This window comes from Martinezella miluonensis (assembly GCF_900094545.1).
Lineage (GTDB): Bacteria > Pseudomonadota > Alphaproteobacteria > Rhizobiales > Rhizobiaceae > Rhizobium > Rhizobium miluonense.
Genome location: NZ_FMAH01000022.1, coordinates 1 through 57671, shown reverse-complemented (window position 1 = coordinate 57671; position 57671 = coordinate 1). Strand labels below are relative to the sequence as shown.

Genomic DNA, 57671 nt, shown 5'->3' with positions numbered 1-57671 from the left:
TCGGTCACCGCGGCGGTCGATCAGCTTGTTGCTGCCATGCAACGCACCTAGGCTTTGCGGAGAGCGTGACAACCGGTCCGCCATGATGCCTGGTTCCAGCGCGAGGTTCCATGATTGTTCGTTCAGACGGGAAAGCGCTCTATCTGGCTCACGATAGATTCGCTCAAGCAGCGAACGCAGGATCGCTTCTCGTTCCTTCCATTGAGGAGATGCGAGTTGGGCGAGACGCGCATCTTCCGCAATCGATGGGGAAATGAATTTCACTGCGGGCAGTAGATCGGAAGCATCCGCGACCGGAGCGAGCAACGCGCCTTTATCCTGGGTTGCGTTGATGGCGGTGTTTCGACCCGAAGTTTCGATCGTGGTGCCGAAGGCGACGTTCGCCCGCTGCCAGAGCCGCGCTAGATGATCGCGTTGTTCGGCAAGCCAATTGGATAGACGCCCAGCCTGTGCTTCGACGGCGTGACTATAATCCGCGATAGTGTCGATGCCGCGCAGCCGTGCGAAGTCGAAAGCCACGGATCGATAAGACGCCTCATTTTCGAAATCGAGCGTCGTCGTCTTTTCGCCGGAGCGCGACAGCCGTTCGACTAATTGCGCGAAGAGCGCTGGTCCGTGATGTTTGGCGGCAACCTGCTCCATCCGATCCTCGGCGTTTTGAATTGAATCCGCTGTCCAGATATTGCGTTCGACAACACGATCCTCAAAGCGCTTCGCGCCCGTTTCCTCATCAATGACAGGCACTTTGACGGTAACTTTTTCAGTTCCATCCTTGCGCAGGGTCGCGGTATCGCCGACCCCCACGCCGGCATCCTCAAGCGCCTTGGGCAGATTGACGCCCCAAAGTCGATGCGTGGTTCCATCGTCCGTTTTGACGTCAACATAAGGAGAAGGACCCACGTCGTCCTGCTTGCGAAACTTCGCGAGACCGGTTTCAACAAGCTCGCCGGTGATACCGGCGGCATGTTCGACGCGTGCCGTCTTGCCCCATTCCAGCTTTGGCTGAAAATCTTCCAGTGCCGCATAAAGATCGACACGCTCGCGATGACGCGTCATGGCAACATAGGTCAGGTGTCGGTCCATCGTCCCGGTTGCCAGCACAAAAGCGCGGTCGAAGGTCGATCCTTGGGTCTTGTGAATCGTTGCGGCGTAGCCATGGTCAACATTGCGATAAGTATCTTCCGCGAACATGACATCCCGACCATTATCCAACCGAACGAAAAGGAATGGTTCCCCACCTCGATCCGTTGTCGATATCACCGTTCCAAACATGCCGTTCTTGACATGCTGAACGGTTAGATGAGGGGCCCTCGGTTCGACGAAGCGCGCATTTTCCAGAAAGATGATCCGGTCGCCCACGGAGAACTCACGTCTGCCGCGCTCGGTGCGAAACGACCTACCCTCCCCAAGCGCATCCTGGTGCAACATAACCGCACGGATTGCGTCGTTGAGGCGCATCACATCGCTATTGGTGTGGGCGAGAACCATCAACTCGTCGCCACGCAGCTTACGACCCTCAACCTCCGCCTTGGCTATGGCATCAATGCGAGCGTTGGCCCAATCGGAGACGATCCGTTGAACCGCATCGCTCCGCGTGTCACTTTCGAGGAGATGGCCGTGGGCGCTGTAGACACTCAAGGCTTCCTCAACCTTTCCGCGGGCGAACAGACGAGATGCATCTCGCGCCCATCCGTGTCTCTGGCGGCGAACGCCAACCAATTCAGCAAAGCCGATGCGCTCGACGATGGCACGGAAGGAAGCTCCCGCCTGGATCGGCTGAAGTTGCATCGCATCGCCCACAAGAACCACTTTCGCGCCGGCATCCTCGATGCGTTTGAGAAGAAGCATCATCTGTTCCGACGATACCATACCAGCTTCGTCTAGAACCAACACGTCTCCCTTCTGCAACGGGTCATATCCGTGCTTCCAGGCAAGCTCCCAAGCGGCAATCGTTCGTGAGCGGATCCCCGAGCTACCATGCAATGCCTCCGCCGCCTTGCCGGCTAATGCTGCTCCGAGGACGCGTCTGCCTTCTCCTTCCCAAGCGATGCGGGCCACACTCAGCAATGTCGATTTGCCGGTGCCGGCAGGGCCAACGACCGCAGTGATAGCATCATCGGCAGTGATATGCCGAACCGCGTCGACCTGCTCAGCGTCGAGGCGAATGGCCTTGTCTTGCGTTGCCTCAATCTCAACTATCGCAGCATCAACTTGGGATGACGATACCGCGAAGCCACCGATATTCGAGAGGTTGAATGCCGACCGCGCCATATGGAATTCGGTCTTGATCATCGCGCGCGTAGTGAAGATCGCCGGCAGCTCGACCCCACCGGTTTCCGCACTCATCTGCTGTGGCCGCAGTATCACCAAATCATCCGACGCCATCAGCTTCGCGCGGATATTGGCAAAAACGATTGGATCATCAACATGGCGATGCAGGGCGCGGGCGATCTCGGTTTCATCGAAAGTCGAGCGCTCGTTGCTGAGTTGCCTAAGCAGTAGGCCGGGGTCGGCGGCGAGACGATCCGCCCTCTCGTAACGCTGCGCCAATGCTGCCGGGGCGAAATAAACATCGGCTCCTCTGCGTAGACGCGCGGTACGGGCTGGACCGAGATGGCGCTGCCCCATTCCCCGCAACCCCTGCTCCTCGTAGGAGCGGCCGTCTATACGGATATCGTGACCGGCAAGTGCCAGATGGTGCGTTACCGTTTCAGCCCAGGCAAGTTTCCACTCCTCCATCGTCGCCTTGTTGCCCGCCCACCGACGGTAAATGATTCTTCCTTTCGGCTTGTCGGGGGTTTTGAGGCGCAACGGTTCACCACTGTTGTCAATGACAGCGACGTGCTTCAGGCCGAATCCTTCCGCCGTCAGTGGACGCAGCGTGGTCATGACGTGGACGTGCGGATTACCCTTCTTGTCGTGATAAACCCAGTCGGCCACCATCCCGCGCGACACCAGGTTCTCGCGAACGAAGTCGCGCACCAGTGCGACATTATCCTTCCTGCTGAGCTCGTTTGGAAGCGCAAGGATGATCTCGCGGGCCAATTGTGCATCACGCCGAGTCTCAAAACAATCGACGGCATTCCAAAGCGCTTCGCTGGCGCCGGCAACCGATCGTCCGTCGATCACAATTCGCAACCATGCCGGTGTATCGTCAGGCAGAGCGAGTTCCTCATGAATGAGTTCGTCCGCCCCTGCGGAGTAGTGGAACTTAGTACCCACCTGCTCGTCCATCATCTTGGTGCGATGACGATATGCAGCGGCTGAGACGATGCTCTGTCCCGCTCCGCGGCTGATCAATTTCGCTCTCAAAAACATAATAGCCAAATTTGACTCCCTTCTATCGGGCTCGCCGGCACTGCAGCAAATATCGAGGTATTTGGCGAAAAGACCTCGGACGAGGCCAATTTTCATGCGTGCATTCCATTTTTCTACATTACTCGACCCAGTTTGACTACCGTATTTAAATCAGTATAAAAGATGCAATCGAAGTCGACCCTGATGGAAGAAAGGACAGACATGCGTGCAAGAACCACGGTCTCCGAGATCGACACACAGATCGAGCTGCTCAGGGAGAAACGCAAAAACGTAGTCGCCAAGGCCAATGAACGTTTCGCTAGCGCGGCACTGAGGGCCGGTCTCGCCGAGCTGGACATTTCCGACGACGAGCTCGACGACGTCCTCGCCCAGATCACGGCGCGATTTCGCGATGGCGAAAAAAGGGCGACCGGCGAATCCACTTAAGAGGCTGGATCAGCGGATTATGCTTCTCGAACGAAGGCAGCAACGCGACATGACGAACTATCGCAAGCGCGAAACACGTGACAAGATCATCTTCGGCGGATTGATCATCAAGGCTGGCTTAAGAAAAGCCGATCGCGCATTCCTACTCGGCGCCCTGATCGAGGCAAGCCGGATTCCGTCAGATACGGCGCAATATCACCACCTACGTGAGATTGGAATGGAAGCATTCCGGACCGACGCACGCATGACCAATTCAGAAAGCAAAGATCTAACATGACGGTGTCGAGTTTGGCGAGATCTTGACCCCTGATTACAATTTTGCTCTAACCCTTCTGGACGGATCTAATTCCTTGAAAAGATCGATGGTTCGAAGACGGGGTTGGGTCATGACGAAACGCAAAACCGGGTTGAACCTTCACGCAACTCAACATCCAGATATCGTAGAAGTCCTTCATCCGACTGTTTGCACGCCCCAGCATGACCATCGCCTGGAACTTCTCGGCGATGACCGTTTCTCGCGCATAGGCTCGGAGTCGGGGCATCGGAAAACCAAGCATGGAAGGATAATCTAGCATCTCCGCACCAGGCTCGAGCGCATCGCCAAATCCGATGTCGATCGTCAGGGTAATCCGGGCGCCGCTGATAGAAGCGACCACCCGTAACCTGAGCCCACCATATTCCAGTCCCTCGCGAATGCGATCCACGCGGAGGGTTTCTGCGTCGAACGTGACGGCATCGTCAGCCTCTTGCGCCAAAATCTCCCGAAAGGTCTCGAGCATCGGTTCTGGTTCAGGATTGCCAAACCCCAAAAGGTCAAGGTCGCGCGTGCCGCGGTGCAGATCGTCAAACCAACTCATCATCAGCATCGCGCCCTTCAGCACGAAACGGCCCGCATGGGGTGACTGGCTGAGCCGGAACAGCAACCGTTCAAGGGCGAAGCGCGTCAGGATCAGATCAAAACTCTGCCCGTTTGCCTTGGCGAGTTGCAAAAGGCGAGCGCGCACCGAGGCTCCAAGATTTCTGATTTCCTTAGCCATTGGCGGTCAGTGCCTCGAGATACGGACGGATTACGGTGCCAACACCACCGCGCTCGGCTTGGTCAGCGATTTCGCCAGGAGTAGCCCTTCGTTGCCGCAGCGTCTCCTGCAGCCCCTCTATCGCCACGGATAGGCCAATCTTGTTGCGATAGCGAAAGCAATCGGCAATCGTCTTGGCGATTCCAAAAACCTTCACCGGAACGCCTTCAACGACATGGGTCTCGACGCTTTCGTTGAGAAAGCAGTCTGTGAAACGCACGATGCGCATAGTAGCAGGGCCTTCCGGTTGCGGAGCCCAGTCTTTGCGGCCTATGGCAAGCCAGATTTGTCTCGGAAGTTGATCCGTCAAGCCGTGGAAAGCGAGGGCCGAAACAAGGCAGATAATGGCTTTCGGGGCGCGTTTGGCAATCTCCGCCAGGCTATGGTTGGCATCGAGTTCTGCATCGGGAAGTTGATAAAGACCGCGGGCAAGCCGCACGACCTCACCATTCCGTTCCATTCGGCTCATGGTCGCCGCCGTCACGCCTGCATTCCGCAGTTCCGCGAGACGTGCTATCCCGCGTTCAGCGAGCACGGTTCGGGCGATTTGGCGTTGCGTGACGGAAGCCGGCATTGATACGAAAACTCGGAGCATAGAATCTATTATCCGAGGATTTGTATCACAATCCTTGGACCCAAGAAAGCCGCCGATTGGCGAAGTCGTCAGCCGATAATAAACACTTGCTCTTGAAGAGATATGAACTCGTGATCCTTCAAGCGAACTAATCTAATGAAAACAATCGCTTAGGCTACATAAGGCGGGTAATCAATCTTATGGAACTATGTTGCGGTTTTGCGCATGTTCATTTGTATCCGAAAATTGAAAGAATTGCGCTTGGATATCGAAGCAGTGACTGCCCCAGTGATGTTGTCATTGCCGACCACTATCGACAGGTTTGCTTACAATTCGAGATCATGTAGGCGCCATCGGCAAATCAGAAACTCGATTCCGTTATTTGGGGCTGGATCAATGGAATGTCAGGTCCAACTCAGCAATATACTCCACTGATTGTTGTGCAGATCAAATGCTGTTTCGATACGGCCCCACGGAAAAATGTAGGCCATCATCCCATGGGGGTACCTTTCCTGCGGATTGCCAAACTCAGCCATCAAGATCTCGTCATAGTGCCGTTGCACTTGATCGGGTTCAGCTCCGTCTCGATCGAGCAGTATGAAGGAAAATTTTTTTAATTCTTCTCTGAAAAAGCTTAACCTTGCCGCAGCCGGCCTTCCCAGCATGCAAACATCCTTAATCGAAATATGTCGCCAGCCGGTATCGACCACCAAATCATTCCATACCGTAAGTCCCATCCCGAGAACCTGAGAAAGCCGTTCGTTTCGAGCGAGCACTCGACCCTCTACCAAGAGAATTGAACCGTTACTCCTGTCAATGTTGCAAACCATTATCTAATCCTTGAATGGAATGGAAAACAGCGGCACCAGCGAATCCTTGTAGCTTGGTATAAAGAATTGTGGGGCTCCGCCGTTGCCCCAATCGGGGTTCGCCGTAGTCCGTCCCGAGATCACTTGTCCGCACTGTGGAGCGGTCGATCGCATGCATTATCGCGGTTTTGATGCCGACACAGGCGAGCGCAGGTGCCGGTGCCACGCCTGTGGATATCACTGCCGTCTGTCCGACCTGCTCCACGAGCAGGGACCTGATTTCATGCTCGAGCACCGTGTCGCGGTACGTCCGTCATCATCGCGCCGGAAGAGCTAAATCTTCTGACCCCAGATGCGAAGATTTAATTTGAACATAGTTTCCTTATTCGTTCTGCGAGTTGGGCTAAATCCCAGCTTCGAGCCGACGGGGTCAGATTCGCACCTATGATGCTACAAGCACTCCATTTTCCCCTATCCAAATAATTCCTGGGATGCTGTAGAAGTAGGTCAGCAAATCCAAATCGCTTTCATCGGACGCACTCTGCGGCCATTGGGCGCGCAGGTATGCAACAATTGACTCTGGCGCCTCGTGCCACTGTGCTTCTTCGTCTTGAATCGTAAGCCTTGGATACGGATTCTGGGGCGACGCATAGCAATCAGCTCCCGGGGCTATGAATTTGATCTTTCCTGCTCGCAGTAGATGTTCGATCAACCAGAAGAAGGCCTCCCTATGCTCATCAAATGATAAGTTGGGATTCCACGAATTGATCGCACTAAACAAGCCCGTGATCCAAAGCCCGAATGCATCCCTCACGATTTCATCAATATGTTCGATTGGTTCCACCGCCATCCTCACTTGATAAACTTGATCTCCGGATTGTAAGTAGTACCTACAGCTCCCTTTGGTATATCAATAGTCCACGCTGGCCCGGTTTGTCCCGAAGAAGAAGAAAAGTCTCGCAGGGTGAAATTGCCATTGGGTGTGTTCACCACGTATAGGGTTCCTTTACCGGGGATTACCCTCGCGGCAGGGAGTTGCGTTGCGCCGGCGAGCTCCATGAAATATTGCTGAACTTGAGCATCCGTCGCGCCGGAGAATATTGCCGCATTCCCTGCGTTGGGTGCCTCGGTAAATGTTGCACCACCGATGTTCAGCGTACCGGTCGCGTTCGACGAGAAGAGGTTGGTCGCCTGTTGTATTGCAGAAGGTGCGTTTGTAGCACCGCTTTGAGAGGAATTATTGCCGGTGCCAGGTGGTACGATTACAACTTGCGGCCCGCCGCCATCACCACCGTTGGGCTGATCGCCGTTCACACCTGCATCGTCAAGCGCAGGTCCGCCATTGTGGCCCATGCCAGGGCTCTTCTGATTATATACGACGTCCATCTTGCCGTCGTGAGACAACTGGTCGGCAACGGTCGAGAGCAGGCCAGGCAGCATGGCTGTGCCGTTATAGATGCCGGAAACAAGATCGCAGCTCGTCGAATAGCAGTTAAGGACGACCGACATCGTCGCATTGTCGGGTGTCGTGATCGTCGCAACACGTCGGACCTCGGATGCCTGGCCCGTAATTTGGACGACGGTTCCGTCATCGAGCGTCCTGGAGGTGTTGATCGCCTGCCCTGCCGTTCCTGGTGTCAAAAGCACCATGATCGAAGCCAGTGCCGCCGTGGCCGCGGCAGTGTCTCCGAGAACAGCGCCGGTAGAATTCCGGAATAGCGTATAGCAGTTCCATGCACCGTCCGGGGTAATCCAATAGGTTCCGGAAGCCGTAGTGATCGAGCAGGAAACTGCATCGGCGTAAGCCGGTGTAATCAGCCAATCGAAGAAGTGATATTCGTTTTCGCTGTGATTTGCTCCGCAGCTGGCGAGCTGCGCCAGCACCTTAGGGTCATTGGCATAGGCGGCGAGCGCGACGGCAGCTTTTGAATCCTGAGGTGTCAACACACCAGCTGCCGTCATTCTGGTGATCGCATTGCCGATTGCTTGAACAACCGTCTGCCCGGCGATCACCGCCGCCTGAAGGCTTTGGACGGAGACATAAGGCTCGAGATCGATATGCTTGTCCTTGGTGATGACATTCTGCTGGGCTGGATCTGTATTGATAGCATCCACCGGCCGGGTCGCGCCGCTTTGCTCGAGCGAGGCCTGCTGTTCGGGATTGCGGACAGTGATGTTGCCAGCACCCCCGCCACCGCTCGAGATCGTCGCCTTGACCGACTGCTCGACATCGTCGAGCTGGTATTTGCCGCTGGCGCTCGAATTGTTCTTGATCTTTCCGTTGGCATCCTTGCCGGAATAAAGGTCGATATCGGCATTGACCTCAAAGCCTTGGTATTTCTGCGTGCCGACAAAGTCGGACCAGGTGAGCGTGCCGGTATCGAGATTGACCTGGCCGTCAGTCGAGATCAGCCCGGATGCGGCAAGATTGGTATTGCCGCCAACAGTGATGGTTTGGGCACCCTGCGAATAGAGGCCTGCCGGTGTGTCGATCCAGTTTGTCGAGCCTTTGCCCGAGCCGAAGCCCGGCTGTACGCCGCCTAGCGTGAGGCCGGAAAGCGCAGAGCTGGCGTTGGCTGTGGTCAGTAGCGGCGAGCCGTCGTCGCTCCTGCCGATCGTCGGACCGGTAAAGGAGAAGCCGAGCGAAGCTGAGCTGTTCGACTGGCTGCCGGTGTTCGGCGTCGAGACGATATTGAGATTGCCGCCGACCTTGCCGTCGATCGTATCGGCAGAGAAGACGGTGTTGTTGAGCGTCGTGTCGCCCTTCGAGACGAAGGTGATGTTGTTCGTGGCGCTGACGGTGGAGATCACCTGCGTCGTCGACGAGCTCGACGACTTCGATTGACCAGCCGAGACGCTCGCTGTCGGCGTGATGCCAGTCGCCCCGCCCATGCCGACGCCGACCGACACGCCGATGCTGGCGCCTGCCGACTGACTGCTCGACGAGGCATTGGATGTCGCCTGCGCGCCGGCCATGTCGATATTGTTCGCGGAGATCAGCACGCTGCCATTCAATGGGTCGGCAGCATGATCCGGATTGGCGATCGCCGAGATCTGCAAGCCTCGGCTGGTGAAGTCTCCATTTGTCGAGATATCGACCGATCTGCCTGAGATCGTCGGCAGCACTGGTGTCGAGGTCGAAACCGAGGTCTCGTTCTTCGAGTAGGTAAAGCCGGCCGTCAGTGAGACGGAGGCGAGGTTACCCGCATTGATGCCATCCTTGAGGCTGGAGAGCGCATCGTAGGCCTGCATGCCGGCAAAGGCGACATTGGCCGCCGAATAGCCGTCCGTGACTTTGCCGAGCTTGGAGGCGAGGTTCTCGATGCTCTGGCCAGCGCCGACGAAGCTTGAGGAAACCCCGACACTGACGCCGGCAAAGAAGCTGGTGGCCACCTCATCGAAGTTGGTAATGTCATTGCCAGAGAGAATGTTGATGCCGTTCTCGCCCCGGATGGTGACGCCACCGCCGGCGGCGATCTGACCTGCTTGATCGTTGAACGTATCGCCTGCCTTAAGCGTGATATCTCCGCCAGCCTTGATAGTGGATACCGCATTCGTCTCGGCACTCTGGTTAACTTGATCGGTAAAGCGCCCGACGCCGATGCCGATCGAGGCACCGCCACCATTGGTCGAGACCTGGATGCCGAAGCCGGAGCGCTTGTCGCTCTTCGAGGATTGGTCGCTCTCATGGCCGGGGAGGATGTTGATGTCGCCAGCCGCTGTTCCGTTCACGTCGCCATTGGTAGCGGCGATCGACGAGCCGATGATGTTGAGATCACCCTTGGTCGCGTTGAGCGTGACGTTGCCATTGGCGGCGGAAAGCGTCGAGCCGACATTATCGGTCGAGCTTTCGCTGATCGTCTTGCTGTGGCTGCCATAGATCGAGATAAAGCCACCGCCGGACCCAACGCCGATGCCGGACTTCTTGGTCTGCTTGTCGCTCTCATGCTCTTCCTCGGCACCCATGACCGTGACGGTCGAGCCGGACAAGGAGAGATTGTTGCCGGCGGCAATGCTGGAACCGGAGACGACGGTCTCATTGCCGGCGGCGACGTTGACGTTGCCAGATGCCGAGATCGAGGAGCCGACCGTGTCCTCGTCGTAGGTATGCGTATGGGTCTTCGAGGAAGACAGGAAACCGCTCTTCTTGCTGTCGGAGGTGGTTTCGTCGGTGTCCTTGCCAGAGGCGATGACGATGTTGCCGGCAGCGCTGATATTGGCATTAGCCGAGTGGGTCGCATCACCGGCGGTGACATCAGAGGCAGAGATCGTGACGTTACCGCCTGTCGACGCGATATTGACGCCCGTCTGGCCCGAAATCGACGACCCTTCTGCCGTGGTCGTCGCCTCGCTGTGCTTCGTCTTGCCGCTGCTGCCGGACGACGATGCGCTGTCAGTCGCTTCGCCGATGGTGACATCGCGCTTGGCGACGAGATTGGCCGCGCCACCCTCGGCGGCAATATCGGAACCGATGACACTGATATTTCCAGAATCCGCCTGAACCGTCACACCACCGTTTTGCGAGGTAATGGAGGACGCGTTATTGGTAACGGCGGTCGAGGACGACTGGCCGCCTTTGTAGCCATTGGCGGCACCGGCAATCGTCTTCGATTGGCTCGTGGTCTGGTCCTGCGAGGCCGTGATCGCGATATTGCCATTCGTCGAGACGATGCCGAGATTGCCGCCAGCCGCAAGCGACGAGCCACCGATCAGCACACCCTGATTGCCCGATATCAGCATGGCGCCGCCGGCGATGAGCGACGAGCCCTGCTGGATCTGGCTGGTCGTGGTCGTGACCGTGCCGCCCAGGGAAAGGTTCAGCCGGTCCTTGCTGAGAACGGTATTGTCGACGCCGGCGGAGATGATGTTGACCGAGCCGTTCGCGGTGAGAACGGACAGGTCGCCACCGACCTTGGCGGAGCTGGCGATGATGTTGACGCCGTTGGTGCCGGCGATGCTGAGATTGCCGCCCGTGGTTACGGTGGTGCCGGAAAGCGTCTGGACACCGCCATTCTCCTGCTTGACGGCGCCGAGCGTTATGGTCTGGCCGGAGAGCTGCGCGCTGCCGCCGGCGGCGACCTTGGTGCCGCTCAGCGTCAGGCTGCCGGCGCCGGCATCCATCTTCAGATTGCCGCCGGCCGTGACGCCGCCATTGGCGGCAACGACGGTTTGCCCGCCGATGTTCATGGTCTGGGCGGCAAGCGTGATGCCGTTCTCGGCATTGAGATTCATGTTGCCGCCGGCAAGGAAAGCGCCGCCATTGGCCTTGATGCTGCCCGCGTTGATGGTCATGCCGTCGGCGGCGGCAATCGCGCCGGAATTGTCGACACTCCCGGCATCGATGCTGACGGTGTTGCCGGCGATGGTGGCCGCGGACGTGGTTTTGGCGCGATCGGCCGCCGAGAGATAGACGACCGGCACCAGCACCGGCGCGCCGTCGACGATCTCGGTCTGGTAGATGACCATCGACTGCGTCAGCGACGCGGCCTGCTCGGGCGTCAGCGGCTGTCCGAGACCAAGGCCATGCGCCTCGGCGTAAGCGACGCCATTGTCGAGCAACGTCTTCATCTGGTCGGTGGCGTTATCACCGGGAACGAAGGAACCGGCTCCAAGGCCGTTGCCAACCAGTTGCCGCATCTGCTCGTCGATGAGCTGGTTGTCGAAATAGGCGTCGCCGAGGAAGGGAACCTTGGTCTCAGGCGTGTAGCCAACCCGGTCTATAAAATAAGCCGAACCATAGAACTTCGACACGTCGAGGAAGGCAGCCCGTGTTTCGAACAGGAAGACCTGCCCTGGGACCGTGCCGCCGACGCCGCCCGATTGCGGCTTGGCAAGCGAGGCGAGCTGAGCACCGTTCGTCTGCAGGATCTGAGTGAGATTGCCGCTATTGCCGATCGCAGCGGTGAGCTTGCCTATCAGGCTATTCGGATTAACCGACGTGGTGCCCGTCGTCAGTGCATTCGCACCGATCGAAGGACCGGTGGCAGCTGTTAAACCGTTGCTGGTGACCGAAGCACCGACCGCCCTCAGATTGTTGCCGCCGATTGTTGGACCTGAACCGAGCGTCGAACCGTTTCCGGTAAGCGACGGGCCGCTATTCGCGTTGGCGCCACCATTGGCTGCTACGCTTGAAAGCACCGCACTGACATTGAACAAAGCACCGCCAGCCGTCATGCTGTTGAGGGCGCCAAGTGGATTGTTTGCCGTCGCCGGCGCGTCAATCACAACGCCACCGTTGATCGAACCGTTGGACGCGACATTGTTGATCGCACCGCCGCCATTGATGGTCTGGCTTCCGTGCGCCTGAATAACGCCCGAGATGGCGCCGACCACCTGCACGCCGACCGTGGAGCCGGGGTTCAGATCCCGCGAGGGATCGCGTGTGCCATTAGGATTCGGCGCATAGGTGAGCGCCGGGTCATTGCTACCGATGCAGGGGCGATTGGGGCCGCTGCAATCCAGCCCGCCTTGAGTCGGGTCGGAGGAGACGACGTCTGGGTAGTATTGGCATGGAGTACTGCTGTCGCAGATCGTCTGGGTGACGCGGTTCAGCGTTGCGCCGTCATTGGTGAGCGTGCCTGCGACGGTGAGCAACATGTTGCCGTCGGACTTGATCGAGCTGTAGGAATTCCACAGGTTGGTCGCATTGATGGTCAGGTCTCCGCCCGCACGGATCTGCGCGGAAGCGCCAGCCCCACTGATCAACTGATCCTGCGAAACGATCTGGCTGACCAGATGATCGACGGCTTGTATCCAGGTATATGTCGGGGGATCATGATCCCCCGAGCCGTTGCAGCGGGTCTCGCAGCGGTAAGTCCTGGTGATCACGTCGTAGGCGCTGAGGATGGCGTTGGAGATCTGCACATTGCGCTGGATTGCCGGAGCCGAGGTCGTGACGTTGCTCAGGCCATTGGTCAGGATCGACAAACTGCCGCCCGACTGAATGAGACCGGCGGAATTGACGACGGCACCGTTTCTCTGACCGCCGCCCGGCCCGGCGATGGTAAGGCCATTGCCGGATAGGATAGCGCCCTGATCGTTGGTGAGCGTGCCGCCGACGAAGAGGTTGGCGTTATTGCCGGCAAAGACGAGGCCGGACGGGCTGTTGTAGAAATCGCCTGCGATGTTGAGGGCAAGGTTGTTGCCGGCCGCCAGCTGCCCGATATTGCCGAGCGACGGCAGGTTCAGCGTCAGGTCGTGCGCCGCAAGCAGCGCGGTGGCAGCCGTCGTGGTAAGACCTGCCGCGGATATGCTGATATCGCCGGAGCCGCCGGCATTGGTAACAGTGCTGACCTGCGCGTTCGAAAGATCGGCGTTGCCCGACAGATTGAGGGTCAGGCCACCGAAGACAAGATTGCTGCCCGCAAGATTGGCGGAGGCGGCGTTGACGATCAGCGTGCCACCGCCGGCCATCCGGCTGCCTCTGCTGCCGGACAGATCGAGTGCACCGGTGTTGAGCGTCAGATTGCCGCCGACGCGGGTGGTGCTGGTATAGGCAATGGCGCCTGGGCTGGTCAGCGCGGCATTGCCCAGGCTTTGCAGGCTGTTATAGCTGATATTCTGCGTCGCCGTGGCGGCAAGATTGCCGCCCGAAAGCAATGCGTTGGCGCTGAGGCTGCCGTTGGAGGCGGCAAGTGTCATTGCGCCGGCGCGCCGCAGCATCAGGCTGCCATTGGATGACGCATTGGTGGCGGCAAAGTCGACGCCGGAGACCAGCGTGTCGATGGTGATCGAGCGGGCGTTGAGGTTGACGTTGCCAGTGCCGAGCGATTGGCCGCTGAGCGTGATCGCGTTACCGGCGCCAATGGTCAGGTCGCCATGGGCGACGGCATTGGCGCTGACATTGTTCGCCGCGTTGGCCGTGATGGTCCCAGCAGCAAGCAGGCTGTTAAAAGAGATGTCACCTGCAGTGGCTGTGAGCGTCAGGTCGCCAGCCTGGCCTAGAATGACGTTACCGGCGCCCGATTGGTCCATCGCCGAAAAATCGACACCGGCGGCGATGACGTTACCGCTGACGGCAGATCCGATGAGTGAGACATTGCTGGCACCAAGGAGCTGGCCATTGATCTTGACTGTGCCGGGACTGGTGGACGAACCGATTGCGACCGCACCGTGGCCCGTGATGTTGCCGCCGGTAAACGCGCTCGCCGCCACATTGAGGCCGCCGGCGACAATCAACGTGCTGGCCGACGCACTTCCGGCGTTGATGGTCAGGTCGCCGCTTGATCCGAGAGCGATGGCGCCGTTGGCCGATTGCGCGGTGGCGGCGAAGTCGACGCCGGTAACGGCTTGACCCAGTTGGACAGTCGAACCGGAGAGCAGGACGTCGCCGGCACCGAGAAGCTGACCCGACACATTGACGCTGTTGCTGCCGGCAAGGGTGATGTCGCCATGCCCGGTCACGGCGTTGGCTGTGATCGCAGCGCCACTGGCGTCGATATTGCCGGCCGACAGCATGGTCCGCGTGGCTATGCCGGCAGACGCGGTCAGATTTATATCGCCGGCGCGATTGCCTGCAATCGTCGCGGCAGTTCCGAGCACAATACCGCCGCCCGCGGCATTGGTGGCCGCGAAATCGATGCCGGAGATCAGCGTCGGCGCGTTGATGTGACCGCCGCTAACCGTGAGATTGCCAGCGGCAATGATCTGGTTGCTGACATCGACATTGCCGACAATGCCTGCATTGCCATGAGCGGTGATGCTGTCGGCAATGAGATCAGCCGCATTCGCCGTGATGTCCCCGGCGGACAGGATCGTTCCAGCCGTGATATTGCCGGAAGCCGTCAGATTCATGGCTCCCGACGAAGCCAGCACGATATTGCCGCCAGCCGCATTGGTGGCAGCAAAGTCGACGCCGGTGATCAGCGTCGGCGCGCTGATGCTGCCGCCACTAATCGTGAGGTCACCGGCGGCAAGAATCTGGTTGCTGACATCGACGTTACCGACAACACCGACTTTGCCGTGGCTGGTGATGCTGCTTGCCTGCAGATTGGCGGCATTCGCCGTGAAATCGCTGGCCGACAGGAGCGTGCCGGCTGTGGCGTTGCCAGCAACGGTAAGGTTCATGGCGCCCGACGGGCCGAGGACGATGTTGCCGCCGCTCGCATTGGTCGCCGCGAAATCGACACCGGAGATCAGGAGACCGGCGTTGAGGCTGGCGCCGTCGATGTTGAGATCACTGGCCGATAACACTTGGCCGCTCACATTCACGCGGCCGCTTGCGGCCGTACCGCTGGCCTTCAGATCGGTCTTGCCATGGCTGGTAATGTTGCTTGCCGTTAGATCCATCGCCTGTGCGGCAAGCCCACCCGCCGACAATAGCGTGCCAACAGTGAGATTACCGGTCGAGGTTAGCGAGATATCGCCGCTCGACGTCTGGACGATATTGCCGTTGGCGGCAGCGGTTCCAGCGAAGTCGACACCGGAGACGATTGCCCCGGCTGCTATGCTCGGGCCTGAAACGCTGATATTTCTACCGCCAAGGACTTGGCCATTGACGGTTGTCGCACCGGCGAGCGCGATATCCCTGTGGCCGGTGACGGTATCGGCGGTCACGGTAGCGGCATTGACGTTGATGCCGCCAGCGGCCTGAAGCGTCGATGCGGAGAGCCCACCACTGAGCTGGGTCGTCAAATCCCCAGCGCGATTGCCTGCAATCGTCGCGGTCTGGCCGAGAACGATATTGCCGCCGGCCGCATTGGTGGCAGCAAAGTCGATGCCGGCGACAATCGTTTGGGCCGACAGGCTCTGACCAGTGATCGACACGTTGCCGGCGCCGAGGATCTGACCGGTGACCGTAGTCGCGCCATTAAGCGTCACATCGCCGTGCGCTGTGACGGCATCCGCGTTCACGGCCGCGCCGCTGGTCGAAAGCGCGCCAGCCGACAGCAACGTACCAGTGTCGATATTGCCGGCGGAGGCCAGCGTCAGATCGCCGCTGCTGGCGAGTACGATATTGCCGTTGGCAGCGGCGGTTCTGGCGAAATCCACGCCGGAAACGATCGCGCCAGCCTTGATGTCGGAGCCCGAGATGGCAACATTGCCGCCGCCAAGCACCTGGTTGCGGACAGTCACGCCTCCGACTGCGGCTCCGGAAAGCGTGATATCCTTGTGACCAGTGATGGCGTCGGCGGTAATGGTCGCACCGCCGGCGTTGACGGCGCCGGCAGCCTGCATCGTCGAGGCCGCAACGCCACCACCAACCGATACTTTCAGATCACCCGCGTGGCCAAGCACGATGTTGCCACCCGCCGCATTGGTGGCATCGAAATCGATGCCGGCGACAAGGGTTTGCGCCTTCAGGCTCTGGCCGGTGATGGATATGTTACCAGATGCGAGGATCTGATCCGTGACGCTAATCGCGCCACCAAGCGTCATGTCGCCATGAGCGGTCATCGCATTGGAGGTTACCGTCGTGCCATTTGCTGAAAGTGCCCCGGCCGACAGCAACGTACCGACGTCAATGGATCCCGTCGACGCAAGCGTCAGGTCACCGCTTGTCGCCTGGATGATGTTTCCGTTGGCAGCAGCGGTCCTGGCGAAATCGACGCCGGAAACGATCGTGCCGGCTTTGATGCCTGGCCCGGAGATGCCGATAGCGCCGCCGCCCAGAATTTGACCGCTGACCGTGGTGGCACCGGAAAGAGTAATACCCTTGTGGCCCGTGACCGAACCTGCGGCGACGGACATACCGCTGACATCGATGACACCTGCCGCCTGCATGGTTGGCGCCGCCACGGCGCCATTGACCGACACGGTCAGGTCGCCAGATTGGCCAAGGGCGATATTGCCCCCTGCCCTATTGGTTGCATCGAAGTCAATGCCAGCAACGACCGTCTGGGCTGACAAGCTCTGGCCGGTAATCGAGACGTTGCCAGACCCGAGGATCTGTTCCGTGACGCTGATCGCGCCCCCGAGCGTCATGTCGCCATGGGCGGCCATGCTGTCCGCAGTGACAGCGACGCCGGCAGAGCTGAGATTGCCGGCAGACAGCAGCGTAGCGGCATTGATGTTGCCGGACGAAGTAAGGTTCAAATCGCCACTGCCAGCCAACACGATGCTGCCATTGGCGGCAGCAGTCCTGGCGAAGTCGACACCGGAGACGAGGGTCCCTGCCTTAATGCTCGAACCGGAAAGAGAGACGTCACCGCCTCCCAGTCCCTGGCTGGTAACAACCACGCCATCGACCACGCCGGAAAGAGTGATATTCTTGTGGCCGGTGATCGTGTCGGCAGTGACGGCCCGGCCGGTGGCATTGATCGTACCAGCTGCAAACACGGTCCCAGCCTGGATGGCGCCAGCGCTGTCGTCGATGGTCAAATCGCCGCCACTCGCCAGCACGATATTGCCGCCGGCCGCGTTGGTCGCAGCGAAGTCGACGCCGGAGGCAAGAAGACCGGCGCTGACGCCATTGGCGTTGCCGTTGATGGTGATATTGCCAGCGCTGAGCAATTGGTTTGCGACATTGACGCCGCCGGTGATACCGACGGCACCATGGCTCGTGATGTTATTTGCCTGCAACAGGGTGGCCTGAGCAGTCAGGTCGCCTGCCGACAGCAACTTATCGACAACGATATTGCCCGCCGTGGCGGTCAAACCGAGCGTGCCTGACGAACCGAGGACAATACCGCCGCCGTTGGCAGCGGTGGCCGCAAAGTCGACGCCAGCGGCAATGGCGCCGGCCTGAAGGGTAGAACCCGAGATCAGGACGTTGGTCGCAGCCAGAACCTGGCCGCTGACGTTAACACCACCGCCTGCCGTATTGACCGTAAGCGCTCCATGGGCGGTAATGCCGCTCGCATTGAGCGACGCTGCGGTCACCGCCAGATCACCGGCCGACTGGATGCTGCCAGCGCTCATGCTACCGCTGGAGCTGGCACTGAAGGAGCCGGCCGACAGCAGGTCACCCGTCGTGATATTGCCGCCAGTGGCGGTCAAGCCGAGGCTGCCCGCCGAACCAAGCACGACATTGCCGTTTGGATCGGCGCTAGTTGCGGCGATATTGATGCCGGAGATGACCTTGCCGGCTGAGATCGACCGGCCGGTGGCATTGACGTTGCCCTGCCCCTGCACATTGCCGGCAACGGCAATATCGAGAGCGGCGTTCAAGGCGATATTCTGGCTGCCCTGCAGCGAGGCGGCCGAGATCGAGCCGGAGGTCGCTGTCAGACTGAGGTCACCGATGCTATTGGCAGCACCGGCAATCGCGATATCGCCAGAGGTGGCGACAAGCGTTGCCGCACCATTGCCAGCCGTCACGCTTCCGACAGCAATCCCGCCGTCGGAGCTCATCTGTACGGTCGTACCGCTGTTGACATCGCCCGACACGCTCAAGAGACCAGCGCCGCTCGCCAGAACAATGTCGCTAAGGGCTGCGACCGTCTGCAGGGTGACGCCCTGGTCAGCTCGGACAGCGAGTTTCTGTTGCGAGGTGACCTTGGCTGCCGTGACCTTCTGTTTCGAGGTGATGGTGGCGCCATCCCGCCCAGAAGCATTGCCGATCGAGATCTTGCCATCTGATGATAGCGACAACTCACCGGCATTGGCGGCCATATCGCCGCTCATTTTAACGCCGGCGCCCTTTTCCGTGACGACCACCTTGATGCGATCGGCCTGCATGGCGCCCAGCGCGGTGCCATCGATCGCATATTCCGGCGTGCCTGACGTTGCCGTCAGCGCCGTCGAGTCGCCCGTGGCATAATCATATTTGCTGGCGCCGCCCGTCAGTCGCACGGTCTTGCCATAGATCGGCGCATTGACATGGATGTTGCGGGCAACGACGTCGAACAGATCGACCGTGCCGGGGGCAGCCGCAAAGTTCCCCCCTGCCCCTTCGAAGGTAACGTCGCCACCATTGACGGTGAAGCCGGTCAGGCTACCGTCGGCGCCGATGTTGGGAACACCGGTGGTCAACGTAGCATGCGGCGTGTTGATAAAGCCGCAGCCGTTGCATGTCAGTCCATTAGGGTTCGCTACTATAACATCAGCTCTGCCACCAAACACTTCGGTGGGACCATTCAGCGCCGAACGGTTGCCGCTGGTCACCTCATTCAAAATCACCGAAGCCGGGTTCGAGGCATTGAGGTTCGGATTGCCGGGTGTCACCCCGCCGAGGTTCGAGGTACCTTGATTGCCCTTGAAGTTGTTGAGGATCAGACCCTGGGTGCCGACGTTGAAGTCGTTGTATTTATTATATGACAGGCCAGCGCCGTTCGGAGTGACGATATCCACGAGCGGAACACCGTTCGGCGCAGCGCCGACAGTTGGCTGATTGGCGGCGGGTGCCGTCGTGCTTGCCGAGACCGACTGAGCATTGGCGATCGCCGGCTGCAGAAATAGAAGCGTGCTGAGGGTAACGGCTAGCGACTGGCGTCCGAGGCGCACGAGCCCATGAATGGCGTTGCCAGAATCCTGCCTTGGATATTTGCCCATGTTACGCTCTCGCCCTTTTGAGGCCGGGCTACGTCCGCGGATCCCGCAGGAACATCTAGCCTACTTCTCGCCTCGTCCAGGCCGCGTCATGCGGCACATATTGATGATTTTTCTTGATGGACTTGGTGGCAGACGTCAATTCACTACACGGATATGGAGAGCAAACTTTGGATAGTTCGCGCAAATTTGGTAAAGCGTGTGTGAATTTTACACCAATGACTATAGGTAAAGTGGGATAGAACACGCATCACGGATAGTTTCCGGATGCCTTGTCGCAGATGCCTCAGGCCTTGCGGCGCGAGGAAGGCGGACGTACCACGACGCGATGTTCGAGCACGAAACCGGGTTCTTGGTCGCGCAGCACGCCGGACAGACGACAGAAATGCCCGCAGGCATCGCAACGGCACTGGCGGTCACCGGTGTCCGCAGCAAAGCCGCGATAATGCATGCGATCCGGGACTCCGCAATGCGGGCAGGCAATATCGGGCCGGATCTCCATGCCGAGCCTAACCCTTGATTCCCACTGGCCCGCCGGATCGAGCTCGAGGATCCATTGCCGCGTGCGCTTGATCCAGCGGGTAACTGTCGCCGGCTTGACGCCAAGGATGGCGGCCGCCTCGGTGACAGGCCGTTGCTGCGATAACAGCCGGATGAATTGCTCCAGGTTCTGGAATTTCAAGTTCGATATAGGCGTACCGGTCGTGCGCCGGAAATGTACGTCGCAGGAAACACAGCGAAACACCGGCAAGACTGGCTTTGGATGCGCCGCACGCATGGCAAGCACCGTCTCGCCGCCTTGGCAATGTGGGCAGCGTGGCGGCGCTTCGGACGATGAGAACAAGTCGTCGAACTGGCCTTGCAGCCAGCCACTGAAGGCCTTGTCTTCCGTATCGGGAATTGGCCGATAGTGCCCCATCCGCGGCATCATCGGGTCAAAAGTGCGTTTCGGGGGTGCGGCTATCGTCATCGTCTCCGATACTATCGATCGGTCATGATGGCGTCCACGCCGGCCGGGAGGATATCCTCAAGCTCACGGCCGGCGACGAAGCCGGCGAAACCTGCGGTCTCAATCAAATTGTTCACCGTGACCGATCTGTTCGCGAACGGCGTCGACAATTGGCAGCATTATCGGCTCCGGCGGCGACAGGTTTGTCTTTAGAATCAGTCACTTGATCTAAAGTGTACTTGAAACCGCCGGACTTCGTCCGCCAAATATCGAGATTCATTCAATAATTTCAGTAGCTTACCGTTTGTGGACGGGCATTAGCTAGGAGGATGAAGGTCGCCCCTTTTGCGATAACGGCAGCCAAAAGTGTACGCGGAACACCAGAAGTAAGCAACGACGGGAGGTGAGCAGTCACCTCCCGTCGTTGCTATTTTAGTAATAATTTCATCGTGCAAAGCACGATTTTCTGGGTTGAAATTTAGAAATTCACCTTCCAGCCAGAGCGAAGCCATACGCGCGGATCGCCGCCTTCAGTCGAGGCATTGACCATCAGCGAGGCAGTACCGCTACTGACGGCAAATTCGGCGCCGAGACCACCACGGACCCACCATTGCTTGAGATCCTGACCCGGCAGATCGACAGATGACAGGCCGATAATTTCCGCGCTTGCGTCAGACGACCGGTTCTCAAAGCGGTGGGCCACTTCCGTACGTGCCAGAAGGTTGACGTTTTCAGTGAGCGGGTGAACATAGTCGGCACCCAGGCGCGCGATCGTCGAATGGTCGTTCATTTCGTCATAAGCAACAGGGAAAGAACCTCCATTTTCGGTATAGGCATCGACCTTGCTGTTCGCGCGGGACAGAGCGATATAGGGGGTGATTGCGGTGTCAGCGATGGTGGCTGCGTTCAGCCAGTCGAGACGAAGCTTGCCGCCCCAGGTCTGCGTGTCGGTGTTGCCGTCGGAAAAGTCCGTTGACGAACCATTGAGATAACCGCGGTGGATATCGATTTTACCCAAAGCGTAGTAACCACCGAGTGTCACATAGAAATTGCCACCAACATTTGCGGTCACTTCCGGGGAAATATAGAAGCCCTTGAAATTGAAATCGCCGCCGCTAACGAGATCTTGCTTGGTGTATGTGCCGCCGATTGCAAGACGTCCGGTGACACCATCGGCAATACCGTAGCCGAGACCGAATTCACCAAGCGCGAAACCGCCATCGGCAGCTTTGCTCTTGTCATATCCAGAGTCGACTGTACCCCAAGCGGAGCGCTGGCCCGCGTTGAGAAGGTTGCGCATTGGACTGCCTTCGGCACCGAACATCGCCGTGTTCGCGTAGCTTAGCTGCGTGTTGCTGGGCGTAATAGCTGCGCTTTGAACGGTCGGAACGAACTGCTCGGCAACGATGATACCCGTGCCAGTAGAGCCCGCGCCAGTAGAACCTGTCCCAGTAGAGCCCGTGCCAGTAGAGCCTGTCCCAGTAGAACCCGTCCCCGTCGAGCCTGTCCCAGTAGAACCCGCCCCCGTCGAGCCTGCCCCAGTAGAGCCAGTCTCAGCAGGTCTGACACGGGCATAATAAAACTTACCATCATATGTGGTGCCGGCAACGACACTGCCATCACTGGAAACGGCCACGGCAGTCTGAGTAACATCCGACGCCAGCGTGACGCCATTGCTTCTCAACCAATCGTCGACGGTGATCGTATTGGTGGCTGCCGTCCAGCGGAATCCATGAAATTTTTCAGGGTTGTCGTTGCCAATGTTTGCAGTGCTGGCTTGCCCAACGATAACATTGCCATCGGCACTGACAGCATACGCACGATTATAGCGCCCGCCAAGCGTTCCCAGTTGCTCCATAGAGCCCCTAACACCGTCATCGCCAACATGCCAGCGATAGGCCCGCTCGTAATTTCCACCGCTGGTGGGATACACTGAAACGGTACCCACGATTGTACTGCCATCGCGGCTCAGCGCACCAAAATTGGTGTTTTTGCTATCATGCTGACCTCCAATATCGAGGGTGCCGATATCGACCATGTTGCCCGCCTGCGTCCAGCGAAAAACTCTGGACGTTTCTTCTTGACTGGAAGAAGAGTTGCCCGCCACGACGCTGCCATTTTTACTTACAGCAACCGCCTGAGAAGAATCGTCACCGTCGAGTACTCCCAAGTCCGTCATCTGGCCATTAACCTGCCAGCGGAATGCGTGCACCTCGTCGGGGTTTAGGGATGACTGCCCGACTACCGTGGTTCCATCACCGCTGATGGCCAGCCCAAGCGATTGGATTCCACCTAACGTGCCAATATCCAAAAGACGATTTGTGGACGTGGACCAGTAAAATGCGTGCGCGGCACCGTTACCCGTCAAATATGAAAGGCCCGTCACCGCACTTCCATCATCGCTGACACCAATGGCTACCGCATAGGTTCCACCAAGCGTTCCCAGATCCTCCATACCTGAAGCCGTTATGCGGGCCGCATGTGTCACTTCGGTAGACGAAGACATTGTGGAACCGACGTACACGGATCCGTCATAATTGATCGCGCGCGCTTGAACATCTTGTGTCGCAACAAGAGCGGAACCCTCGGAATCCCGCCAGATGTAAGGCACCCATCTTCTAGCACTAAGATCGTAGTTATTGACCACCAGTGAGGAGCCGTCACCGCTTAGGCCGCCAATGTAATTACGATTCGTATTCGGCGGCGTGAATATATCGAATGTGACGCCTGAATTGCTCTGCCCCACAGATACGGGTTCGGCGGGACCCGCGAATGTGGGAGATGCGAGAGCCAGCACGAGAAAAGACGTCGTATTGAACAGCATCTTCATATGCTGTGCGTTGCCGGAACGGTGTGTGTCTAACGTCTTGTTCATGCTGCCTATGCCCCTATCGCCACGCCTGGTCTCATTTTGAAACGGCGCGGATATTGAAATCTGGCGAATGGGTAGCAGCGGGCTTATTTGTCGAACATGCCTGAGCGTCCGCATTAATCGTCTGGACGTCCAGAAAGCGGTTTGTTACTGTAGTTTTAGAGTATAACTGACTAATGTGACTTTTATGTCATATTTTATATTTCTGAAGTAGGCATCAAACAATACACTTTGCTTGCCTTGGCATGGCCATTTCACTTGGTTAAGAAATGACGTCTTTCGTTTTCGACAGTTTGGATTTGCATCAAGATCAGAGTTTCGATGCTTATAGAGCGCTTTACACTGGCGGGTCGGATGTGGAAACTAACGGGACCGATTTTTACGCCCACATCGTGGCAAAGCGTCTCGGTAAACTTGTCATGTTCGATCGCCACCTAAACGGGGTTACTCACGAGCGATCCTTGCGCCGTGCCGGTGCTGACGGTTTTGAGCATTTCGTCTTGCAGCTCAATCTTTCAGGGCAGCTTCTGGTGGAGACGCCAAGCCATAGAACTTCGGTTCGTGCCGGTGAAATCATTCTTTTCGACATGACCAAGCCTCAACGTACGACGCTGGTCGACTGTCATTATCTGACATTTTCCTTAGCGCCCGACATGCTGGCGACCGTCGAGAACAATGTTGACGGCCTGCACGGCTCCATTCTTGACGGGCAGAAATCCTCTATCCTCGCAGATATGATGGCTTCGCTGATGCGCCGAAATCTTCTGAACGAGCCGACAGTCGCCAGACGTGTTACACAGATGTTCCGCCAGGCGTTGGCGCTTGCGCTGGATCCGGACGAACAATCCCGTCCCCGCGATGCCAACGAAGCCATGGAGCGCGTCAAGCTGCTGGTGAATGCCCACCTTGCCGAACGTGAACTTTCACCCGAATGGATCGCCAAAAAAGCCAACCTTTCGCGCACCCGCCTTTATGAACTGTTCAAGCCCGCAGGCGGGATCTCACGATATGTACAGAAGACCAGAGCAAAGAAGTTGCGCCAGCTGCTCGCAATGCCGGAAATGGTACGTTTCAGCGTCAGCACACTCTGTCATCAGGTCGGTTTTGCAAACGAGAGCCACGCGATCCGAACGTTTTCCGAATTTTTTGCCATGTCCCCCGGGCAATATCGACGTCAACTCGATGGTGGCAATTCGAACAACGATACCGCATCCTCTTCGGATTTCGACGGCTGGATCAGGGCATTGAATGCCTCTTAACGGAAAGGCATGAGGAGCTGTCGGGCAGCGAATGCCACATGCGCAGGGCTATGATCTTTCAACCTCGCGGCTCATTCGTGCCTTTCGGGGCTTTATAGACAGTTCATAGATTGCATAAGCGCTCACGAGCCCGTGGACTGCCATCATATAATAGAAAAACGAGGCCTGCCCTTCGCTTTGCATGATGGCTGAGACCATCAGCGGCCCTAGCGCGCCTCCAATGGATATGAAGAACAGCAGTGTCGACGCAAGCATGACATAGTCACCCTTTTCGGCACGATCATTGCCATGAGAGGCGCACAGTGCATACAAGGGAAAGCTGAATGCGCCGAACATTACAGCTCCAGCGATAATAAGAGCTTGGCCCACATCGGCGAAAGCCGCGAGGAACACTTCCGTCGCAATAGCACCGATCATCGTCAAAAGAATGACTGTGACGCGGTTCGAGCGATCCGAAAACAGGCCGAGTGGATATTGCAATATCAATCCGCCTAAAATGCCTGCGCTCATAAAATTAGCGATCTCGGCTGGCGTCAGCCCGATTGCATGCGCATACACCGGCCCCATCGAACGAAATGTTGTGACGGTAAGGCCAACAGCAATTGCCCCTAGCACCGCAATGGGACTGATATGCCATGCACGCACGAAATTGACCCTCAACTCCATTGAGCTCGCCTGACCGGAGGTTTTTATCAACGAGATCGGGACCAGCGACATAAAGATGGCACCCGATATGATGAAGAAAACTGCAGGACCATCCACCCCGACAGAAGGGATGACCTGCTGCGCAAGTGCGACTGTACCGAGGCTGATGAGCCGATAAATGGACAGAGCACGCGCTCTGTAAGTGTTGCTGACATTCGCATTGATCTCGCTTTCTATTACCGCGAGCAGGCTTGCGTAAGCAAAGCCGGACAGAAAGCGAATGACGATCCAGACGCTTGGCTCATTCGTCAGGACCATTGATGCCGTCAGAATCGAGGCGACAACGGCCAGCAGCATGAGCGCCCGCTTCTGGGCCATTCCGAAAAAGAGCCGTGAAACGCAAGGGCAACCCAAGGCAAATCCTACACTGTATACGGCGCTCATGACGCCGATAACTGTAGCCGGAAAGCCCTCATGCGCCCCTCGAACAGCAACGAACGTTAACTGCAATCCATGCGCGCCTAAGATGATGCCAGCGGTCGTAAAAATAGGAAGTAGTGGTGTAACGTGGTTCGAAGCCATAGTTGCCTGTAAAGTCGCGCAAACCGCTGAATTGCCAGCTTACGCACTACATTCAAAAATGACATTCTTCAATGAATTTGAGCTGGTATGTCATGGGCTGGCAAGGCATGGAATCGGGCTTGTCGCAAACCTTTCAGTTGGTTGAAGCAATGCCGTGAACGGGTGCATTTTTATGCTTTGTTAACTTTTTGAAGTCCAAAGAGGAGAGCATGAGGAATTGTGTGGTAGTTAGGCGGCGAGCGCTGTTCCGTCTGGCTTCTGATCGTCGTTTGCCATGCCCGGATACCATTTCTTGAAAGTCAACCGCCACGAGCCGTCGAGGGTCTGGGTGCGGGTTTGGAGGAGAAGATAGCGCTCCTGTCTTGCTCCATTGCATTTGCTGCCTTTTAGCGAGCCGCCTCGAGATAACGGCGTTGACGGTGGCCTCGGCGAAGGCAGAGGATATCCACTCTCCGGCGTAACGACACGAAAGTGTTAGGCAAATTGGAATGACATCCTTCGCCTGATCACGACGATCCGTTCCGGCCAGGTCCGACCTTCGACCCTACTTGCCAGGCTGTCGGCGCTCCCGCGACAGAACGGCCTGGCGCTGACGCTGCGCGATCTTGGCCGCATCAATCGGCCAATTTTCCTCCCGCAATGGTGGCAGAACCCGGAGATGCGCAGAAACGCAACCGCCGGCCTCAACAAGAGCGAGGCCCAGAACACCCTTGCCCGAGCGATATTCTTCAACCGTCTCGGGGGAATTGCGCGATCACACATTCGAAAGCCAATTCTACCGAGCATCCGGCCTCAACCTGCTGATCAACGCCATTGTCTACTGGAACACGCTCTATCTCGAACCGGTATTCGCCGAGCTCAACCGGGAGGAATTCCCACGCCGCCGAATGTGATCAAACATATTACCCCGCTCGGTTGGCAGCATATCAGTCTGACCGCTGATTACATCTGGACCCCGACGGACAGCCTCGATCTTAGGCCGTTGCGGCGGGAAAGCTCCATCCTCGCGGCGTGATCACCCTATGTTCTCAAAAGCCAGACAAATCCAGCACTTTCGTGATGTCGTGACGCCTAGCTGCGTCGCATCCGATCAAGTCGGGCGAGAGGTGGTATTTCGCCCCCTTCCGCAAACGGACCCATCTGGAACGAAAGGCTCAGGAGCTGATTGTGTGCCCTGACCAGCATGCGCGTCGGCATGCTGTCGAACGCTTCTATCCGGACGGTCTTGTAGAAGCCGGCTTCCGCCGGTTGCGCCAACCCGTCCCCATCGTTGGCATCGGTCTTATTGAGCGTCTCGCTCAAAACCTTCTGCGCATGCCGGGCCTCGATGCAGATCGCCGGTATCCCCTCGGCCGTCAGGGCGTGACAAAACCACGTCGACAACGGCCCGGTCTCGAAGGCGACGCGTCTGGCATGCGGCGTATGCTTGCGGATCATATCTGCCAGCAGCCTGGGTCCGAAGGGCACTTGCCGCGCCAGATGCGTTTGCCGCCTTGCTGGATTGAGATCGCGGTGTCGTTCAAGGAAATGTCGAGCCCAATATACTGGTTCATGGTTGCCTCCAACGAATGATGTTTGGGGCCGGTGCCGATCGGAAGCCCGTATTCCCATCTTATCGGAGGCAACCACCCTACCTGCATCAACAGAAAATGGCCCGAGGAGATCGCCCCGCGATTGTCCCATGTCTCAAGGCGATGGGCGACATACGACACCGCCTCGCCGACCCGACTATTGCAAAGCCTCCGCCTGATATTCACATTGATCTCACATGCGCCTGAATTGGCACGGCACGGCAAAGATTTGCGCTGACATGCAGCTCGGATATGCGCTAATTCAGGTCGATTGTTCGAGGTAGAATGTGTTGAGCGAAAAAATTGCCGTGATCGGCCTGGGTTACGTCGGACTGCCCGTCGCGATTGCCCTGGCCGGGAAATTTCCCGATGTCGTCGGTTTCGATATCAAGGCGTCCCGCGTCGCGGCCTTGAACGCGGGCGAGGACGACACGCGCGAGGTTTCGCCGGAACGTCTGAAGGAAAGCAGGCTGCGCATCAGCAGCGACATCGAGGATCTGCGCGACCGCGACATCTTCATCGTCGCCGTTCCCACACCGATCGACCGCAACCGGCAGCCGGATCTGCGCCCGATGATTTCCGCCTCGCGCACCGTCGGCAAGGCTCTGAAGAAGGGCGGCATCGTCGTCTATGAATCGACCGTCTATCCTGGCGTCACCGAGGATGTCTGCGGCCCCGTGCTCGCCGAAGTCTCCGGCCTGTGTCAGGGCGAGGATTTTCACCTCGGCTATTCGCCGGAACGGATCAATCCCGGCGACAAGGAACATACCTTCGAACGCATCGTGAAGGTGGTCGCCGGCGACAGCGAGGAGACGCTGGAGAGGATCGCCGCCGTCTATGGCGCGGTGGTCGAGGCCGGCATTCATAAGGCGCCTAGCATCAAAGTGGCGGAAGCGGCCAAGGTGATCGAAAACACTCAGCGCGACCTCAACATCGCGCTGATGAACGAGCTATCGATCATCTTCGAAAAGATGGATATCCGTACCGCGGACGTCCTAAACGCGGCGCGGACGAAATGGAATTTCCTGCCGTTTACGCCCGGCCTTGTCGGTGGCCATTGCATCGGCGTCGACCCCTATTATCTGACGGCCAAGGCCGAGGAACTCGGCTACCACCCCGAAGTCATCCTCTCCGGCCGGCGCATCAATGACGGGATGGGCGCCTTCATCGCCCAGAAGCTGATCAAGATGCTGGTTTCGGCGCAAAAGCCGATCAACGGCGCCCGGATCGGCATTTTTGGCCTGACCTTTAAGGAAAACGTGCCGGATCTCCGCAACAGCCGCGTCCCCGACATCATCCGCGAGCTGCACCAGTTCGGCATCAAGCCGCTGGTGCACGACCCAATGGCCAACCATTATGAGGCAGAAGAGGAATATGGCGTGCGGCTGGCGGCACTTGACGATTTCGGCAGGCTCGACGCCATCGTGCTTGCCGTACCGCACAAATCCTATCTGGCCGATAGTGCGGCGGAGATTCTCAATCTACTGGGCGAAAACGGCGTCGTGGTCGACGTGAAGGCAGCACTGGAACGCGACAATCCACGGCTCGACGGGCACGCCGTCTGGAGCCTATAAGCGCCACTTAGCGGTCTCTTGACGAGGCAGCGACCGTCAATCGCAGCCCCTCATCGACCGAATAGGGTGGCGACCAGCCGGTGATCGCCACCGTCTCGTCGATGTCGACCTGCAGCGAACCGAGAAGGCGCCGTGCCGCCGCGCGACGGCCGAGCAGCGTCGCCAGCCCTTCCAGCAAACGCGGCGGGATCGGCAGCAACAGGGTTGTCCGCCCCATTGCCGCAGAAAGCTTGCAGACCAGTTCGCCGATGGAAAGATCGGCTCCGTCGCTGACCAGGAACACCCGATGTCCGGCAGCGGGATGATGCGTCGAGAGCAGGATGAAATCGACGAGATTGCCGACGAAAACCAACGATCTGCGGTTGGTGACGAGCCCGAAAGGCCAGGGAAACAGCCGCCCGGCCCATTTCATCAGGCTCGCAAAATTCGCCTTGACGCCCGGCCCGTAGACCAGTGGCGGGCGGATGACGACGATCTCCATGCCCGTCTCCGCGCCGATGGCAAAGAGCGCCTCTTCCGCCTCGCACTTCGATTGGCCGTAAGGATCCTCGGGATGCGGCATGTCGGACGCCGTGAACGGCCTGCCCGGGACAGTCGCCTCGCCGTTGACTTTGATCGAGCTCAGGAAGATGAAGCGCTTTGCACCGGCCCGAGCCACCTGCCGAGCCAGATTGACCGTGGCATCGACATTGGCGGCGCGAAAGGCGGCGAGCGGATCTGACGAGGTGTCATTCATGACGTGCACGCGCGCCGCCAAATGCACGACGGTTTCGACGTCTGCGAGCGCTCTCGCCCAATCGGTCGCACCATTGAACGTACCCATAGCAACAAAGCCCGGCTTTGGTGCACGGCTGACCGGACGATAAACCATCTGTCGCCGGGAAAGCTCGGCGCACAACGCCTGCCCAACAAAACCCGTCGCACCCGTGACCAGGATCATGCGCCCATCGTCCCTCAATGACGCCCATGCGTCCGTTCAGACCATGCTTCGCACATTACCTCAGTGAGGAACAAGGCATCCCGGAAGGACAGGCTCGGAAAATTCGTGGCCGGAACGATTGTGCAGAAATGCCTGATATGAGATGGACTGCACAGAAACCATCATCGGCGCCGCGAAACGGGCGCCGGTAAGACTATCAGAGACGATGCCCTATACGATCGCCAAGCGCCTTTTCGACTTCCTCGCCGCCTTTGCGGCTATCGTCGTCTTTTCCATCCCGATCCTGCTGGTCGCGGTCGCCGTGCGGCTGACCTCCCCCGGCCCCATTCTTTACTGGTCGGACCGGGTCGGCCGCCAAAATCAGATTTTCCGCATGCCGAAGTTTCGCAGCATGCGGACCGACACGCCCGCGGTCGCCACGCATCTGCTAAAGGATGCCGGCGCCTATCTAACGCCGATCGGCTCCTTCCTGCGCAAATCCAGCCTGGACGAACTGCCGCAGCTCTGGTGCATTCTGAAGGGGGAAATGAGCGTCGTCGGCCCTCGCCCGGCGCTGTTCAACCAGCATGATTTGATTGCGCTACGCACCAAGCGCGGCATCGACGCGCTGCCGCCAGGCCTCACCGGCTGGGCGCAAGTCAATGGCCGCGACGAGCTACCGATCCCGCAGAAAGTGGCGCTCGATGAGGATTATCTGCGCCAGCGCTCCTTCCTTTTCGATCTCAAGATCATCGCTCTGACGGCATTGAAGGTGGTTCGGCGCGATGGCGTGACGCATTAGCAAGCATTGGGTGAAACTGTCAGGCCGGTAAAGCTTGGCCGCAAGAAAGCCGCATTCCTGCCTCTTTGCGATCTTAGGGGCCGTCATGAATGCTTTGGCTGGATAGGGGATCGATGTGGACGACAGGGGAACGACAACATTGGATAGCTCACGCGTGAACACATCGCCGGCCGATCTCGCGACCCGTCCTCCCGGCATCACCACGGCCGCAAGCGTCATGCCAAAATCCATGGCAATCATCGGCGGCCTGCTTTGGCTGCTCATGGCTTCGCCAACCGTCGTCGAAAGCGACGCCTACCGCTATGCGACGGCGATCCTGTCGATGATCGCTCTCTACTTCTATCTGAAAGCGCCGCTTAAACCGCGCACGGACTGGATCGGCTGGCTCTGCATGGGCTGGGCCGCCTATGTCATGGTCCGTTTCGCCATCATCTATTGGCTGACGCCGCAGCACGACATCGGCGCTTCGGACTGGCTCTATGCCTTCACCTTCTTCTTTCCGATCCTGAGTGTCGGCTTCCTACTCTATGAAGAGCTGATGGAAAAGATCGTCGCGGCCTATTTCGCCATGGTCCTCATCATGCTAGTCGCCACCCAGCATCTGCGCGAAGTCTTCGCCGGCGAGACCATCCGCCCGCTGATCATGAACAACCAGATCCACGGTGCCGTCGCCTGCGGCATGATCATAATCTTCACCGTGTTCTGGCTGCTGCATTATCTAACGGAAAAATCCAGCGATCGCCGCATCGCGCGTTTCGCTTATATCGTTTCGCCCTTCATCTTCGCGCTCTGTTTCATCGCCATCTACGGCGCCAAATCGAAAGGCGTCTGGCTGGCGCTCGGCATCACCATGCCGGTGCTGGCGCTGGTTACGCTGACCTATCTGCGCATGAAGAGCGGCATTATCGCCATCGTCGCCGTTGCTGTCTTGCTGGTGGCGGGCATCTATGGCGTAAGACACAATCTCGACAAGACCGCAGGCCCTACTGTGTCGGCAGCGCTTTCCATGGTGCAAAACGTCACCGGCAGCCACGATCTGGGCGGCGTGATGACGACCACCATCAGCTCGTCCGACACCCCGGTATCGATGGACGAGCGCCTGCAGCTCTGGTCCAACAGCTGGGAAGTCTTCTCCTCCGCGCCGATCTTCGGCTGGGGCAATCAATGGCTCGAGCGCTGGGCCGAGACGCGCTATTCGCATGTTCAATACACATTGCTGCACAATGGCTACCTGGAAATCCTGGTGCGCTTCGGCCTGTTCGGCGCGACAATCATGGGCTTCATGCTCGCCACCTTCATCCGCGCCGTCTGGCGCGCCCGCAAGGCAGGCATCATTCCGCGCGCTGCATGGCACGCCTACATCGCCTGCCTTTTCTTCTTCTCATTGACGCTCCTCAGCAACTCCAACAACCGCCTGGCGATCGGCGAAAGCCTGGCCTTCGCAAGCTCCGCCTTCGCCTGCTGGTGCCACATGCGGTTGAAGGGGGAGTATTTGACGATATCTAAAGGGGAATGGAAAGAAGCGGTCGTGAGAGCATGACCTGCCACTGAACTTTCATCCGGCGGCGATTAGAGCCTCGGTGGTTCAGATCAGCAGGTCAAAGCTTGCCTATCTCACGCGCCCAGTAATGCGCTGTGGCGCAGGCCTCCATCGCAACCGTGCATTTGGGTAGTTCCGTAAAAAATACAACGACTTGGTCACGCGACAACTTCCTGCGCAATACAACAGCGCCATCGCTTCGAGCGGCATGAACCTGAAACACCCGCTTTGCTAGGTCCAGGCCAACAATGCTAACTTCCTTCATGGATGCTCTCTCCTCTAAGTGACGTTCTGGCGAACATCACTCTGGCACATTGCGATGCCGTCGGGAGGGGGCATCCACATGGGGTAATCGCGGGAGCGATGCCCCTCTCGATCCGATCATGATCTTGGATGGCGGCTGTTCCCCGATAAGATGAAGTACGGGCTCTCGACTGGACGCCGGGCCCAGCATCAACGGAGAACAGCCATGACAGAGTATATCGGCCTCGATGTATCAATGAAAGAGACTGCAGTTGCAATCCGCCGAGAAGGCGTGCGTGTTTGGCGGGGGAAATGCATATCAGATCCTCACGTCATTGCCGAACTTATACGCAAACGCGCACCCACGGTGAAACTCGTGGTGTTTGAAACGGGACCGCTCTCGGTGTGGTTTTATCATGCGCTTCGAGCAGAGGGCCTGCCTGTCATCTGCATCGATGCACGACACGCCAAAGCGGCGCTCGACATGGCGACGAACAAAACGGATGCGAATGACGCCGATGGATTGGCGCACCTGGCCGAAGTTGGATTCTTCCGAGAGGTCCGCGTGAAGGGGTTCGACAGCATGTTAGCGCGCACGCTTGTCGCGGCGCGCACCCGGTTAGTCCATATGACGACCGAACTTTCCAATCAGATTCGCGGCATCATGAAAACGTTCGGCCTGGTCGTTCCAGCAGGCAAAGGAAGCGTGTTTGAGAAGAATGTTCGAGATCTTGTCTCCAGCGATCATGATCTCGCTCATATTGTGCTACCGCTTCTCGACGCCTGGAAAGGCCTGCGTGCCCGCGCCGCGGACCTCGGGCGCAAGTTGGTCGCTGATGCCCGCCAAAGCCAAGCCTGCCGTATCCTTATGTCCATCCCCGGCGTGGGAGCAATCACTGCAACCTCTTTCGCGACTGCCATTGAAGAGCCGGGAAACTTCAGGAAGTCTCGGTCCGTGGGCGCGTGGATCGGCCTCACCACGCGACGCTACCAATCCGGCGAAGTCGATTACGACGGCCATATATCCCGACGCGGCGACCGCCATCTGCGTGGGCTTCTCTACGAAGCAGCGTCGGTCATTCTTACGCGCAGCTCCGTGCAGAGTTCCTTGCAAACATGGGGGCTTCAACTCCGCGAGAGGATCGGCTTCAAAAGAGCTGCTGTGGCCGTCGCACGAAAGCTTGCGGTCATCATGCACACCATGCTCAAGACCGGAGAGCTCTTCAATCCAAATACGGGAGTGACAGTGACAGCATAGTATCGAATAGGGCTCAAAACTGAGCACTTGAAGCGTCCCTGCCGGGACGTGAGCCGAGCCATTCCGTTGATGGGGTTGCATCGCTGTCTCAGCCGAATGCGTCGTCCACATTGAAGGCTCGTCCCGCGAAGCTCCATCATGCGGCGACTGATGTCGACCGCGAAGACAACCATGCACCTGGCAGCACCGCCTCGACAACTTAACGCTTGACGCCCAGCCGCGATTAGACAACTCCATCAGTTCTCAGCGGAAATCAACAGGATATAGGACTTTTCTCCGATTGAAATCAGGAAGTGAAAGCGACACCGGAAGAGCGAAACGGCGGCCGCGGCCTCAGGTTTTTCAGCCCGGCGATCACATCATGCGGAAGCTGGTTCTCGACCTTCACGCGCGTCTTCTAGGTTGACAAACGCGTAGCGACTATCATTTTCCACGGCTTGCTCTATATCGGTTTTTCCAGCACGTCCCAAGGCCGCGATTGTCGCGGTCGTGAACGAGTGGAACAACAACAAGCCAGCCGACAACGAGCTAAGTTATTCTGCGCGGGAATAAAATGCGGGTCCTACATTTCTTCAAGACGTATTGGCCAGATACCTTCGGAGGTGTCGAGCGGACGATTCATGCGATCATCAAGGGCGCCGCCACAAAGGGTATAGAATTCGACGTCCTATCGCTAAGCAAAATTCCAACGGAAAACACAGTCAGATTTCATGGGTACATGGCCTATAAATCCAAGCTCGATTTTGAGTTTGCATCAACTGGATTTTCGCGCGACGTCTTCGGAAGGTTTCGCGAGCTGTCAAATATGGCCGATATTGTTCACTACCATTTTCCCTGGCCACTGATGGACTTAGTTCATCTTGTTCATCCTCCCCATAAGCCGACCGTTGTTACCTACCACTCCGATATCGTGAAGCAAAAGTTTCTGTTGAAACTGTACAGGCCGCTGATGCACCGCTTCCTCGATAGCGCCGACAGGATCGTCGCCACGTCGCCGAACTATCTCGCAACCAGCGATGTACTGCAGCGTTACAAAGCGAAGACGGTCGTCATTCCATTGGGGCTCGACGAAGCTGAATACCCCAGGGCGGAAGAAGACACTATGGCGCGCTGGCGCCAGCGTCTACCTCGGCCTTTCTTCCTTTTTGTCGGTGTTCTGCGCTACTACAAAGGCGTCCATATTCTCCTGGAGGCCGCGAAGAGGACTGATCTGGATATTGTCATCGTGGGAGACGGTCCGATGGACCGCTCGTTGCATAAATATGCAAGGATCAACAATCTGGCGAACGTGTCCTTTCTTGGCGCGTTGCCAGACATCGACAAATCTGCCCTTTTTGAACTGTGTATCGGCTTCGTATTCCCTTCCCATTTGCGCTCGGAGGCCTTTGGCCTTTCCTTAGTCGAGGCTGCCATGTTCGGCAAACCTATGATTTCCTGCGAGATCGGAACCGGAACGAGTTTCGTCAATATCGAAGGAAAGACGGGGTTCGTCGTCCCCCCCAACGACGCGGAAGCCTTGGCAATGGCAATGAATGCCATCGCCAATGACCGCATACGTTCAGCCAACCAAGGCAGCGCGGCACGGACGCGCTACCAGGAAAATTTCACCGCAGAGCGCATGGGGAGCGCCTATGCGGAGCTTTATCGGGACCTGTTGGCACGGCCATAGGCCTGTTCTTCGCGAAAATTCGTATAGCAGAGCCTCATTTCGAAGCTCTGCTTTTCAATAATTTGAGATATTCGCTCCCACAATTTTGAGTGCTGTAACGATCCATCGTCTGCTTGGCAGCGATAACAAATTGTCCGCGTTTTTGAGCGTTGCTCGCGCAGTCTCTAAGGGCTTCCGCCGCCGAACCTACATCCGGCTCGAACCAAATTTGATCCTGATAAAATGGATAGTCCCCAAATAGCACGGGAAGCGTTTCGCCGCTCACAAGCCAGCTATTCTTATCGTTCATAAAATCCATATTGCCAGAATATGCGGATGCCACGACCGGAATTCCCAGCGCCATCGCCTCCGCCATAAGACGTCCAAACCCTTCCGCCCGATGTAGCGACAAGACCACGTCACAACACTGCAGCAGTTCGTAATACTCGAGGCGACCCATGACCGTGTTGCGGATGATAATGCGCGGATCCTGTGCGGCCTTGCGCATGCATTCGCGCCAAAGCGAATCGTCGTGCACATTCATTGCCTTGACAATCAGCCGCGCCTTGCGGTGGGTTTCACGGGGGAAAGCCGATTGAAACGCAAGGATAGCGCCCAAGGGATTTTTTCGTGAGATAGAGGAGGCGCCATCGAAACTGGTAAAGACGACGAAGCTGTCGTCCTCCAGGCCAAAATCTGATCGCGAAACTGTGGGGAGCTCAGGCACCATCACAGGCAGCGGCACCCTGATGACAGGCTTGTCCGTCGCGCCTCTAAATGCACGAGCTGAATGTTCGGAGTGGCACCAGATTTCGTCGACCAATTCCATTGCCATTCTGGCGGGCGGCGGAAACCGTTCTAGCTCCCATTGCCAGAAACCGATTTTTCGGCGAGCAGAGAAGGCGCTAGGGCCGACTTTGTTTAGCAACGTTAGAGTATCGAAGGCCGGCATGACGTAGATCATCACGTCACCGTCGAAAGTAGCCGAGTGTGCATCAATGGAGGGTTCGTCGATTGCTTGACGTGCAGAAATTTGCCACGGGGCTTGGATAACTTCCGGTACGATTCCCGCAGTAGTTAATGATGACCGCAGCAACCGAATATCCTCTCCAAGGCCAAACTCGCCTTTCGGGTATCCGATCAGTGCAACATTGTTAAAGAAATTGGGCGGCGAGACTCCATGCTTCGTCGCAAATACGTTGGAAGCATTCGATATATTGCCCGCCGATTCCTCGCGAGCGACTTCGTCGTGCTCCAAAATTAGGTCTGATTCTACTCGACCGAAGTATTCGGCTCGGCCGTTAGAGATCCACCATTGCTCGATCTGCGTTCGTCCTTCTAACGTTGAGATATCGGCAAACTCGCGCAGATCTATCCTGTTCATGTAAATCAATGTTAAAAACGTTGACGGATTTTCAAGATTGATAGTGATTTTTCTTTGCACCAATGGAATATTAGTCCGATAACATATTTGTTTATTATTTATTGCCGTGGGCATATACACCGTAAGATGAACAAATAGTTTGTACAAAAGGCTAGTAAACGAAGAGTCATCGGGTAATTTGTTTTCAGCCGTGCAGTGTAATAAAGAAATTGCCTCTGCTTTTCGAAGCCAATTGGATTGTCCAAAGTATTCTTTGTGGCCATAGGACAGCCACCAATCCCAACAATCAGAAATTCCCTCTTGTGTAGAAACATCCCAGAGGGCCTGCAAATCGTAACGATGTCGTAGAACAAGTTGGAGAAGACCGGTTAACTCTATTTTATGAGATGCGTCCAGAAACTTTGTCATAGGGGCCAGGTGGAGCTCCTCAATTATTTTCTGGTCTGTAACATCCCTGACCCCAGGAAATTCGCTACGACCGACAGACAGCCACCAATACATGAGGTCGTCCAATCCTTCGTCGGAGCCAATGTTGTAGGCCATTTGAAAACCCGCGCCAGCACCGACCCAGACACCAATCAGCGACTTGGGCACACCATACTTAAACGTTTTATTGAATACGAACATTTCGGACATCATTTGCGATCGGCCACCTTTGTCTGCCTCTTTGTTGCCGTCGCCTTGACGCGACGCTCTCTGCTGTAGTCTTGAATTACGATCTACCCCCAATCGTAGCGGAGGAGTCCACCGAGTGAAATATGTCAATCCACTCGGTAAGGACTCCCGTCCGGAAGGTTTTCACTTAGCAGATTGGATTTCGATTTCGAATGGTATATCCAAAGGCGAAACTACTGAACGGGTCAGATAGATGGTTTTTAAGAATTTAGCCACACGGTGGCTCGTCGGAAAATTCGGCAATAGGGCATCGGCAGCTTCAAATGAAGGCACTGTCAAGGTAAAGAAAATTGGCGCGAAATATATTTCCAGGCGTGAAAAAAGAGCGATTGAACGCTATTTCGATGAAAACTTTTATGTTTCGTCCCAGGAAGCACGACGCTTGGGCATGAGAGCCGTCGATCACTATATCGAAATCGGCGAAAAACAAGGGCTTTCTCCTACTGCTGATTTTGATCCAGTCTTTTACGCAAAAAAGAATCCAGACGTCGCAAATTCAGAACTTACCTTGTTCGGACACTACGCGCTATATGGCCTTACAGAGGGCAGAATGAGCCGCAGCGCAGCCAGCAATCTAGCGTACGACGACTCAAAAATTGACCGGAACCTCGATACTGTACTAGTTCTTGCGCATGAGGCCACTCGTACCGGTGCACCTATCCTCGGACTAAACATCATCAATGAACTGAGGGATTGTTATAACGTCATAGCAGTGGTGATGAAGACGGGTTCGATACTTCCGTCTTTTGAAAAAAGTGCGGCAGCCACTATCATCATTCCACCGGGCGTCGCATTGGACGAGTGTGAGGGGAGGGCGCTAGTCGAGGAACTCGTGGCGCGATATCGGCCCTTGTACGCTGTAGCGAATAGTTCCGTAACGAAGTCTTTGGCTGTTCATTTGGAACAATTTGGCGTACCCGTTGTGGCGCTTGTCCACGAATTTGCCATGGATTCTCCTCCTCTCGGATCATTGGATGAACTTTATCAAAAGGCATCTCACATAGTCTTTCCTACCAGAATTGTCGCAGAAGATTCTCAAGCGATGTATCCGCTGTTGCGCGGGCGCAATGTATTAGTTTTTCCTCAGGGGCCGTCTATCATCCCGGCCAAATCGGACGGATTTGCGAAAGAAAGCGGGACTGTTGACAGACCATTTGTCAAGGATGGTCGTTTTACCGTATTTGGTATGGGCACGGTTACCTACCGCAAGGGAGTGGACTTGTTCGTATCAGTGGCCGATTTCCTTTATCGAGAGTTGAATCGAGACGATTTCAGGTTCATTTGGATAGGCCACCACAATCCAGGGGATGTGCGCTACAAGCTCGCTATCGAAGCTCATATCAAGAAAAGCGGACTTGAGAATGTTGTTGAGTTCCTCGACGAAGTCGATGATCTAACGCCGTATTTTAATGCTGCAGATCTTTTGTTTTTGAGCTCTCGTATTGATCCGCTTCCCAATGTTGCAATTGACGCGGCTCTCGCGGGGGTCCCAATTTTGTGCTTTAAAGATGCAACCGGTTTTGCCGACATTTTGGAACAAGACGCTGCGACAAGCTTCCTAGTCGCCCCATACGTTAGGGTTGATAGGGCTGCAAAAATCATTGGTGATTTAATTGACAAAAGGGCAGAGTTGAGTGCGCTCTCAAAGTCACTAAAGCAATATGCCAAAAAGACATTCGACATGAAATCATATGTCGCGCGGATTGATCAGTTGGGAAGGCAAGCAGCTTCGGCAATAAAGCAGATTGAATCGGATGTTGCGAGAGTTGTCGACGCTAAGGCATTTGACAAAGTATTCTACTTTGGCGAACACGGTTCGGCGTTCGACGACACCACTGCCGTGAAGCGATATATGAATGGGGTACGTCTCGCGTGGCCATTGAGCCGCGGAGATGCTGGCATTTTCGTTCGCAGGCCGATGGTTGGCTTTAACCCTCTGATTTACGATCTAAACAATCCGAATGATTCTGGTAGTTTCAGAGATCCCTTGACTGACTTTTTGGCGAAGGGAAAGCCAGAAGGACCGTGGTCCCATTACGTCATCAGGCCGTCTGACGCGGTGTTAGAACCTACCTTGCGTGTGGCGATCCACGGTCATTTCCACTACACGGATTTGTTGGATGAATTTCTACGATGCCTCGAAGTAAATGAGACGAAGCCGGATCTTTTTATTACCACGACGAGTGAGGAAAAGGTTCGAGAAATTCAAGCGACTCTTGATAAAACACGATGGAGTGCAAAAGACGTTTGGACCGTACCGAACAGGGGGCGCGACATATTTTCCTTCCTTAAGGATATGCCGGAGCGCCTTGGGCGGCATTACGATATTGTCGGGCACCTCCACGGAAAAAAGAGCGGCCATGTGGAAACTGCTGTGGGCGATCGCTGGCGGAATTTTGCCTGGCAACATTTGTTGGGCAATAAATATCCAATGCTTGACATTATCGCGGCCGCATTTGCTGACCACTCGAATATTGGCCTAGTCTTTCCGGAAGATCCTCACTTGAATGGCTGGGATTTGAACGAGGCGGTAGGTATTGAGTTGGCGAAAAGGATCGGCTTGACAAAGTCGCTTCCAACACATTTTGACTTTCCGATCGGGACAATGTTTTGGGCGAGACCAGAGGCGCTTACGCCGCTATTTGAAATGAAGCTAGACTTATCGGAAATTCCTGCCGAGCCTCTTCCTATTGACGGAACCATCCTCCACGCACTTGAGCGCTTGATACCATTCGCGGTGGAAAAGGCGGGTTTTGCGTACGCGACTACGCACGTGGCTGGCGTAAACAGATGACATCGCATGTTATATTTGGAGGCGCAGGCTTTATCGGGCGTCACGTGGCAAGAGCGTTGATCGCTCGGGGAGAAGACGTGACCGTCGTCGTGCGGTCGGCGTATCCCGCAAGTGCGGGCATCAAGCAGCCGAAGGTCGTAATGCTCAATCTTTCGACAGCGATTGCATCTGATTTTGATAGGCTGATCGGGGACGCCGAGATCGTACATAACTACGCCTGGAGCACTATTCCCCAAACCGCAAACGCGGAACCTTTGGAAGATTTAGTCGACAATGTTGGACTGACGATTAATATTCTTGAGGCAATGCGGCGGCGCAGTGGCGGGCGTTTGATTTTCACATCTTCTGGGGGAACGGTATACGGAAGATTGCATACCATTCCGGTTCCCGAGACGCATGAGCTTGCCCCCCTCACGGCATACGGAGCCTCGAAGGTCTCCGCCGAGACCTACATCAAATTCTATAATCGTCTTTATGGGTTGGATACGCGAATTGCGCGCGTAGCAAATCCTTATGGGGCTGGCCAACTGGTTACACGTCCACAGGGGGTGCTGACTACCATGGTCCACCGGGCACTATCTCACCAGACGATCGAGATATGGGGAGACGGTGAGGTCGTCCGCGACTTTATTCACGTCTCAGACGCTGTGAGCGGCCTGCTGTCTTTGGCCGATGCGCTGCCAAACCAAGACCTAGTTCCGCCGATTTTCAACATAGGCAGTGGCAAAGGCTGTAGTATAAACGAAATTCTGGTGAGTATAGAACGACGCTTAGAAAGGAAACTGCAAGTCGTTCGTCAGCCCGGCCGCGCTTTTGATATTCCAATCAGCGTACTTGATATAGCAAAAATGGAAAGAGAGTTTGGATGGAGGCCAAAACTTACCCTCGAGGCTGGCATTTACCATATGCTCGATGACCTCCAGGAGGATCCGGCCCGGTTGTTTTCTTCGCTCAACTAAGCGAAGGGAACCATACAATACCGCCTTCCGACTCTCGTGGGTTGTTTCATGTCAGTGTTTGCGCCAAAAGCTCCACCAACAGCCTTGTCGGCGTTGGCTGCAAATGCCTTTGCCGGATGCGCTCCGTGAGTTGACCACTTGCCCCACGGGTCAATGCAACTTCGACCGCATTTGCAAGTCCGCCCCAGTTCCCCGGCTCGATATAGGTCAGCGAATCCCCGAACATTTCCCGTGACCATGGATGGTCGTTGATGAGCATCGGGCTTCCCGCCAGTGCTGCTTCCAACGAAGAAAAGCCGGGGGAATCGTCTCCCAGTTCGAGATAGAGCGAGCAACTTTGCATGGCCGAGCGGAGGATCTCTGATGCAGGCTGCATAAAGGGGAGGAACCGCACATTCTCCCCGGCAGCTGCGCGGCACTTATCGTAATAATGCTTGTCGGCATAACCTCCGATAAATACCAACGGGATTTCGCTGTCCCTCAAGGCTTTGATTGCTTCGAGTTGACGCTTGTGTTGCGCCAGTTGTCCAACCCAGAGAATGTACTGGTCAACACCGTACGCCGACTGGAAAAGTCCGTCTTCAGCGGGTTTCGCAAAACCGGGCGCGATGCCGGGAGGTATGATCGCAACTTTATCTGCATTCACTGCAAAATTTTTCAGGCAAAGTTCCTTCTCCACCTTTGTGCGCAGGACAACCAGATCGGCTAGATCCAGATGACGTTGCACCACCTCATGCGCGCTATGCTTTTGGTCGAAGAAATTGAAGTTAGGTATAAGGACAATCGGCTTGCCCGCCGCCTTTATGTCGGACAGCAACCCTTCCCCGCCGCCATGCGCGGAAAAATGGATAACAGCGTCATAGGCGCTAAGGCGTCGCGAATTCGGTCCGTAGAGATCTGCCCGAACACCTACATCATTGATATAGTCGGCTAATTGATGCAGCTCGGTCTCGCCCCCCCCGGGGGCAAGGAAAGCCTGGTGATAGGTGGTTAACAAGAGCCGCAACGATTAAGTCCTTGTGGTATACTATTTTAAACGTGAGACATGATCCTATTGGTTTCCTCTGAACGATTCCAGTTGTCCGCAGACGAAAACCAGATCTTTTAACGCTGGAACGATGTTTTCCGAACGTTCTCCTCACGCCGGTTCATTGATGAAAAGACGGCGTCACTGCTGGAACCAAGGCATACCCGGCCGAGGATTGCCATTTTCAAATGACATCGGGAAAAACTTGAAGTGGAGGCGCCAGCCGCTTCCGCACATTCGCGACGACATCTGGAAGTATGTTTCCATTTCGTCGGAATTTCCGCCCTCCTTGTCCCACTGGTCCACCTTATCGCCAAAGAGTCGAACAAGATCGCGCTCAAATTGGAACAAACAGCAATCGTAGATTCTCTCCCTGTCGGCAGGATAGAATAGAGCCTTTATTTCAAGATGCTTTGCGAGGAATATCGATACCGTTCTCTCAAGAACAAACGGAAGGGAACCGCAACCATGGGCAGCTACTCCGTAATAATCCTGCGTTTCATGCAGAAATGAATAGAGCTCTTGACCGAGATCATCCTGGGAAAGATTGAGTATTGGAAGGATCATTTCTTCCATATACTGTTCCCAAAATAGTGAATTTCCAAACCAATAACTACAGCAAGAAAGTATATTGTTAGCGTGGTGCCCCTGTGCGGCCAAATCGTATTTCAAGCCGGCCTTATCCAGGACGCGTTGTGTCTTTTGCGTAAAATTTGGATCCCTGGTGTTTTCGGAAAACTGCCACAAATTTTTGTGTGTATAGGCAAATTGTGGAAACGGGTTGACTACATATACATCGTATCCGGGATTGTCCTGAATCCACGAGTCCACCTCAATCCCGTCTAAGAGGCTTTTGCCTTGGAAACGCGTCGATACAGCGCCGACGATATCAGCGCTCTTGTAACTGCCATTGGCATATATTTCGCGGAAGATTTGGAATTCGCGCAAGCCTGGTTCAGGATTGTGCCGAAAATCAAGCGGTTCGAACCCCTTCTGGACCTGAGCGAAATGCTTGTCGAAGATACAATTCTGGAGAAGACGGGTTTTCATGAACGAAGTCGGTCCTAGTTCCTGATGCGCTGGATGTGGTCAATGATTTAGTGACTCCTAGCGGACTTGTCCATCGACGAGGCCATTCATTCCAGAATCCACGATGTCCTACCGTTGCAATGACCATTGGGTTCAAGTACCAATGCTCGCCGCGAGAAGCGCCAACAACCTAATTGCTACACGGTAAATATGCTACAGCCAAAATACAAAGGTATCATCCTCGCCGGCGGCAAGGGAACACGGCTTTATCCAGCGACCATCCCAGTCAGCAAGCAGTTGCTGCCGGTGTATGACAAGCCGATGATCTACTATCCGCTCAGTACGTTGATGATCGCCGGAATCAGAGAGGTGTTAATCATCTCCACACCAAGTGCATTACCCCTCTATCAGGAATTGCTAGGATCCGGCGAAACGCTGGGTATGCGTTTCGAGTACGCGATACAGGCGGAGGCGCGCGGTCTTGCCGAGGCTTTCATCATTGGGGAGCGCTTTATCGGCGATGCGTGCGCGGCCCTCGCGCTTGGAGATAATATCTTCTATGGCACCGGCGTGGGCACGAGCGTGCGGCAGGCGAGCGAGCGGGATTCCGGTGCGACCGTTTTTGCCTATTCCGTAAGCGACCCGGAGCGTTACGGGATCGTCGAGTTTGCCGAAGATAAGACAACCCCGATCTCCATCGTCGAAAAGCCGAAGAATCCAAGAAGTCACTTCGCCGTTACCGGGCTTTATTTCTACGACAACGACGTCATCGAGATATCGAAAGGCATCAAGCCCTCTTCCCGCGGTGAGCTTGAGATCACAACGGTCAACGACGTCTATCTGCAGAGAGGGAAGCTTTTCGTCGAGAAGCTCGGTCGCGGCAACGCATGGTTTGACACCGGGACCCATGATAGTCTTCTTGAATCAAGCCAATTCGTACACACGATCGAAAAACGCCAGGGCCAGAAGATCGCATGCATTGAGGAAATCGCCTGGCGCATGGGCTTCATCGATGACGAGCAGCTCGAACAACTGGCTCATCCGCTTGTGTCGAGCGGCTATGGAAAGTACCTGCTGAGCCTAATTCCGCGATAGTTTCTGTGTACGAGGAATTGGACTGGTCCACCGTCTAGTAGCTGAAATTGTGATCGACGTCGGCAAAGCTCGTGGCAGTGGCATCCTTTGGCGAAAGCAGCACGGAAAGTTTGGGCCAGTCTATAGCAACGTCAGGATCGTTCCATAGAAGCGATCGCTCTGACGCGGCATCCCAGTATCCCGTCTGCCGGTAAGAAACGAGAGTATCATCTTCCAGCGCTAAGAAGCCATGTGCGAAGCCCTCTGGGACGTAAAACATGTGGTTGTCTGTGCCGGCAAGCTCCGTACCCGTCCATTTGCCGTAGGTCGGCGATCCCAGCCGCAGGTCAACGGCAACGTCGAATATCCGCCCGTGAACGCAGCGGACCAGCTTTCCGACCGCGTGTGGATTGACCTGATAGTGCAGGCCGCGGACGACTCCTTTTGAAGAGCGTGATTGATTGTCCTGTACAAATTGCGGCAACCCAAGTTCCTGAAACGCGGAGGCGCGATACGTCTCAGTAAACGAGCCGCGATCGTCTCCGAATTCCCTGTGTTCCAAGAGCAGGACGTCTGGGATAGCCTGTGGAATAGCCTTGAAGTTCATTTTTTTCCTTTCCTGGAGACGGCGATCGCGCTAGCAGCTTTGACGTGGCTACAGATCCGATATAGGGACACTCCTTTCAGTACAAGGTAGTGTGGAGAGCTTTATGCGCAAAACAGCAATGGTCACCGGGGGAGCGGGCTTCATAGGATCAGCAGTCTGTCGATATTTAATTGGCGAAACAGACTACGATGTGGTCAATCTGGATCTGTTGACCTATGCTGGTGATCTTCGCTCGCTCGACTCCATCAAATCAAATCCGCGGTTCTCGACCATTCAAGGTGACATCGGTGATAGTGAGCTCGTGGGTGAAACCCTGCAACGCCACCGCCCGTCGATCATTCTGCATCTCGCGGCGGAGTCTCACGTCGACCGTTCTATTGATGGGGCGGCGCCGTTCATCGAGACCAATATCGTGGGCACCTTCCGGCTTCTAGAAGCCGTCCGCACCTATTGGTCGGCACTCGCAGCGGCCGAGCAGACGGAGTTCCGTTTTCTGCATGTCTCCACAGACGAGGTGTATGGTACATTGGGCGACGACGGACTTTTCTCGGAAACGACGCCCTATTCGCCAAACTCACCTTATTCTGCATCGAAGGCTGCATCGGACCATCTGGTCAATGCCTGGCATCATACCTACGGCCTGCCGATTGTCATTTCGAATTGTTCAAACAATTATGGTCCGTTCCAGTTTCCGGAAAAGCTCATCCCCCGCATGGTCACGACCGCGCTGGAGCATGGCTCGTTGCCGGTATACGGCGCCGGAAACAATGTCCGCGATTGGTTGCATGTGGACGATCATGCTTCCGCTCTGTGGCTTGTGGCGACGAAGGGCCGCCTTGGTGAAAAATACAATATCGGTGGGCGCAACGAGCGCCGCAACGTCGATGTCGTTCGCACCATTTGCTCTTTGTTGGACGAGTTGGGGCCTCCTGCGCCGCAAGGGGGGTATGAGAGCCTGATCACCTACGTAACCGACCGCCTTGGTCACGATCACCGCTATGCAATAGATGCAACGAAGATCGAAACCGAACTTGGCTGGAAAGCGAAATATGATTTCGACCAGGGTCTGCGTGCCACCATCTTGTGGTATCTTTCCAACGAGTGGTGGTGGCGGCCGCACAAGGATGCTGCCGAGGCTCTCTATAAGGCGAAAGCAAATTGACACTCTTAATCTTGGGTAAGAATGGACAGGTTGCTACGGCCCTTGCGGAACTTGCCGAGGAACGTGGCCTCGAATGGTTTGCGTGGGGGCGGAGCGAGCTCGATCTTTCGAATCTCGACCAGACATATGCGGCGATCATGAAGTCGGGAGCGTCAGCCATCGTAAACGCTGCGGCTTACACCGCTGTGGATAAAGCGGAGAGCGATGCTGCGTCGGCGATGCGGCTGAACGCGGATGCCCCAGCGATCGTCGCGCAGGCCGCAAGGGAGCTCGACGTCCCCTTTGTGCATATCTCCACAGATTACGTCTTTTCGGGCGACAAAACGACGCCCTACACCGAAGACGATGCGATATCGCCGATCAGCACTTATGGTCTCAGCAAGGCCGAAGGCGAGAAGCGAGTGCGTGAGGCCTATTCGGCAGCCACCATCCTGCGCACCGCCTGGGTTTTTCACGAGAGCGGAAGCAACTTCGTCAAGACGATGCTTCGCCTCGGCGGGGAGCGCAAGGAACTGCGCGTAGTCGCCGATCAGCATGGCAATCCGACCTATGCGGGCGATATCGCCGTGGCCTGCTTGAAGATTGTTGAGATAGCAAAGGCTCGCTCGCGCAGCGTTGCGGGCACGTTTCATTTCGCCGGTCGGGGATATACGACATGGCATGGGTTTGCCGAGGCAATCTTCTCCGAAGCAACAGCGCACGGATGGGTAGTGCCCGACCGTGTGACGGCAATCTCAACTGCCGAATATCCGACGCCCGCGAGACGGCCGGTCAATTCACGTTTTGATTGCAGTCGGATCGCCAGCGTGCTGGAAATTGAAGCTCCGCACTGGCGCGGCTCTTTAGCCCACTGTCTACAGCGGTTGGCGGTAGCCAGGGGGTGATCGCTCCTGCATCAAGGCAGGAAAGCCGAGGCCTTCTTTTGCTCCCATTTGCTCATTAGTTGGAGCGTGTGGGATGGATGACCGGATGCTTTTGATCTCGAGAAGAGGATAATTTATATGTTAGTTGAGACACAGGCGACGAACCCGTTGAATCCGTCGTGGTCTGAACCGACTGAGTCCTTGCGGATACAGAAATCGCCACCTGGGGTGTATAACAACATCAAGTTGGCGTATTTCCTGGCTTGGTACGATGTGCGGCACCGCTACGCCAGATCGGTGATCGGCCCGTTTTGGATCACGCTTCAAACGGCAATTTTCGCAGCCTGCATTGGCTTTGTCTTTAGCGCTATATCGAACGTCTCCGTTCACGACTTCCTGCCCTATTTTGCAGTCAGTTTCGTCATGTGGAACTTTTTGGCCGGTGCGACCAACAATGCGACGACGACCCTGTTGGGTGCGGGTGGGTTCATCAAGGATCGAGGGCTGCCCGCCTATGTCTTCTATGTCCAGTGCTTTTTCCGGCATCTGCTGTTTCTCGCGCACAATATCGTCGTTCCTATTACTCTTTTCATCTTTCTCGGGGGGGCTACGTTCCTCGGTCTCCTCATGGCTCTTCCAGGGCTGATCATTTTCATGGCGGTCACGCTCTGCCTATCGCTCGTGGCAGGAACACTTGCCACACGCTATCGCGACGTGCAGCCGTTGGTCGAGTCATCTATGAACTTGGCCTTCCTTGCGTCTCCAATCATGTGGAAACCGCATGTCGTCGCGGGTCGCGACTATCTGCTGCACTATAACCCCGTCGTGCATTTGCTCGCGATCTGGCGGGAGCCATTGTTGAACGGCGCCATGCCTTGGCATAGTTTTATCGTGTCGCTGGGAATCCTCGCAATTCTTGCCCTGTTGAGCTGGTATGCGCTGACGCGCCTGCGCAACGCAGCTTTTTGGATCTGAACAATGGCTACGATCACGCTTAAGAAAGTCACGCTTGACTATCCGATCTACGACCTGAACGACAAGTCTCTGAAAAGGCTTTTGCTGTCCGCCGCGGGCGGATCTACGGAGAAAACAACGGTCATCCGCGCCCTTCACGAGATCGACTTTGAAGTCAAAGCTGGGGAACGCATCGGGCTGTACGGACCAAACGGTTCCGGCAAGACAACGCTGTTGCGTACGATCGCGGGTATTTTTCCAATATCCGGCGGCAACATCTCCGTCACCGGTCAGATGACGCCTTTGCTCGGGCTTGCGATCGGCGCCAATATGGAAATTTCGGCCGAGGACAACATCAAGCTCTTGCTCCGCGTGGATGGTATCAAACCAACGAAAGAGCTTGTCGATTCAATCTGGGAGTTCACGGACCTAGAGGACAAGATGCGCCGCATGCCCTTGCGCACGTTCTCTTCGGGCATGCTGATGCGCGTGCTTTTCTCGGTCTCGACGGCGTTCTCACCGGAGATCCTTCTTCTGGATGAATGGCTGAGCGTCGTTGATGAAACCTTTTCCAAGAAGGCCGAGAGGCGCATGGAGGATCTGGTTTCCCGTTCGAAGATCCTCATCATTGCATCCCACAACATGAAAATGCTTGAGCGCGTTTGCACACGCATCGTGCGGCTGGAACAGGGGCATATCAAATCCGATGAAGCTGTCGTGCCGGCGCGGAAGGTTGATAGTGCGGAGACGCCTGCAACTGCGGTTAGCTGAGCCATAATATAGAGAGAACAGCCTTGAGCACAGTGCATATTCATGCCCGGGATATCGTTTTGAACGACGCCGTCGGCAGCTTCGCACGGCAGATCGCCATTCTAGCGGAGAAAGCAGGGCGCAGTGTTCGGCTTTGGGCTGAACATACAGACGTTCAAGAGCCTCACATTGTTGAAACCCGGTCGGCATTCTGGACGGCAGTCCAGCCCCAGGATATCATCTTTTTCAATCATTCGATCTTCGATCCTGCGCTCGACGATATTATCGCTCTATCGAATACCAAGATTGCCTATTTTCACAATGTCACACCGCCTGAATTGATTGATCGTGCCGACGAGCGCACAATCGAAAACTGCCGGCTGGGCCTCGAACAGCGTCCGCTTCTCGCCAAGTTCGATGTCATAATGGCCAATTCTGAAGCAACGGCGAACTGTCTGTTCGAGGCGTTCGACGCGGATGCTCTGGCGCGTCACAAGGACCGAATTGTCATCTGCCCGCCGCTTATCGGAGCTGACCGTTGGAACGTTGTTCAGGCCGAAGATCTCCCGGCTGCTTCGGAGAGGCGGCATATCCTCTACGTGGGACGTATCGTTGCACATAAGGGCGTTCTAGATATTGTCGAAATCGCCGGAGAGCTGGCGGCGCTGAAAATGCCGATCGCGCTCGATATCGTCGGTGGTCCTGCAACAGGCCCCTATGTCGACCTCATCAAGGAGCACGCAAAGGCCATTGAGGAAACCCATGGCGTGCCTGTCACCTTGCATCACGGCATATCGGATCGCCAATTGAAGGCGCTCTATGAAATGACGACGGCCTGCATCGCGCACTCGTCTCACGAAGGGTTCTGCGTGCCCGCCCTCGATGCGCTGGCCTTTGATAAACCGATGTTCGTAACTCCCGTTCCCGCAATATTGGAAGTGTTGGGGTCTGCGGCATTGCTGATTCCGGAGGATGACAAGGCAGCGGCGGCAGCGGCGATCGCGGCTTTTCTTATAGATGGCGACCACGCTGGCCACGCCTCCTTGCGGAAGAAACGCTTTGAGGAACTGCGGACAGAGGCAGACGGCAGGCTTGTCCTGACTGCTATCGACGGCTTGGGAGCGGCCTGATGCAGATTGTCTATGCGACTTATCCCTGGGCGTTCGAAACGCCGGGCGGTGGCGAAATCCAGCTCCTGAAATATGAACAGTATCTGTTGAACGCCGGCGCGGATGTCGTGCGGCACGATCCCTGGCGTGGCGATCTCGACAAGGCGGACATATTTCATTTTTTCTCGTGTATGGGCGGCTCCGTACATCTGTGCAACTACGCGAAGGCGCGGGGCATTCCCCTCGTCATTTCCGCCAGCCTCTGGCTGACGGAAGAAACTAAGCATCTCTACCCGATCGCCGAAATCGCCGCGCAGCTTTCCTTGGCCGATGCGATCGTTACTAATGGCGATGTAGAAAGCGACCGTATCTCGACCATACTCGGTCTATCGCGCGAACGCTTCCACACGGTGCGCAATGCCTGCGATCCGTGGTTCGGAGAGCCGGTTGACCCTGGACTTTTCCGCTCCGCCTTCGAGGTTGACGGGCCGTTTGTGCTCAATGTCGGCAATATAGAGCCACGCAAGAACCAGTTGGCGTTGATCCGCGCAGCAAAGCAGGCCGGCAAGCCATTGATACTCTTTGGTCATATCCGAGACGCAGAATATGGTGAGGCTTGTCTCGCTGAGGCCGGTCCGAATGTCCGCCATTTGGGCGCACTTGATCACGATAGCCCGTTGCTGCGGTCTGCATATGCTGCTTGCGAGGTTTTCTGTCTCCCTTCGACGTTGGAAACGCCGGGCCTTGCTGCTTTGGAGGCATCGGCTGCAGGTGCGCGGCTCGTGGTCACCGGCGAAGGCTCCACCCGCGAGTATTTTGGAGATCATGCTCTGTATGTCGACAGCGACGATGTAGAGGGAATTGCCGTTGCGTTGATAAAGGCAGTAGAATCGCCACCATCGGAGCAGCTGCGGCGCCACGTAAACAAGAATTTTACCTGGAATCGCGCCGTCGAGCCGTTGCTGGAACTCTACCACAGGCTTGCGGCTGCGCGTTGACAGGCGAGACTATTTGCCGTTACCACGGCACATTTCACGCGGAATTTCAAAGGCTGGAAGACAATGATTCTTAGCGCTCTTCGGAACGGCATTCGCGGGGCCTTGGCGACGGTCATCGTCTACCCTCTCACAGAGCGCTACGAGGCTCGCGATATTCGCAGCAAAACGAGATGGGCCAGAGAAGAGATCGACCGCCCATTTGCAGAGCGGCGTGCGCGCGCGGCTGCGCGCCTTGCCGAAACGATCCTCTTTGCCGGCGCCAAGGTGCCGTACTATCGTGATCTGTTCAGTTCGATCGGCTTCGATCCAGCCAAGGTGGCTGCCGACCCCAGATATATCGAGGATCTGCCATATCTGACGAAGGATGTCATTCGCGAACAGGGCCAAAGGCTGCTGCGCGAGGATCGGGACGGCATGCGGATTCATGTGGCCAAGACCGGCGGTTCGACCGGACCGTCCGCTCATATCTACTATGATCAGGAGGCGGCCGACTGGTCTTCTGCCATCACCCAGGAAAGCCGTCGTCGAGTCGGGAACACGCACTGGCGCAGCGAGCTGCATTTCGCCTCGAAATTTCCGGAGGTATTTCCATGGCGGGACCGCATGCGCGAGCATGTGAAGTGCTTTGCCATGAACCGCGACAATATCTTCTTCGCGACATTCGCAAGCGAGGAACTCGAACAGATCTGGCGCAGAATCAAGTCAATCCGGCCTCATCTGGCGCACGCCCATCCATCTACCGCCGATCAACTCGCAGCCCATGTCGAGGCAACCCGCGGCAAGGACAAAGGGTTCCAGATCTTCGAATCTTCCGGCGAGTTGCTCGAGGCGCGGCAGCGGGAGCGCATCGAACGGGTGCTGCAATGTCAGGTGATTGATCGCTATGGCTTGGCCGAAGCGGGCGTCATCGCCTACCAGATCGATCCAAAGAATTCCGACATGCGATTTTACGAGTTTTTCGCATGGCCGGAGTTGCGGGGCGAAGAAGAAACAGGACTTTCGGATATCCCTGAAGGTGCCCGCAGCGGTGAGTTGGTGATAACGCCGCTTTTCAACAGGATGATGCCGCTGTTGCGTTATCGCACCGGCGACAACGCTATCCTGGCGCAGCAGCCGAACGGCATCGTCATTCCCCGTATGGTTGGCCGAGTTCACGACGTGATTATGCTGGGTGGCACGCCCCTCCCCACCCACTTTATCCAGGACGTGCTTGATCGCGTCGGTGGCATTCGGGAATTCCAGATTCAGATGCTCCATGGCAAACCGGTGTTTCGGCTTGTGCCGGAGGATGCCGCCGACACAAACGCAATCCGGGAACGCATTGCCTCGTGGTGGGCCGACGATGTCGAAGTCGAGTTCATCACGCCAGCTGACCTGAAGCTGGTCGGCTTGCGCCAAAAATTCAGGCATTTCGTACCAGAAGAGGCATCGGGCCAATGATCACCGTATTTGCAGGTAGACCTGATGGTTCGGCCACCGAGACCGTCGCAGAAGCATTCCGCCGATCGGTGACCCGGGGTCTGGTGATGGTGGCATCCGACGATCCCGTGCCGACAATTGGGGACGGTGATGTTTACGTCTTCATCTCGCCCCGGGTGGATCAAGCGCCCCTGGTCGCTGCGGCTGCTAGGTCAAACGCCAAAGTTCTGCTATTTGGTCGCTTGCCCGACAAGGTCGCATCCTTGGCGGGGCTGGCCGCGCCAGGCCCCCTGGCTTCCGCATGGGCCGATGCGGCGGCGTGCCCGCCGACGCCAATCTATACGACGACGCGATCATCGGCAGTGGTCAACTGGAACAAGCATCCCCTCGCGAATGCATCACCATTTTCATCACGACCTTTCTTGCGGTTTGACTATGCTGACGAATGGAACAACCTAGGATACGGACGGATCACGGCCGATGGCGGTCCATGGTCCATTGCGATGACGATTGAAGCACTCAGCGCGACGACGCTCGCGGTCGCTTCTGCACCCGGTGTTGCAGAGGATCTGCCGTTCGTTACCTTGCTGGAGAACGAGACGGCGTCCATCCTCTGGTGGAATCGTCCAGTGGGTCCGGTTGACAGCGCCGAATGGGCCGTGATCGAGGCGTTCATCGCGGATTGGCGGCACGAGGACAGGCCGTGCATACCGGTCATTGGGGAAATTCCGCACGGATATGACGCGGCAGTGACGATGCGCCTAGATTGCGATGAAGACATTGCGTCGGCGCGGCCCTTGTTCGAACTCTACCGTGCGCGCGGCCTGCCGTTCTCGGTGGCGGTCAAAACTGCTCAGGAAGACAAGGACGAGCACGTCGCGCTGATGAAGGAGGTTCTGGATGCCGGCGGCGCTGTTCTCTCGCACTCCGTGACGCATGCACCCCGCTGGGGAGGCTCCGGTGAAGCCTGCGAGATAGAAGCGCGAACCTCTTCGGACTGGCTCGAGCAGTGCCTGCCGGGCTTGACCGTGCGCTATGCCGTATCGCCCTTCCATCAGAATCCGGCCTACGTACCGGAAGCGCTGAAGCGCGCGGGGCTGCAAGGTTTCATTGGCGGTATCATCGCCAACGATCCGGAGATGCTGATGGCCAAGGGGGGGACGATACCGGGTGACAGGTCGGGGGTTGTTACGCACAGCCAACAGTGCATGTTGCATGGTGATTGTGTTCTGAGGGAAGGGGATCCATTGGCGATCAACAAGCAGGCGTTCACGGTGGCGGTTACCGCCGGGAGCCTGTTTGGCTATCTCGATCATCCATTCTCGCTGCGCTACGACTACGGTTGGGGGTCTGAGGAGCATCGCCTGTCGCGGCACTGTGAATTTATCGACCATATCGAATTGGAGATGGCGGGTCGTCCGATCCTTTGGCTCAATGAAGAGGATACTTTGGACTGGATCGCGGCCAAGATGCGCCTGACGATGCGGGAAACGAATAAAGGCTTTGGACTGACGGAAGGTACCGCGGTTGCCCCCCCGTCAGGTCTCGCATTCTCTGTCCGTTGGCGCGGCGCCACCATGGCATTGGCGGATTTTGTCGATGGCTGAAATCGGCGTGCGTCATGTCATGGTCATCGTCGGCACGCGCCCTGAGGCAGTCAAGATGGCGCCGGTCATTAAGGCGCTTTGCGCGCGGCCGGAGACTTTTCGCTGTACGGTGGTCTCAACGGGACAACATCGTGAGATGTTGCGCCAAACGTTGACTAGCTTCGGGCTTTCCGTGGATGTCGATCTGGACATCATGCAGCCCGATCAAACGCTTGCCTCGTTGACAGGGGCTGCGATCGGCGCATGCGAAAAGATCTTTCAAGCTGCAAGACCGGACGTCGTCCTTGTTCAAGGGGACACGACGACGGTTCTTTCTGCATCATTGGCTGCACATTACGCACAGATTCCAGTTGGTCATGTGGAAGCGGGTCTGCGGACCTATGAACGCTACAATCCATTTCCGGAGGAAATGAACCGCAAGCTCGTCACCTCATTGGCTACCCTGCATTTTGCGCCGACAGAGCGGTCGGCACGACAATTGCGGAAGGAAGGCGTCCCCCCATCCAAAGTCTTCGTTACCGGCAACACCGTCGTCGATGCGCTGGAAGAGCTTCGAGGCAGAGTGACCACCGGTGACGTGTCGCCCGCCGTCAGGGAGCGGGTGGCGCGAAGCCAGGGACGGTTCGTGCTCGTGACGTGCCACCGGCGCGAAAGCTTTGCGCATGACCTCAATGTCATTGTCGACGCGATCGCCATGCTTGCCGACCGCTTCCCCGATCACACGTTCTTTTTTCCCGTGCACCTAAATCCAAATGTGCGCGCGCTGGTGATGCCAAGGCTCAATGGGATCGAGAATGTCGTGCTGGCGGATCCGGTGCCCTATGCAGATATTCTCTTTTGTCTCTCGTCTGCGGAACTGGTGCTGACGGATTCAGGTGGATTGCAGGAAGAGGCTCCTTCATTCGGCGTGCCGGTGATCGTGTTGCGCAGGACGACAGAGAGGCCAGAGGGGGTACGCGCCGGCTTCTCTCGTCTGGTGCCAATCGAGCAGGAAAATATTGTTTCCCTGGCTAGTTCCTGGCTGCGGTCTCATCGCAAGGCGATGCTGGCCGGAAGACCCAATCCTTACGGGGACGGCAATGCGGCTGCGCGGATCGTCGACATCCTGTCGAAGGAGCCGTTGCGGTGATCGGTGGCGATAAACGACTGACATTCATCATGTTTTCGACAGCGGATTGGGCGGCACCTTACTGGACGAACAAGCAGCATATCGCCGATCGCTTGGCCAAGCGAGGCCATCAAATACTCTATATCGAGTCACCCGGAATTCGTGCCCCTAGAGCCAATGCGCGTGATCTGTTCCGCATATGGGACCGCCTGAACAGAGCGTTCATTCCCCCAAAGAAAGTTGGCCAAACGCTCTGGGTCTATGCACCGCTGACAATTCCATTCGGTCACAAAAGTAGATTTGTCCGCGCTTTCAATCGGTGGCTGCTTGGCTCAGCGATCCGCAAATGGCTGAAGCGCAACCCCAATGGTGATGATGTTATCGTATGGACCTATCACCCGTATATTGACGGCATCATGGACGGGTTGCCGGTGCGGTCCACAATTTACCACTGCGTCGACGACCTCGCCGCCATCCCCGGCGTGGACGCCGATACGTTTCGAAGAGCAGAGTTGACGCTTCTCGAAAGAGCGGATCGTGTCTTTACGACAAGCCCCTATCTTCAGTCTCACTGTGCGGCCGTGGCCGGAGAGCGCAGTATCTACGAGCGCAACGTCGCCGATATCGAGCATTTTTCGCAGGCGCGACATACTGGAGCAATCCCTGCAGAGTTGGCTAGAATTAGTGGGCCGAAGCTGTGCTACACAGGAGTTTTGTCTGACTACAAGCTCGATTTCTCGCTCGTGGAACAATGCGCCATTGCGCGGCCCGACTGGAATTGGATCTTCATAGGAGACGAGCCGGTGGGACAAAAAAGCCCAGTCGTTGGCCGCTTGAAAGAACTGCCCAACGTCTATTTTTTTGGGTACCGGCCCTATGACACGCTGCCGAACTATTTGCGCGGGACAGATATTGCAGTTCTCCCTAACCTAACAACAGGTTATATGTCGGGTGTTTTCCCGATGAAGCTATATGAGTATATGGCGGCGGGGAGACCCATCATCTCCACAGCCATAGGCGCGCTTGCCGATATCAAAGATCAAGTTGCCATAGCGAGCGATCCAACGGAGTGGATTTATAGCACCGAAAAAATACTTACATCACCGCCTGAGGCTATCGGACTGCATGATCCAAAGCTTCTAGATTTTAGCTGGGAAGCGCGACTGGATCGAATGCTTGCACTGATATGAAGAAAATGTCTCTGACCTGCGGATTGAACTAAGCCGCTAGTCGCGGCAATTGGTGCCGCTTTGAGAGATGCCTCCTGTCTGAGAGGATTTGGGTGTTGCAAACCCATCCTTCAGACAGGAGATCCAGATGGCTGAGATGAGCCCTCTGCGTCGCCGGATGATCGAGGACTGACGGTCCGCAATCTTTCTCCGGCCACGCAGCGAACCTCGCTGTGCCGACACGGATTTGCAATGTACAGGCCTGAACCAGCCCAGATGAAGCAGTCGGGCAATCCCTTCAGCGTCGCGCCGATCCGCTTTGATCGGCATCGCCTTCAATGCGCCCTTCACTTTGTCGGGTTTCCATCAGAACGTAAGCGAGTAGGCAATCCCACGTATCATTTAGACGCCCTCATGCCATGGAACTTCGTGAGCATCCGGCGAACGTATTTTTGCGTGGTCGAGGGATGGAAGCTATTGGACGCGTTTCATTTCATCGGCCATGACGCGTTCGATCATCTCGGGATCGCAGTGCTCATCGACGAGGAACTGGCGGATACCACCTTCCCACGTCCGCATGTCTGCGAGTAGATTTTGAAGTTCGTCGATGCCATTCTCGGTCAGACCCTTCGGGCATTGGCGCGAGGCAAGTCTTCGATCGCTGCGGCAGCAGTCTTGTGATCATTGGCCTGCCCCTCGGCCAAGTGAAGCAGCAGCGGGCGCCCCTTGCCATCGCACACGACCTGCAGCTTGGTGGTCAGGCCGCCTCGGCTGCGTCCGATACATCGGGGTAGAGCCCCTTTTTGAGTAGGCTGGCGGCGGTGCGGTGCGCCTTTAGATGGGTGGCATCGATCATCAGATTGTCCGTTTCGCCGCTTTGCGCTGCCAGTTCGGTCAGGATACGGTTGAACACACCCAATCGGCTCCAGCGTATAAAACGGTTGTAGATGGTTTTGTGCGGACCGTACCCGGCAGGAGCATCCCGCCAGCGAAGGCCGTTGCGGATCACGAACAGGATGCAGCTCAGCACCCGGCGATCATCCACGCGCGGCACCCCGTGCGGCAGCGGAAAGAATGGTTCGATCCGCAGCATCTGCTCCGGCGTCAACATCAGCAAATCACTCAAGGCAGCACCTCCTGCTACCTTGAGACCCCATGTCCTTGGCCGGCAGGGTGGCTCGTCTCGCATTATGTTCAGAACGAGGGTTAGCTGCAGAGCCAGAGCCTCAAACATAGGAGACGAGCCGTGGTCGATGATATCGCACTTTACGTTGGTTTGGATGTGAGTAAGGAAAAAATCGCGATCGGTCTGGCGGAAGCAGGCCGCAAAGGCGAGGTTCGCTATTACGGCGAAATCGCCAACCGTGCCGATGCAGTGCGCAAATTTGTCGACAAGCTTGCCGGACGTCACGGACGCCTGTGCTTTTGCTATGAGGCCGGCCCGACAGGCTACGGATTGTATCGTCAGCTTTCAGCACTGGGTTATGACT

The 57671-nt window shown here is 56.6% G+C and carries 35 protein-coding genes and 7 pseudogenes (1 of these 42 running past the window's edge); 23 read left to right on the top strand and 19 right to left on the bottom strand.

Features of this window, described 5'->3' with window-relative positions; all coding sequences use genetic code 11:
- Positions 1–3327, bottom strand: partial view of a Ti-type conjugative transfer relaxase TraA gene (gene traA / locus GA0061102_RS18060; RefSeq protein ID WP_092851822.1) — the 5' portion only. The gene continues 1266 nt to the left of window position 1, outside the view; the window shows 3327 of its 4593 coding nt (coding positions 1–3327); its start codon is at positions 3325–3327; the stop codon falls past the left edge of the window.
- 192 nt (positions 3328–3519) lie between these two features.
- Here traA and GA0061102_RS18055 point away from each other — a divergent pair, with 192 nt between their 5' ends.
- Both GA0061102_RS18055 and GA0061102_RS18050 read left to right on the top strand, forming a co-directional pair.
- The gene (locus GA0061102_RS18055; RefSeq protein WP_092851721.1) at positions 3520–3744 is read left to right on the top strand and encodes a TraC family protein; all 225 of its coding nucleotides are present in this window, start codon (positions 3520–3522) and stop codon (positions 3742–3744) included.
- 49 nt (positions 3745–3793) lie between these two features.
- On the top strand, positions 3794–4021 hold the full coding sequence (locus GA0061102_RS18050; RefSeq protein WP_092851820.1) for a conjugal transfer protein TraD: 228 nt from the start codon (positions 3794–3796) through the stop codon (positions 4019–4021).
- Between the two features lie 145 nt (positions 4022–4166).
- Here GA0061102_RS18050 and GA0061102_RS18045 read toward each other — a convergent pair.
- From GA0061102_RS18045 to GA0061102_RS18015, 7 genes and pseudogenes are all read right to left on the bottom strand, one after another.
- Positions 4167–4781 (bottom strand): annotated as a pseudogene (locus tag GA0061102_RS18045) (nucleotidyl transferase AbiEii/AbiGii toxin family protein); the annotation flags it as partial.
- Positions 4774–5394: a type IV toxin-antitoxin system AbiEi family antitoxin domain-containing protein gene (locus GA0061102_RS18040; protein WP_092851719.1), complete on the bottom strand. Its 621-nt coding sequence runs from the start codon at positions 5392–5394 to the stop codon at positions 4774–4776. The gene GA0061102_RS18040 and the pseudogene GA0061102_RS18045, both read right to left, overlap by 8 nt.
- A gap of 404 nt (positions 5395–5798) precedes the next feature.
- Entirely contained in the window at positions 5799–6224 is a 426-nt protein-coding gene (locus GA0061102_RS18035; RefSeq protein ID WP_092851717.1) for a hypothetical protein, read from the bottom strand.
- A 421-nt stretch (positions 6225–6645) separates the two neighbouring features.
- Positions 6646–7047: a hypothetical protein gene (locus GA0061102_RS18030; RefSeq protein WP_208858661.1), complete on the bottom strand. Its 402-nt coding sequence runs from the start codon at positions 7045–7047 to the stop codon at positions 6646–6648.
- 8 nt (positions 7048–7055) lie between these two features.
- On the bottom strand, positions 7056–19634 hold the full coding sequence (locus GA0061102_RS18025) for a two-partner secretion domain-containing protein (RefSeq protein ID WP_092851714.1): 12579 nt from the start codon (positions 19632–19634) through the stop codon (positions 7056–7058).
- Between the two features lie 283 nt (positions 19635–19917).
- Positions 19918–20601 carry a DUF746 domain-containing protein gene (locus GA0061102_RS18020; protein ID WP_092851712.1) on the bottom strand — a complete coding sequence of 228 codons (684 nt, stop codon included), beginning with the start codon at positions 20599–20601 and terminating at the stop codon, positions 19918–19920.
- 457 nt (positions 20602–21058) lie between these two features.
- The gene (locus GA0061102_RS18015) at positions 21059–23455 is read right to left on the bottom strand and encodes an autotransporter domain-containing protein (RefSeq protein WP_159432173.1); all 2397 of its coding nucleotides are present in this window, start codon (positions 23453–23455) and stop codon (positions 21059–21061) included.
- Positions 23456–23721: 266 nt separating this feature from the next.
- Between GA0061102_RS18015 and GA0061102_RS18010 the strand changes: the two genes are divergently transcribed.
- Complete coding sequence (locus GA0061102_RS18010; RefSeq protein ID WP_092851707.1) at positions 23722–24711, top strand: helix-turn-helix domain-containing protein; 990 nt, start codon at positions 23722–23724, stop codon at positions 24709–24711.
- A gap of 48 nt (positions 24712–24759) precedes the next feature.
- On the opposite strand, the gene GA0061102_RS18005 is transcribed toward GA0061102_RS18010, so the two are convergent.
- Together GA0061102_RS18005 and GA0061102_RS18000 are read right to left on the bottom strand one after the other, a co-directional pair.
- Positions 24760–25713, bottom strand: coding sequence for an MFS transporter (locus GA0061102_RS18005; protein WP_159432172.1), 954 nt, complete (start codon positions 25711–25713; stop codon positions 24760–24762).
- A gap of 453 nt (positions 25714–26166) precedes the next feature.
- Positions 26167–26395 (bottom strand): annotated as a pseudogene (locus tag GA0061102_RS18000) (ISKra4 family transposase); the annotation flags it as partial.
- A gap of 21 nt (positions 26396–26416) precedes the next feature.
- Between GA0061102_RS18000 and GA0061102_RS17995 the strand changes: the two are divergent.
- Positions 26417–26953: pseudogene (locus GA0061102_RS17995) on the top strand (Tn3 family transposase); the annotation flags it as partial.
- A 122-nt stretch (positions 26954–27075) separates the two neighbouring features.
- On the opposite strand, the pseudogene GA0061102_RS17990 reads toward GA0061102_RS17995, so the two are convergent.
- Positions 27076–27491, bottom strand: a pseudogene (locus GA0061102_RS17990) (IS110 family transposase); the annotation flags it as partial.
- A gap of 305 nt (positions 27492–27796) precedes the next feature.
- On the opposite strand from GA0061102_RS17990, the gene GA0061102_RS17985 reads away from it, so the two are divergent.
- Positions 27797–29083, top strand: coding sequence for a nucleotide sugar dehydrogenase (locus GA0061102_RS17985; RefSeq protein WP_092851703.1), 1287 nt, complete (start codon positions 27797–27799; stop codon positions 29081–29083).
- 7 nt (positions 29084–29090) lie between these two features.
- Here the strand turns inward: GA0061102_RS17985 and GA0061102_RS17980 are convergent, their stop codons facing one another.
- A complete protein-coding gene (locus tag GA0061102_RS17980) occupies positions 29091–30023 on the bottom strand; it encodes an NAD-dependent epimerase/dehydratase family protein (RefSeq protein WP_092851701.1) in 933 nt (310 codons plus the stop codon).
- A gap of 205 nt (positions 30024–30228) precedes the next feature.
- Here GA0061102_RS17980 and GA0061102_RS17975 point away from each other — a divergent pair, with 205 nt between their 5' ends.
- Complete coding sequence (locus GA0061102_RS17975) at positions 30229–30804, top strand: sugar transferase (RefSeq protein WP_092851816.1); 576 nt, start codon at positions 30229–30231, stop codon at positions 30802–30804.
- Between the two features lie 154 nt (positions 30805–30958).
- Positions 30959–32344 (top strand): O-antigen ligase family protein, encoded by a 1386-nt coding sequence (locus GA0061102_RS17970; protein WP_245298049.1) that lies wholly within the window; start codon positions 30959–30961, stop codon positions 32342–32344.
- Positions 32345–32405: 61 nt separating this feature from the next.
- Here the strand turns inward: GA0061102_RS17970 and GA0061102_RS17965 are convergent.
- A pseudogene (locus GA0061102_RS17965) lies at positions 32406–32609 on the bottom strand (IS110 family transposase); the annotation flags it as partial.
- Between the two features lie 204 nt (positions 32610–32813).
- On the opposite strand from GA0061102_RS17965, the gene GA0061102_RS17960 reads away from it, so the two are divergent.
- Both GA0061102_RS17960 and GA0061102_RS17955 read left to right on the top strand, forming a co-directional pair.
- On the top strand, positions 32814–33845 hold the full coding sequence (locus GA0061102_RS17960) for an IS110 family RNA-guided transposase (RefSeq protein WP_092851697.1): 1032 nt from the start codon (positions 32814–32816) through the stop codon (positions 33843–33845).
- Between the two features lie 553 nt (positions 33846–34398).
- The gene (locus GA0061102_RS17955) at positions 34399–35514 is read left to right on the top strand and encodes a glycosyltransferase family 4 protein (RefSeq protein ID WP_092851695.1); all 1116 of its coding nucleotides are present in this window, start codon (positions 34399–34401) and stop codon (positions 35512–35514) included.
- A gap of 34 nt (positions 35515–35548) precedes the next feature.
- Here GA0061102_RS17955 and GA0061102_RS17950 read toward each other — a convergent pair whose 3' ends face one another.
- Positions 35549–37504, bottom strand: a complete 1956-nt coding sequence (locus GA0061102_RS17950) for a glycosyltransferase family 4 protein (RefSeq protein WP_159432171.1) — start codon at positions 37502–37504, stop codon at positions 35549–35551.
- Positions 37505–37745: 241 nt separating this feature from the next.
- On the opposite strand from GA0061102_RS17950, the gene GA0061102_RS17945 reads away from it, so the two are divergent.
- Together GA0061102_RS17945 and GA0061102_RS17940 are read left to right on the top strand one after the other, a co-directional pair.
- On the top strand, positions 37746–40346 hold the full coding sequence (locus GA0061102_RS17945) for a rhamnan synthesis F family protein (protein WP_092851691.1): 2601 nt from the start codon (positions 37746–37748) through the stop codon (positions 40344–40346).
- Positions 40343–41305 (top strand): NAD-dependent epimerase/dehydratase family protein, encoded by a 963-nt coding sequence (locus GA0061102_RS17940; RefSeq protein ID WP_092851690.1) that lies wholly within the window; start codon positions 40343–40345, stop codon positions 41303–41305. Before GA0061102_RS17945 ends, GA0061102_RS17940 begins: the two co-directional genes overlap by 4 nt.
- Before the next feature lie 46 nt (positions 41306–41351).
- On the opposite strand, the gene GA0061102_RS17935 is transcribed toward GA0061102_RS17940, so the two are convergent.
- Together GA0061102_RS17935 and GA0061102_RS17930 are read right to left on the bottom strand one after the other, a co-directional pair.
- Positions 41352–42311: a glycosyltransferase gene (locus GA0061102_RS17935; protein ID WP_092851689.1), complete on the bottom strand. Its 960-nt coding sequence runs from the start codon at positions 42309–42311 to the stop codon at positions 41352–41354.
- Between the two features lie 162 nt (positions 42312–42473).
- Positions 42474–43382, bottom strand: a complete 909-nt coding sequence (locus tag GA0061102_RS17930; protein ID WP_092851687.1) for a hypothetical protein — start codon at positions 43380–43382, stop codon at positions 42474–42476.
- 189 nt (positions 43383–43571) lie between these two features.
- On the opposite strand from GA0061102_RS17930, the gene rfbA reads away from it, so the two are divergent.
- On the top strand, positions 43572–44456 hold the full coding sequence (gene rfbA, locus GA0061102_RS17925) for a glucose-1-phosphate thymidylyltransferase RfbA (protein ID WP_092851685.1): 885 nt from the start codon (positions 43572–43574) through the stop codon (positions 44454–44456).
- 34 nt (positions 44457–44490) lie between these two features.
- On the opposite strand, the gene rfbC is transcribed toward rfbA, so the two are convergent.
- The gene (rfbC, locus tag GA0061102_RS17920; RefSeq protein ID WP_092851683.1) at positions 44491–45042 is read right to left on the bottom strand and encodes a dTDP-4-dehydrorhamnose 3,5-epimerase; all 552 of its coding nucleotides are present in this window, start codon (positions 45040–45042) and stop codon (positions 44491–44493) included.
- 103 nt (positions 45043–45145) lie between these two features.
- Here rfbC and rfbB point away from each other — a divergent pair, with 103 nt between their 5' ends.
- The 6 genes from rfbB to GA0061102_RS17890 all read left to right on the top strand — a co-directional run bounded on the left by rfbB (position 45146) and on the right by GA0061102_RS17890 (position 50878).
- Positions 45146–46204, top strand: coding sequence for a dTDP-glucose 4,6-dehydratase (gene rfbB, locus GA0061102_RS17915; protein WP_092851678.1), 1059 nt, complete (start codon positions 45146–45148; stop codon positions 46202–46204).
- Positions 46201–47088, top strand: coding sequence for a dTDP-4-dehydrorhamnose reductase (gene rfbD / locus GA0061102_RS17910; RefSeq protein WP_092851672.1), 888 nt, complete (start codon positions 46201–46203; stop codon positions 47086–47088). The genes rfbB and rfbD overlap by 4 nt, the downstream gene beginning before the upstream one ends.
- Before the next feature lie 117 nt (positions 47089–47205).
- Entirely contained in the window at positions 47206–48042 is an 837-nt protein-coding gene (locus GA0061102_RS17905) for an ABC transporter permease (protein ID WP_092851668.1), read from the top strand.
- 3 nt (positions 48043–48045) lie between these two features.
- Positions 48046–48792 (top strand): ABC transporter ATP-binding protein, encoded by a 747-nt coding sequence (locus tag GA0061102_RS17900; protein ID WP_092851665.1) that lies wholly within the window; start codon positions 48046–48048, stop codon positions 48790–48792.
- 32 nt (positions 48793–48824) lie between these two features.
- On the top strand, positions 48825–49901 hold the full coding sequence (locus tag GA0061102_RS17895; RefSeq protein WP_245298052.1) for a glycosyltransferase: 1077 nt from the start codon (positions 48825–48827) through the stop codon (positions 49899–49901).
- The gene (locus GA0061102_RS17890) at positions 49901–50878 is read left to right on the top strand and encodes a glycosyltransferase (protein ID WP_092851661.1); all 978 of its coding nucleotides are present in this window, start codon (positions 49901–49903) and stop codon (positions 50876–50878) included. The genes GA0061102_RS17895 and GA0061102_RS17890 overlap by 1 nt, the downstream gene beginning before the upstream one ends.
- Positions 50879–50887: 9 nt before the next feature.
- On the opposite strand, the gene GA0061102_RS33560 is transcribed toward GA0061102_RS17890, so the two are convergent.
- Complete coding sequence (locus GA0061102_RS33560; RefSeq protein WP_245298048.1) at positions 50888–51304, bottom strand: hypothetical protein; 417 nt, start codon at positions 51302–51304, stop codon at positions 50888–50890.
- Between GA0061102_RS33560 and GA0061102_RS17885 the strand changes: the two genes are divergently transcribed.
- The 4 genes from GA0061102_RS17885 to GA0061102_RS17870 are packed head-to-tail and all read left to right on the top strand — an operon-like array spanning position 51305 to position 56202.
- Positions 51305–52318: a phenylacetate--CoA ligase family protein gene (locus GA0061102_RS17885; protein WP_245298047.1), complete on the top strand. Its 1014-nt coding sequence runs from the start codon at positions 51305–51307 to the stop codon at positions 52316–52318.
- A complete protein-coding gene (locus tag GA0061102_RS17880; RefSeq protein ID WP_092851657.1) occupies positions 52315–53904 on the top strand; it encodes a polysaccharide deacetylase family protein in 1590 nt (529 codons plus the stop codon). Before GA0061102_RS17885 ends, GA0061102_RS17880 begins: the two co-directional genes overlap by 4 nt.
- The gene (gene wecB, locus GA0061102_RS17875) at positions 53897–55033 is read left to right on the top strand and encodes a non-hydrolyzing UDP-N-acetylglucosamine 2-epimerase (protein WP_092851654.1); all 1137 of its coding nucleotides are present in this window, start codon (positions 53897–53899) and stop codon (positions 55031–55033) included. Before GA0061102_RS17880 ends, wecB begins: the two co-directional genes overlap by 8 nt.
- Positions 55030–56202 (top strand): glycosyltransferase, encoded by a 1173-nt coding sequence (locus GA0061102_RS17870; protein ID WP_245298046.1) that lies wholly within the window; start codon positions 55030–55032, stop codon positions 56200–56202. The genes wecB and GA0061102_RS17870 overlap by 4 nt, the downstream gene beginning before the upstream one ends.
- 617 nt (positions 56203–56819) lie before the next feature.
- On the opposite strand, the pseudogene GA0061102_RS17860 reads toward GA0061102_RS17870, so the two are convergent.
- Positions 56820–57307: pseudogene (locus GA0061102_RS17860) on the bottom strand (IS5 family transposase); the annotation flags it as partial.
- A gap of 120 nt (positions 57308–57427) precedes the next feature.
- On the opposite strand from GA0061102_RS17860, the pseudogene GA0061102_RS17855 reads away from it, so the two are divergent.
- A pseudogene (locus GA0061102_RS17855) lies at positions 57428–57671 on the top strand (IS110 family transposase); the annotation flags it as partial.

Coding starts and splice junctions, on each gene's coding strand:
- GA0061102_RS18055 (WP_092851721.1), top strand. CDS start 3,520: ATGCGTGCAAGAACCACGGTCTCCGAGATCGACACACAGATCGAGCTG.
- wecB (WP_092851654.1), top strand. CDS start 53,897: ATGGCTGAAATCGGCGTGCGTCATGTCATGGTCATCGTCGGCACGCGC.
- GA0061102_RS17945 (WP_092851691.1), top strand. CDS start 37,746: ATGGTTTTTAAGAATTTAGCCACACGGTGGCTCGTCGGAAAATTCGGC.
- GA0061102_RS17940 (WP_092851690.1), top strand. CDS start 40,343: ATGACATCGCATGTTATATTTGGAGGCGCAGGCTTTATCGGGCGTCAC.
- GA0061102_RS17960 (WP_092851697.1), top strand. CDS start 32,814: ATGACAGAGTATATCGGCCTCGATGTATCAATGAAAGAGACTGCAGTT.
- GA0061102_RS18015 (WP_159432173.1), bottom strand. CDS start 23,455: ATGAACAAGACGTTAGACACACACCGTTCCGGCAACGCACAGCATATG.
- GA0061102_RS17955 (WP_092851695.1), top strand. CDS start 34,399: ATGCGGGTCCTACATTTCTTCAAGACGTATTGGCCAGATACCTTCGGA.
- GA0061102_RS17975 (WP_092851816.1), top strand. CDS start 30,229: ATGCCCTATACGATCGCCAAGCGCCTTTTCGACTTCCTCGCCGCCTTT.
- GA0061102_RS18035 (WP_092851717.1), bottom strand. CDS start 6,224: ATGGTTTGCAACATTGACAGGAGTAACGGTTCAATTCTCTTGGTAGAG.
- rfbC (WP_092851683.1), bottom strand. CDS start 45,042: ATGAACTTCAAGGCTATTCCACAGGCTATCCCAGACGTCCTGCTCTTG.
- GA0061102_RS17890 (WP_092851661.1), top strand. CDS start 49,901: ATGCAGATTGTCTATGCGACTTATCCCTGGGCGTTCGAAACGCCGGGC.
- GA0061102_RS18020 (WP_092851712.1), bottom strand. CDS start 20,601: ATGACGATAGCCGCACCCCCGAAACGCACTTTTGACCCGATGATGCCG.
- GA0061102_RS17930 (WP_092851687.1), bottom strand. CDS start 43,382: ATGAAAACCCGTCTTCTCCAGAATTGTATCTTCGACAAGCATTTCGCT.
- GA0061102_RS17900 (WP_092851665.1), top strand. CDS start 48,046: ATGGCTACGATCACGCTTAAGAAAGTCACGCTTGACTATCCGATCTAC.
- GA0061102_RS18050 (WP_092851820.1), top strand. CDS start 3,794: ATGACGAACTATCGCAAGCGCGAAACACGTGACAAGATCATCTTCGGC.
- GA0061102_RS18005 (WP_159432172.1), bottom strand. CDS start 25,713: ATGCTGCTGGCCGTTGTCGCCTCGATTCTGACGGCATCAATGGTCCTG.
- GA0061102_RS18010 (WP_092851707.1), top strand. CDS start 23,722: ATGACGTCTTTCGTTTTCGACAGTTTGGATTTGCATCAAGATCAGAGT.
- rfbB (WP_092851678.1), top strand. CDS start 45,146: ATGCGCAAAACAGCAATGGTCACCGGGGGAGCGGGCTTCATAGGATCA.
- GA0061102_RS17905 (WP_092851668.1), top strand. CDS start 47,206: ATGTTAGTTGAGACACAGGCGACGAACCCGTTGAATCCGTCGTGGTCT.
- GA0061102_RS18025 (WP_092851714.1), bottom strand. CDS start 19,634: ATGGGCAAATATCCAAGGCAGGATTCTGGCAACGCCATTCATGGGCTC.
- GA0061102_RS17950 (WP_159432171.1), bottom strand. CDS start 37,504: ATGTTCGTATTCAATAAAACGTTTAAGTATGGTGTGCCCAAGTCGCTG.
- GA0061102_RS18040 (WP_092851719.1), bottom strand. CDS start 5,394: ATGCCGGCTTCCGTCACGCAACGCCAAATCGCCCGAACCGTGCTCGCT.
- GA0061102_RS17880 (WP_092851657.1), top strand. CDS start 52,315: ATGATCACCGTATTTGCAGGTAGACCTGATGGTTCGGCCACCGAGACC.
- GA0061102_RS17980 (WP_092851701.1), bottom strand. CDS start 30,023: ATGATCCTGGTCACGGGTGCGACGGGTTTTGTTGGGCAGGCGTTGTGC.
- rfbA (WP_092851685.1), top strand. CDS start 43,572: ATGCTACAGCCAAAATACAAAGGTATCATCCTCGCCGGCGGCAAGGGA.
- GA0061102_RS33560 (WP_245298048.1), bottom strand. CDS start 51,304: ATGAATCCGCATGCCGTCCCGATCCTCGCGCAGCAGCCTTTGGCCCTG.